Annotated in this window: 54 protein-coding genes and 3 pseudogenes (1 of these 57 cut by a window edge); 27 read left to right on the top strand and 30 right to left on the bottom strand. The window is 74.1% G+C overall.

The features are described 5' to 3' along the window. From BZZ08_RS23285 to BZZ08_RS23275, 3 genes are all read left to right on the top strand, one after another. A protein-coding gene (locus BZZ08_RS23285; protein WP_198601648.1) for a polysaccharide deacetylase family protein crosses the window boundary here: on the top strand, positions 1-492 show its 3' portion. Its footprint begins 342 nt before the window's first position; only the last 492 of its 834 coding nucleotides appear in the window; its start codon lies beyond the left edge, outside the window; its stop codon occupies positions 490-492. A 75-nt stretch (positions 493-567) separates the two neighbouring features. Next, positions 568-1,008, top strand: coding sequence for an Immediate-early protein 2 (locus tag BZZ08_RS23280; RefSeq protein WP_104634195.1), 441 nt, complete (start codon positions 568-570; stop codon positions 1,006-1,008). 85 nt (positions 1,009-1,093) lie between these two features. Beyond that, positions 1,094-1,975, top strand: a complete 882-nt coding sequence (locus BZZ08_RS23275; RefSeq protein ID WP_198601647.1) for an endonuclease/exonuclease/phosphatase family protein — start codon at positions 1,094-1,096, stop codon at positions 1,973-1,975. A gap of 107 nt (positions 1,976-2,082) precedes the next feature. Here BZZ08_RS23275 and BZZ08_RS23270 read toward each other — a convergent pair whose 3' ends face one another. The 5 genes from BZZ08_RS23270 to BZZ08_RS23250 form a co-directional block, all read right to left on the bottom strand. Then, complete coding sequence (locus BZZ08_RS23270) at positions 2,083-3,243, bottom strand: XdhC family protein (protein ID WP_104634193.1); 1,161 nt, start codon at positions 3,241-3,243, stop codon at positions 2,083-2,085. A 51-nt stretch (positions 3,244-3,294) separates the two neighbouring features. Then, positions 3,295-4,752, bottom strand: a complete 1,458-nt coding sequence (locus BZZ08_RS23265) for an NCS2 family permease (protein WP_104634192.1) — start codon at positions 4,750-4,752, stop codon at positions 3,295-3,297. 240 nt (positions 4,753-4,992) lie between these two features. Then, positions 4,993-7,377 carry a xanthine dehydrogenase family protein molybdopterin-binding subunit gene (locus tag BZZ08_RS23260; RefSeq protein ID WP_104634191.1) on the bottom strand — a complete coding sequence of 795 codons (2,385 nt, stop codon included), beginning with the start codon at positions 7,375-7,377 and terminating at the stop codon, positions 4,993-4,995. Next, positions 7,374-7,985 (bottom strand): (2Fe-2S)-binding protein, encoded by a 612-nt coding sequence (locus BZZ08_RS23255; protein ID WP_104634190.1) that lies wholly within the window; start codon positions 7,983-7,985, stop codon positions 7,374-7,376. Before BZZ08_RS23255 ends, BZZ08_RS23260 begins: the two co-directional genes overlap by 4 nt. After that, a complete protein-coding gene (locus BZZ08_RS23250; RefSeq protein WP_104634189.1) occupies positions 7,985-8,875 on the bottom strand; it encodes an FAD binding domain-containing protein in 891 nt (296 codons plus the stop codon). Before BZZ08_RS23250 ends, BZZ08_RS23255 begins: the two co-directional genes overlap by 1 nt. Positions 8,876-9,164: 289 nt before the next feature. Here BZZ08_RS23250 and BZZ08_RS23240 point away from each other — a divergent pair, with 289 nt between their 5' ends. Together BZZ08_RS23240 and BZZ08_RS23235 are read left to right on the top strand one after the other, a co-directional pair. Continuing rightward, positions 9,165-10,874 (top strand): PucR family transcriptional regulator, encoded by a 1,710-nt coding sequence (locus BZZ08_RS23240; RefSeq protein WP_104634187.1) that lies wholly within the window; start codon positions 9,165-9,167, stop codon positions 10,872-10,874. A gap of 172 nt (positions 10,875-11,046) precedes the next feature. Further along, positions 11,047-11,835 (top strand): hypothetical protein, encoded by a 789-nt coding sequence (locus BZZ08_RS23235; RefSeq protein ID WP_104634186.1) that lies wholly within the window; start codon positions 11,047-11,049, stop codon positions 11,833-11,835. Positions 11,836-11,860: 25 nt separating this feature from the next. Here the strand turns inward: BZZ08_RS23235 and BZZ08_RS23230 are convergent, their stop codons facing one another. The 4 genes and pseudogenes from BZZ08_RS23230 to BZZ08_RS23215 all read right to left on the bottom strand — a co-directional run bounded on the left by BZZ08_RS23230 (position 11,861) and on the right by BZZ08_RS23215 (position 14,324). Continuing rightward, entirely contained in the window at positions 11,861-12,505 is a 645-nt protein-coding gene (locus tag BZZ08_RS23230) for an Rv1733c family protein (protein WP_104634185.1), read from the bottom strand. A gap of 276 nt (positions 12,506-12,781) precedes the next feature. Beyond that, positions 12,782-13,563: pseudogene (locus BZZ08_RS23225) on the bottom strand (rod shape-determining protein). Then, the gene (locus tag BZZ08_RS23220) at positions 13,560-13,940 is read right to left on the bottom strand and encodes a TraR/DksA family transcriptional regulator (RefSeq protein ID WP_104634184.1); all 381 of its coding nucleotides are present in this window, start codon (positions 13,938-13,940) and stop codon (positions 13,560-13,562) included. Before BZZ08_RS23220 ends, BZZ08_RS23225 begins: the two are co-directional and overlap by 4 nt. Before the next feature lie 57 nt (positions 13,941-13,997). Next, positions 13,998-14,324: a TraR/DksA C4-type zinc finger protein gene (locus tag BZZ08_RS23215; protein WP_104634183.1), complete on the bottom strand. Its 327-nt coding sequence runs from the start codon at positions 14,322-14,324 to the stop codon at positions 13,998-14,000. Between the two features lie 346 nt (positions 14,325-14,670). Between BZZ08_RS23215 and BZZ08_RS23210 the strand changes: the two genes are divergently transcribed. From BZZ08_RS23210 to secD, 4 genes are all read left to right on the top strand, one after another. After that, complete coding sequence (locus BZZ08_RS23210; RefSeq protein WP_198601646.1) at positions 14,671-15,624, top strand: HAMP domain-containing sensor histidine kinase; 954 nt, start codon at positions 14,671-14,673, stop codon at positions 15,622-15,624. Between the two features lie 2 nt (positions 15,625-15,626). Next, positions 15,627-16,340, top strand: a complete 714-nt coding sequence (locus BZZ08_RS23205) for a response regulator (RefSeq protein WP_104634182.1) — start codon at positions 15,627-15,629, stop codon at positions 16,338-16,340. Positions 16,341-16,438: 98 nt separating this feature from the next. Then, positions 16,439-16,825 carry a hypothetical protein gene (locus BZZ08_RS23200; RefSeq protein WP_104634181.1) on the top strand — a complete coding sequence of 129 codons (387 nt, stop codon included), beginning with the start codon at positions 16,439-16,441 and terminating at the stop codon, positions 16,823-16,825. A gap of 84 nt (positions 16,826-16,909) precedes the next feature. Then, positions 16,910-19,312, top strand: coding sequence for a protein translocase subunit SecD (gene secD, locus BZZ08_RS23195; RefSeq protein WP_104634180.1), 2,403 nt, complete (start codon positions 16,910-16,912; stop codon positions 19,310-19,312). Positions 19,313-19,375: 63 nt separating this feature from the next. Here the strand turns inward: secD and BZZ08_RS23190 are convergent, their stop codons facing one another. Then, complete coding sequence (locus BZZ08_RS23190; protein WP_104634179.1) at positions 19,376-20,194, bottom strand: GntR family transcriptional regulator; 819 nt, start codon at positions 20,192-20,194, stop codon at positions 19,376-19,378. Between the two features lie 168 nt (positions 20,195-20,362). Between BZZ08_RS23190 and BZZ08_RS23185 the strand changes: the two genes are divergently transcribed. Then, on the top strand, positions 20,363-21,208 hold the full coding sequence (locus BZZ08_RS23185; RefSeq protein ID WP_104634178.1) for a (2Fe-2S)-binding protein: 846 nt from the start codon (positions 20,363-20,365) through the stop codon (positions 21,206-21,208). Between the two features lie 257 nt (positions 21,209-21,465). After that, positions 21,466-22,530: a DUF2637 domain-containing protein gene (locus BZZ08_RS23180; RefSeq protein ID WP_104634177.1), complete on the top strand. Its 1,065-nt coding sequence runs from the start codon at positions 21,466-21,468 to the stop codon at positions 22,528-22,530. 49 nt (positions 22,531-22,579) lie between these two features. Here BZZ08_RS23180 and BZZ08_RS23175 read toward each other — a convergent pair whose 3' ends face one another. The 3 genes from BZZ08_RS23175 to BZZ08_RS23165 form a co-directional block, all read right to left on the bottom strand. After that, positions 22,580-22,981, bottom strand: a complete 402-nt coding sequence (locus tag BZZ08_RS23175) for an ATP-binding protein (RefSeq protein ID WP_198601645.1) — start codon at positions 22,979-22,981, stop codon at positions 22,580-22,582. 140 nt (positions 22,982-23,121) lie between these two features. Beyond that, positions 23,122-24,864 carry a pyruvate dehydrogenase gene (locus tag BZZ08_RS23170; protein ID WP_104634176.1) on the bottom strand — a complete coding sequence of 581 codons (1,743 nt, stop codon included), beginning with the start codon at positions 24,862-24,864 and terminating at the stop codon, positions 23,122-23,124. Between the two features lie 28 nt (positions 24,865-24,892). Further along, entirely contained in the window at positions 24,893-26,638 is a 1,746-nt protein-coding gene (locus BZZ08_RS23165) for a protein phosphatase 2C domain-containing protein (RefSeq protein WP_104634175.1), read from the bottom strand. Between the two features lie 286 nt (positions 26,639-26,924). Between BZZ08_RS23165 and BZZ08_RS23155 the strand changes: the two genes are divergently transcribed. Together BZZ08_RS23155 and BZZ08_RS23150 are read left to right on the top strand one after the other, a co-directional pair. Then, positions 26,925-27,908 (top strand): helix-turn-helix transcriptional regulator, encoded by a 984-nt coding sequence (locus BZZ08_RS23155; protein ID WP_104634206.1) that lies wholly within the window; start codon positions 26,925-26,927, stop codon positions 27,906-27,908. 56 nt (positions 27,909-27,964) lie between these two features. After that, positions 27,965-28,447: a DUF456 domain-containing protein gene (locus BZZ08_RS23150; RefSeq protein WP_104634174.1), complete on the top strand. Its 483-nt coding sequence runs from the start codon at positions 27,965-27,967 to the stop codon at positions 28,445-28,447. Here BZZ08_RS23150 and BZZ08_RS23145 read toward each other — a convergent pair. From BZZ08_RS23145 to BZZ08_RS23130, 4 genes are all read right to left on the bottom strand, one after another. Continuing rightward, on the bottom strand, positions 28,410-28,934 hold the full coding sequence (locus tag BZZ08_RS23145; protein WP_104634173.1) for a methylated-DNA--[protein]-cysteine S-methyltransferase: 525 nt from the start codon (positions 28,932-28,934) through the stop codon (positions 28,410-28,412). The genes BZZ08_RS23150 and BZZ08_RS23145 overlap by 38 nt on opposite strands. Beyond that, the gene (locus BZZ08_RS23140) at positions 28,931-30,427 is read right to left on the bottom strand and encodes a DNA-3-methyladenine glycosylase 2 family protein (RefSeq protein WP_446750269.1); all 1,497 of its coding nucleotides are present in this window, start codon (positions 30,425-30,427) and stop codon (positions 28,931-28,933) included. Before BZZ08_RS23140 ends, BZZ08_RS23145 begins: the two co-directional genes overlap by 4 nt. 21 nt (positions 30,428-30,448) lie before the next feature. Beyond that, positions 30,449-31,549, bottom strand: coding sequence for a ribosome small subunit-dependent GTPase A (gene rsgA / locus BZZ08_RS23135; protein WP_104634171.1), 1,101 nt, complete (start codon positions 31,547-31,549; stop codon positions 30,449-30,451). Positions 31,550-31,794: 245 nt separating this feature from the next. After that, positions 31,795-33,114, bottom strand: a complete 1,320-nt coding sequence (locus BZZ08_RS23130) for a radical SAM protein (protein WP_104634170.1) — start codon at positions 33,112-33,114, stop codon at positions 31,795-31,797. Positions 33,115-33,220: 106 nt separating this feature from the next. On the opposite strand from BZZ08_RS23130, the gene aldO reads away from it, so the two are divergent. Beyond that, a complete protein-coding gene (gene aldO, locus BZZ08_RS23125) occupies positions 33,221-34,477 on the top strand; it encodes an alditol oxidase (RefSeq protein ID WP_104634169.1) in 1,257 nt (418 codons plus the stop codon). A gap of 30 nt (positions 34,478-34,507) precedes the next feature. Here aldO and BZZ08_RS23120 read toward each other — a convergent pair whose 3' ends face one another. Both BZZ08_RS23120 and BZZ08_RS23115 read right to left on the bottom strand, forming a co-directional pair. Next, a complete protein-coding gene (locus BZZ08_RS23120; RefSeq protein ID WP_104634168.1) occupies positions 34,508-35,032 on the bottom strand; it encodes a hypothetical protein in 525 nt (174 codons plus the stop codon). After that, entirely contained in the window at positions 35,029-36,750 is a 1,722-nt protein-coding gene (locus BZZ08_RS23115) for a PHP domain-containing protein (protein WP_104634167.1), read from the bottom strand. The genes BZZ08_RS23120 and BZZ08_RS23115 overlap by 4 nt, the downstream gene beginning before the upstream one ends. A 151-nt stretch (positions 36,751-36,901) precedes the next feature. On the opposite strand from BZZ08_RS23115, the gene BZZ08_RS23110 reads away from it, so the two are divergent. Further along, a complete protein-coding gene (locus BZZ08_RS23110) occupies positions 36,902-37,456 on the top strand; it encodes a TetR/AcrR family transcriptional regulator (RefSeq protein ID WP_104634166.1) in 555 nt (184 codons plus the stop codon). Positions 37,457-37,458: 2 nt separating this feature from the next. Here the strand turns inward: BZZ08_RS23110 and BZZ08_RS23105 are convergent, their stop codons facing one another. The 5 genes from BZZ08_RS23105 to BZZ08_RS23085 all read right to left on the bottom strand — a co-directional run bounded on the left by BZZ08_RS23105 (position 37,459) and on the right by BZZ08_RS23085 (position 41,420). Continuing rightward, positions 37,459-38,214, bottom strand: coding sequence for an isocitrate lyase/PEP mutase family protein (locus BZZ08_RS23105; protein WP_104634165.1), 756 nt, complete (start codon positions 38,212-38,214; stop codon positions 37,459-37,461). After that, a complete protein-coding gene (locus BZZ08_RS23100) occupies positions 38,211-38,672 on the bottom strand; it encodes a hypothetical protein (RefSeq protein WP_198601644.1) in 462 nt (153 codons plus the stop codon). Before BZZ08_RS23100 ends, BZZ08_RS23105 begins: the two co-directional genes overlap by 4 nt. Positions 38,673-38,746: 74 nt before the next feature. Continuing rightward, positions 38,747-39,406, bottom strand: coding sequence for a response regulator (locus tag BZZ08_RS23095; RefSeq protein WP_104634163.1), 660 nt, complete (start codon positions 39,404-39,406; stop codon positions 38,747-38,749). After that, entirely contained in the window at positions 39,403-40,581 is a 1,179-nt protein-coding gene (locus BZZ08_RS23090) for a sensor histidine kinase (protein ID WP_104634162.1), read from the bottom strand. Before BZZ08_RS23090 ends, BZZ08_RS23095 begins: the two co-directional genes overlap by 4 nt. After that, complete coding sequence (locus BZZ08_RS23085; RefSeq protein ID WP_198601643.1) at positions 40,578-41,420, bottom strand: CPBP family intramembrane glutamic endopeptidase; 843 nt, start codon at positions 41,418-41,420, stop codon at positions 40,578-40,580. The genes BZZ08_RS23090 and BZZ08_RS23085 overlap by 4 nt, the downstream gene beginning before the upstream one ends. 160 nt (positions 41,421-41,580) lie before the next feature. Here BZZ08_RS23085 and mmuM point away from each other — a divergent pair, with 160 nt between their 5' ends. From mmuM to dacB, 7 genes and pseudogenes are all read left to right on the top strand, one after another. Next, complete coding sequence (mmuM, locus tag BZZ08_RS23080; RefSeq protein ID WP_104634160.1) at positions 41,581-42,495, top strand: homocysteine S-methyltransferase; 915 nt, start codon at positions 41,581-41,583, stop codon at positions 42,493-42,495. Positions 42,496-42,564: 69 nt separating this feature from the next. After that, complete coding sequence (locus BZZ08_RS23075) at positions 42,565-43,521, top strand: DUF4129 domain-containing protein (protein WP_241965544.1); 957 nt, start codon at positions 42,565-42,567, stop codon at positions 43,519-43,521. Continuing rightward, positions 43,518-44,120: a hypothetical protein gene (locus BZZ08_RS23070; RefSeq protein WP_104634158.1), complete on the top strand. Its 603-nt coding sequence runs from the start codon at positions 43,518-43,520 to the stop codon at positions 44,118-44,120. The genes BZZ08_RS23075 and BZZ08_RS23070 overlap by 4 nt, the downstream gene beginning before the upstream one ends. Further along, a pseudogene (locus tag BZZ08_RS23065) lies at positions 44,117-44,998 on the top strand (AAA family ATPase); the annotation flags it as partial. The gene BZZ08_RS23070 and the pseudogene BZZ08_RS23065, both read left to right, overlap by 4 nt. A gap of 79 nt (positions 44,999-45,077) precedes the next feature. Then, complete coding sequence (locus BZZ08_RS23060; protein ID WP_241965543.1) at positions 45,078-46,277, top strand: DUF58 domain-containing protein; 1,200 nt, start codon at positions 45,078-45,080, stop codon at positions 46,275-46,277. Continuing rightward, positions 46,274-46,870 carry a hypothetical protein gene (locus BZZ08_RS23055; protein ID WP_104634157.1) on the top strand — a complete coding sequence of 199 codons (597 nt, stop codon included), beginning with the start codon at positions 46,274-46,276 and terminating at the stop codon, positions 46,868-46,870. Before BZZ08_RS23060 ends, BZZ08_RS23055 begins: the two co-directional genes overlap by 4 nt. 191 nt (positions 46,871-47,061) lie before the next feature. Beyond that, positions 47,062-48,417: a D-alanyl-D-alanine carboxypeptidase/D-alanyl-D-alanine endopeptidase gene (dacB, locus tag BZZ08_RS23050; protein WP_104634156.1), complete on the top strand. Its 1,356-nt coding sequence runs from the start codon at positions 47,062-47,064 to the stop codon at positions 48,415-48,417. A gap of 64 nt (positions 48,418-48,481) precedes the next feature. Here the strand turns inward: dacB and BZZ08_RS23045 are convergent, their stop codons facing one another. Next, positions 48,482-48,919 carry an ATP-binding protein gene (locus BZZ08_RS23045; protein WP_104634205.1) on the bottom strand — a complete coding sequence of 146 codons (438 nt, stop codon included), beginning with the start codon at positions 48,917-48,919 and terminating at the stop codon, positions 48,482-48,484. 85 nt (positions 48,920-49,004) lie between these two features. Between BZZ08_RS23045 and BZZ08_RS23040 the strand changes: the two genes are divergently transcribed. Continuing rightward, positions 49,005-49,823, top strand: coding sequence for a helix-turn-helix domain-containing protein (locus tag BZZ08_RS23040; protein WP_198601642.1), 819 nt, complete (start codon positions 49,005-49,007; stop codon positions 49,821-49,823). Beyond that, complete coding sequence (locus tag BZZ08_RS23035; protein ID WP_104634154.1) at positions 49,820-50,053, top strand: DUF397 domain-containing protein; 234 nt, start codon at positions 49,820-49,822, stop codon at positions 50,051-50,053. Before BZZ08_RS23040 ends, BZZ08_RS23035 begins: the two co-directional genes overlap by 4 nt. Here BZZ08_RS23035 and BZZ08_RS23030 read toward each other — a convergent pair. Then, entirely contained in the window at positions 50,007-51,515 is a 1,509-nt protein-coding gene (locus tag BZZ08_RS23030) for a carboxylesterase/lipase family protein (protein WP_104634153.1), read from the bottom strand. The genes BZZ08_RS23035 and BZZ08_RS23030 overlap by 47 nt on opposite strands. Positions 51,516-51,665: 150 nt before the next feature. On the opposite strand from BZZ08_RS23030, the gene BZZ08_RS23025 reads away from it, so the two are divergent. Further along, a complete protein-coding gene (locus BZZ08_RS23025; RefSeq protein ID WP_104634152.1) occupies positions 51,666-51,980 on the top strand; it encodes an STAS domain-containing protein in 315 nt (104 codons plus the stop codon). A gap of 37 nt (positions 51,981-52,017) precedes the next feature. Here the strand turns inward: BZZ08_RS23025 and BZZ08_RS38865 are convergent, their stop codons facing one another. Then, positions 52,018-52,158 carry a hypothetical protein gene (locus BZZ08_RS38865; protein WP_157953355.1) on the bottom strand — a complete coding sequence of 47 codons (141 nt, stop codon included), beginning with the start codon at positions 52,156-52,158 and terminating at the stop codon, positions 52,018-52,020. A 100-nt stretch (positions 52,159-52,258) separates the two neighbouring features. Between BZZ08_RS38865 and BZZ08_RS23020 the strand changes: the two are divergent. After that, positions 52,259-53,245: pseudogene (locus tag BZZ08_RS23020) on the top strand (LacI family DNA-binding transcriptional regulator); the annotation flags it as partial. Here the strand turns inward: BZZ08_RS23020 and BZZ08_RS23015 are convergent. Both BZZ08_RS23015 and BZZ08_RS23010 read right to left on the bottom strand, forming a co-directional pair. After that, entirely contained in the window at positions 53,208-53,867 is a 660-nt protein-coding gene (locus tag BZZ08_RS23015) for a hypothetical protein (protein ID WP_104634151.1), read from the bottom strand. The pseudogene BZZ08_RS23020 and the gene BZZ08_RS23015 overlap by 38 nt on opposite strands. A 48-nt stretch (positions 53,868-53,915) precedes the next feature. Next, positions 53,916-54,245, bottom strand: a complete 330-nt coding sequence (locus tag BZZ08_RS23010) for a hypothetical protein (protein WP_104634150.1) — start codon at positions 54,243-54,245, stop codon at positions 53,916-53,918. Positions 54,246-54,373: 128 nt separating this feature from the next. On the opposite strand from BZZ08_RS23010, the gene BZZ08_RS23005 reads away from it, so the two are divergent. Further along, entirely contained in the window at positions 54,374-54,772 is a 399-nt protein-coding gene (locus tag BZZ08_RS23005; protein ID WP_104634149.1) for a VOC family protein, read from the top strand. Here BZZ08_RS23005 and BZZ08_RS23000 read toward each other — a convergent pair. Then, a partial coding sequence (locus BZZ08_RS23000) for a helix-turn-helix domain-containing protein (protein WP_133169220.1) occupies positions 54,758-55,048 on the bottom strand: 291 nt, incomplete at its 5' end. The two genes, BZZ08_RS23005 and BZZ08_RS23000, sit on opposite strands and share 15 nt — an antisense overlap.

The raw sequence follows: 55,048 nt of genomic DNA, 5'->3' as shown, positions 1-55,048 counted from the left end.
CTCGGCAAGCGGCACATCGACACGTATCCCGAGCTTGTCAGGCGCATGGCCGACGAGGGTCACGAGGTGGCCAGCCACACCTGGACCCACAAGATCCTCACGGACGCCGAACCGGACGAGATACGGGACGAGCTGGAGCGCCCGAACAAGGAGATAGAGCGCCTCACGGGCAAGCGCCCCACCCTGATGCGCCCGCCGCAGGGCCGCACGGACGACACGGTGCACGACATCAGCCGCGAGCTGGGGCTCGCGGAGGTGCTGTGGACCGTGACCGCCAAGGACTACAAGACCAACGACTCCGACCTGATCACCGAGCGGGTCCTGGACCAGTCGTCCCGGGACGGCATCATCCTGCTGCACGACATCTACGACGGCACCGTGCCCGCCGTGCCCGGGATCATCGACGCGCTCAAGAAGCGGGGCTACGTCTTCGTGACGGTCCCCCAGCTGATGGCGCCGGGGAAGGCCGAGCCGGGCAAGGTCTACCGGTAGGTCCACCGGGAGGCCCACCGGCAGGCCCACCGATGGGACCGGCACCACCGGTGGCACGTTGCCTACGATCGTCCGGTGGCCGTCTTCTCGCTCGAACGCACCGTTCCGCTCGCCCCGGCCGAGGCCTGGCGCCGGCTCACCCGGTGGGAGCGGCACGGCGACACCGTGCCGCTGACCCGCGTCACCGCCGGACCGCCCGGCCCCACCCGCCGGGGCACGCTGGTCGTGGCCCGCACGGGGGCCGGACCGCTCGCCTTCGACGACCCGATGGAGGTATCGGTCTGGCAGCCCCCGCGGGGGGACACCCCCGGCCGGTGCCGGCTGGTCAAGCGCGGCCGGGTGGTCCGGGGCTGGGCGGAGATCGAGGTCGCCGCGGAGCCCGGCGGCCGGGCACGCGTCGGGTGGCGCGAGGAGCTGGACGTCCGGTTCCTGCTGCCCCTCCTCGACGGCCTCCTCGGCCGTGCGGGGCGCCACGTCTTCGGCCGCACGGTCGACCATCTGCTCCGCCGGCCGTGAACCCGGGGTTGCGGGCGGGGGGCGGGTCGCGGACGAGATCGCGCCGCGCGCCTCGCGGACGCCGTTTCCCGCGTACCGTGCCGGCATGTCTCCCAGAGCGCGCACCTTCACCCAACTGTCCCTCGCGGGTGCTTTGTTGGCCCTGGCCGTGGCGGCACCCACCGCCTCCGCCGCCGACCGGGGCCACGCGGTCCCGCTGCGCATCGCCACCTACAACATCCACGCCGGGGCGGGCTCGGACGGCGTCTTCGACCTCGACCGGCAGGCCGCCGCGCTGCGCGCCCTCGACGCGGACGTGATCGGCCTCCAGGAGGTCGACGTGCACTGGGGAGCCCGCAGTCAGGGGCTCGACGTGGCCGGCGAGCTGGCCCGGCGGCTCGGCATGCGGGTGTCCTTCGCGCCGATCTACAGCCTCGATCCCGTGACGGCGGGCGAACCCCGGCGCGAGTACGGCGTGGCGGTGCTGTCCCGCTTCCCGGTCCGTTCCGCGGCGAACCACGAGATCACCCGCCTGTCCACGCAGGACGAGAACCCGGTGCCGGCCCCCGCGCCCGGATTCGGCGAGGTGACGCTCAAGGTCCGCGGGGTGCCGGTGCAGGTCTTCGTGACCCACCTCGACTACCGGGCGGATCCGGCGGTGCGCCGGGCCCAGGTCGCCGACACCCGGCGGATCATGGCCCGGGAGCGGGCGGAGCTGCCGGGCGCGCACCAGTTCCTGCTGGGCGACTTCAACGCCGAGCCCTCGGCCCCCGAGCTGGCACCGCTGTGGAAGGAGCTGCGCGACGCGGGGGCGGGCGCTCCCGGCACGTATCCGGCCGAGGCCCCGGTGAAGCGGATCGACTACGTGGCCGTCGGCAAGGACGTACGGGTACGGCACGCCACGGTCCCGACCGAGCCCACGGCCTCCGACCACCGCCCGGTGGTCACGGACGTCTCCCTGCCCAGGCGGGTCCCCGGCCGGGGGTGAGGCCACCCCTTCGGACCTCCCGGTAGCGGTGGGGCACTCCAAGGAGCGTCCCACCGCACAGTGACCTACTCAGCGCCCGTCGCCGGGGCGGTCGTCCGCCCCGCCCGCTACGCCACCGAACCGATGCCTCCCGCCGGTGTCATCGGGGCCGTCGGGTCGTCGTGGTGGATGGGGGTGTGGGCGCCGGTCAGGGAGGTGCCCGTGCCCGCGTGGCGGGTCGCGACGATCTCGGCGGCGATGGACAGGGCCGTCTCCTCCGGGGTGCGGGCGCCGAGGTCGAGGCCGATCGGGGACCTGAGGCGGGCCAGCTCCAGGTCGCTCACCCCGGCCTCGCGCAGCCGGGCCTCGCGGTCGAGGTGGGTGCGGCGGGAGCCCATCGCGCCGACGTACGCCACGGGGAGGCGCAGCGCCAGCCGGAGCAGGGGTATGTCGAACTTGGCGTCGTGGGTCAGGACGCACAGCACCGTGCGCGCGTCGACCTCGGTGCGCCGCAGGTACTCGTGCGGCCACTCGGCGACGACCTCGTCCGCGTCCGGGAAGCGGGCCGGGGTGGCGAAGACGGGGCGGGCGTCGCACACCGTCACGTGGTAGCCGAGGAACGTGCCGACCCGGACCAGCGCGGAGGCGAAGTCGATCGCCCCGAAGACGATCATGCGGGGGGCCGGGACGGACGACTCGATCAGCAGCGTCAGCGGCGCTCCGCAGCGTGAGCCCTGTTCGCCGATCTCCAGCGTGCCGGTGCGCCCGGCGTCCAGGAAGGCGCCCGCCTCGGCGGCCGCCGTGCGGTCCAGCTCGGGGTGGCCGCCGAAGCCGCCGGTGCGGGAGCCGTCCGCGCGGACCACGAGCGCGCGGCCCGTCAGCTCCGCCGGGCCGCGCACGATCCGGGCCACGGCCGCCGTCTCCCCGTGCGCGGCGGCGGCGAGGGCCGCGGCCAGGGACGGACGGACGGGATCGCCCGTCCGTACCGGGGTGACGAGGATGTCGATGACCCCGCCGCAGGTCAGACCCACGGCGAAGGCGTCCTCGTCGCTGTACCCGAAGCGCTCCACGACGGTCTCGCCGTCCTGGAGCGCCTGCCGGCACAGCTCGTACACGGCTCCCTCCACGCAGCCGCCGGAGACCGAGCCGACCACCGTGCCGTCGGCGTCCACCGCGAGGGCGGCGCCGGGCGGCCGGGGCGCGCTGCCGCCGACGGCCACCACGGTGGCCACGGCGAAGTCGCGGCCCTGCTCGACCCACCGGTGCAGCTCTTCGGCGATGTCCAGCATCTTCCGGTCCTCCTTGGCCCACGGGTACGTGAAGGGTTCCCGTCGTGGCGGCTAGTGCACGCCCATCCAGCTCTCGATCGGGTTGAGGGCGAAGTAGACGACGAAGATCACCGTCAGGACCCACATGAAGACGCCGATCTCCCGCGCCCTGCCCTGCGCGACCTTGATGGCGACGTAGGAGATGACACCGGCGGCGACACCGGCCGTGATGGAGTACGTGAACGGCATCAGGACGACGGTCAGGAAGACCGGGATCGCGGTGGCCCGGTCGGCCCAGTCCACGTGCCGGGCGTTCATCATCATCATGGCGCCGATGACGACCAGCGCGGCGGAGGCGACCTCCTGCGGCACGATCGCGGTGATCGGCGTGAAGAAGAGGCAGGCGGCGAAGAACGCGCCGGTGACGACCGAGGCCAGCCCGGTACGGGCCCCCTCGCCGACGCCGGTCGCGGACTCGACGAAGACGGTCTGGCCGGAGCCGCCCGCCACACCGCCGATGGCACCGCCGGCGCCGTCGATGAACAGCGCCTTGGACAGGCCCGGCATGCGGCCCTTGTCGTCGGCGAGCTTGGCCTCGGTGCCGACACCGATGATGGTGGCCATCGCGTCGAAGAACCCGGCGAGCACCAGCGTGAAGACGATCATGCCGACCGTCATCGCGCCGACCTCGCCCCAGCCGCCGAACTCCAGGTTCCCGAAGAGCGAGAAGTCCGGCATGGAGACCGCGCTGCCGTGCAGTTCGGGTGCGCCGTTGGCCCACTGCTCGGGGTCGATGACCCCGGTGGCGTTGAGGACCGCCGCGACGATCGTGCCGGTGACGATGCCGATCAGGATGGCCCCGGGCATGTTGCGGGCCTGGAGCATGAAGATCAGCAGCAGGGTGCCCGCGAAGAGCAGGACCGGCCAGCCGGCGAGTTCACCGGCGGGGCCGAGGGAGAGCGGGGTCGCCTTGCCCGGGTGGACGAAGCCGCCCTTGACCAGGCCGATGATGGCGATGAACAGACCGATGCCCATGGTGATGCCGTGCTTGAGGGCGAGCGGGATCGCGTTCATGATCATCTCGCGGAGCCCGGTGACCACGAGCAGCATGATCACCACGCCGTACATCACACACATGCCCATGGCCTGCGGCCAGGTCATCTGCGGGACGACCTGCCCGGCGATCACGCCGGACACCGAGAGCCCGGCGGCCAGGGCGAGCGGCACCTTGCCGACGAAGCCCATCAGGAGCGTGGTGACCGCCGCGGCGAGCGCCGTCGCGGTGATCAGGGCCTTCTGGCCCAGGGTGTCCCCGGCGGCGTCCTTGCCGGAGAGGATCACGGGGTTGAGCAGGACGATGTACGCCATCGCCATGAAGGTGGTGATGCCGCCGCGCACCTCACGCGCGACCGTGGATCCCCGGTGGGATATGTGAAAGTACCGGTCGAGCCAAGACCGTCCGCCGGGGACGCGGGAACCCGCGCCCGCGTCTTCGGCGGTGATCTCGGGCTCCACTGACTGCTGGGTCATGGGGCCGTCTCCCAAGGTTCATAGGTGCACCCGTGCCTTCGGCGAAGGCGTGGGATTTGGGAGGTGTCAGCTCGGGGGACGGCCCGGTACTGCACCTTGGGGTGAACCGACGCCGGAATCCGTGGCCGTGGGTACGGCCGTCACCGGCGTCGGGGTTCCGTGGCGCCCACCCGTGCCGCTGGGGATCCCCCCAGGCCCTCAAGGCTCTGTGGGGAGGCACGATGGCCCGCCACGGCGGCGTCACGCCGTGCCGGTGAGGTGTTCCGGCCGTACCGGCGTGCGGTCGAGCGCCAGCCCGGTCGCGTCCCGGACGGCCGCGAGGACCGCCGGGGTGGACGACAGGGTGGGTGCCTCGCCGACGCCGCGCAGTCCGTAGGGCGCGTGGTCGTCGGCGAGTTCGAGCACGTCGACCGGTAGGGCCGGCGTGTCGAGAATCGTGGGGAGCAGGTAGTCCGTGAAGGACGGGTTCCGTACTTTGGCGGTCACGGGATCGACGACGATCTCCTCCATCACCGCGATGCCCAGGCCCTGGACGGTGCCGCCCTGGATCTGGCCGATCACGGAAAGCGGGTTCAGCGCCTTGCCGACGTCCTGGGCGCAGGCCAGCTCGATCACCTTGACCAGGCCCAGTTCGGTGTCGACCTCGACGACGGCGCGGTGCGCGGCGAAGGAGTACTGGACGTGGCCGTTGCCCTGGCCGGTGCGCGGGTCGAAGGGTTCGGTCGGCCGGTGCCGCCACTCCTCCTCGACCTCGACCACCTCGTCCTCCAGGACGTCCACGAGGTCGGCGAGGACCTCGCCGCCGTCGCTGACGACCTTGCCGCCCTCCAGGAGGAGTCCGGCGGTGGCCCAGGCGGGGTGGTGGGAGCCGAGCCTGCGGCGGCCGATGTCCAGGACCTTCTCGCGCACCAGCTCGCAAGCGTGCTTGACGGCGCCGCCCGTGACGTACGTCTGCCGGGAGGCCGAGGTGGAACCGGCCGAGCCCACCCGGGTGTCGGCGGGCTGGATGGTGACCTGGGTGACGCCCAGCTCGGTGCGGGCGATCTGCGCGTGGACGGTGACACCGCCCTGGCCGACCTCCGCCATCGCCGTGTGCACGGTGACGACGGGCCGGCCGCCGGCGACCTCCAGGCGGACCCGGGCGGTGGAGTAGTCGTCGAAGCCCTCGGAGAACCCGACGTTCTTGATGCCGACGGCGTAGCCGACGCCCCGTACGACGCCCTCGCCGTGCGTGGTGTTGGACAGGCCGCCGGGCAGCTGCCGTACGTCGGCGCCCTCGCTGGACTCCCACTGGCGTTCCGGCGGCAGGGGCATCGCCTTGACGCGGCGCAGGAGTTCGGCGACCGGCGCCGGGGAGTCGACGCTCTGGCCGGTGGGCATGATCGTGCCCTGCTCCATGGCGTTGATCCGGCGGAACTCCACGGGGTCCAGGCCGAGTTCCTTCGCCACCTTGTCCATCTGCGCCTCGTAGGCGAAGCACGCCTGGACGGCGCCGAAGCCGCGCATGGCGCCGCAGGGCGGGTTGTTGGAGTAGAGGGCGAGGGCCTCGATGTCCACGTCCTCGCACACGTACGGGCCGACCGACAGCGAGGCGGCGTTGCCGACGACCGCCGGGGAAGCGGAGGCGTAGGCGCCGCCGTCCAGGACGATGCGGCACTTCACGTGGGTGAGCCGGCCGTCGCGGGTGGCGCCGTGCTCGTAGTGGAGCCTGGCCGGGTGGCGGTGGACGTGGCCGAAGAAGGACTCGAAGCGGTTGTAGACGATCTTGACGGGTTTGCCGGTGCGCAGCGCGAGGAGGCAGGCGTGGATCTGCATCGACAGGTCCTCGCGTCCGCCGAAGGCGCCGCCGACGCCGGACAGCGTCATGCGCACCTTGTCCTCGGGCAGGCCGAGCACGGGGGCGATCTGGCGCAGGTCGGAGTGGAGCCACTGGGTGGCGATGTAGAGGTCGACGCCGCCGTCCTCGCCGGGCACCGCGAGCCCCGACTCGGGGCCGAGGAAGGCCTGGTCCTGCATGCCGAAGGAGTAGTCGCCCTCGACGATCACCTCGGCGCGCTCGGCGGCGGCGGTGGCGTCGCCGCGCACGATCGGCTGGCGGTGCACGATGTTGGGGTGCGGGACGTGGCCGCTGTGCGGGTCGCTCCGGTTCTCGTGGACGAGGACCGCGTCGGGGGCGGTCGCGGAGGCCTCGTCGGTGACGAGGGGCAGCTCGCGGTACTCCACCTTGATCTTGGCGGCGGCGCGGCGCGCGGTCTCCGGGTGGTCGGCGGCCACGATGGCGACCGGCTCGCCGTGGTGGCGGACCTTGCCGTGGGCGAGGACCGGGGTGTCCCGGATCTCCAGTCCGTAGTGGCGCACGTCGGTGGGCAGGTCGTCGTACGTCATGACGGCGTACACGCCCGCCGTGGCCAGTGCCTCGCTGGTGTCGACGGAGACGATCTCGGCGTGCGCGACGGTGGAGCGCAGGATCTGGCCCCAGAGCATGTCCTCGTGCCACATGTCGGACGAGTACGCGAACTCGCCGGTGACCTTGAGGACGCCGTCCGGGCGGAGCGTCGACTCGCCGATGCCGCCCGTGGTCCGGGAGCCCTGGGTGATGCCGGTGGGTGCGCCGTTGGCGGTCATGCTCGGTCCCCCTCGGACCGGCGGGCCGCGGCCAGGCGGACCGCGTCCATGATCTTCTCGTAGCCGGTGCAGCGGCACAGGTTGCCCGACAGCGCCTCGCGGATGTCCTCGTCGGTCGGGTTCGGGTGCCGCTCCAGCATCTCGTCGGCGGCGACCAGCAGTCCGGGCGTGCAGAAACCGCACTGGACGGCGCCCGCGTCGATGAACGCCTGCTGGACCGGGGCCAGTTCGATGCTCTCGCCGGTCTGGGAGTCCGTGCCCCCGGCCTGCCACCGCCTGGCCGCGTCCAGCGAGGCGCTCTCGCCGGTGCGGGCGCCGGGGGCGCCGGGGCTGCCGGGTGCGCCGCTCTCGGCGCGGCGCCGGGCGAACTCCGCCAGGCCCTCGACCGTGACGACCTCGCGGCCCTCGGCCTGGCCGGCCGCGACCAGGCAGGAGCACACCGGCACGCCGTCCAGGCGGACCGTGCAGGAGCCGCACTCGCCCTGCTCGCAGGCGTTCTTGGAGCCCGGCAGGCCCATCCGCTCGCGCAGCACGTACAGCAGGGACTCGCCCTCCCACACGTCGTCGGCCTCCTGCGGACGTCCGTTGACGGTGAAGTTGACGCGCATCACGCGGCTCCTTCCGTGGTGCGGCGGGCGCCGCGGTACGACTCCCAGGTCCAGGTGAGCGTCCGGCGGGCCATCACGCCGACCGCGTGGCGGCGGTAGCTCGCGGTGCCCCGGACGTCGTCGATCGGGTTGCAGGCGGCGGCGCACAGGTCCGCGAACCGCTTGACGGCCGACGGGGTGATGATCTTCCCGTTCTCCCAGAAGCCGCCGTCCTGGAGCGCCGCGTTCAGGAACTCCTCGGCGGCCGTCGCCCGGACCGGGGTGGGCGCGGCCGAGCCGATGCCGGTGCGCACGGTACGGGTGGCGGGGTGCAGGGCGAGGCCGAAGGCGCACACGGCGATGACCATGGCGTTGCGGGTGCCGACCTTGGAGAACTGCTGCGGTCCGTCGGCCTTCTGAACGTGCACGGCGCGGATCAGTTCGTCGGGCTCCAGCGCGTTGCGCTTCACGCCGGTGTAGAAGGCGTCGATCGGGATGCGGCGCGTGCCGCGCACCGACTCGGCCTCGACCTCGGCGCCGGCGGCGAGCAGCGCCGGGTGGGCGTCCCCGGCCGGGGACGCGGTGCCGAGGTTCCCGCCCACGCCGCCGCGGTGACGGATCTGCGGGGAGGCGACCGTGTGCGAGGCCAGGGCGAGACCCGGCAGCTCGGTGCGCAGGTTCTCCATGATCCGGGTGTAGGGCACGGAGGCACCGAGCCGTACGGAGTCCGCTCCGACCTCCCACTCGGTGAGGTCGGCGATGCGGTTCAGGTCCATCAGGTACTCGGGCCTGCGGTGATCGAAGTTGATCTCGACCATCACGTCGGTACCGCCCGCGATGGGCACAGCGGTGGGGTGCTCGGCCTTCGCGGCGAGCGCCTCCTCCCAGCTGGCGGGGCGAAGGAAGTCCATGACCGGCTCTCTTCCTCGTCTGCGTGCGGTGGTCGTAGAGATCGAGCCAATTCCGTGGGCCGGGGCCCGGCTCGTTCATGTGTTGTTCACGTGGAATGGCCTCAGTACACCGTCGTGTGCTCCACCAGGGTCAGTCGCAGAAACCATGAAGGAGTTGGCTGGCCAGGGCGGGCATCTTGTAGATTCGTATGAACGGAGGTGCTCAGAAGCCTCCCTTTTCTCCTCTGGAATCGGGCGACACAGCCGCGTGACCTGGAACACTTCGAGACAAAGAACGGCGGCGACGAGAATGCGGCTGCGCGCACTGCTGGACACCGACGCGCTGGGCCTCAAGCTGCTCGGCGGCGAGGACGAGCTGGACCGCACGGTCCGCGGCGTGATGACCACCGACCTGCGGGACCCCAGCCGCTATCTCTCGGGCGGCGAGCTGGTGCTCACCGGCCTGGCCTGGCGCCGGGACGCCGCCGACTCCGAGCCGTTCGTCCGCCTCCTCGTGCAGGCCCAGGTGGCCGCGCTGGCCGCCGGTGAGGCGGAGCTGGGGAGCGTGCCGGAGGACCTGGTGGTGGCGTGCGCGCGGCACCGGCTGCCGCTGTTCGCGGTGCACGAGTCGGTGGCCTTCGCGACGATCACCGAGCACGTGGTGCGCCAGGTCTCCGGCGAGCGGGCGGGGGACCTCGCGGCCGTGGTCGACCGGCACCGCCGGATGATGACCTCGGGACCGGCGGGCGGCGGCCCCGACGTGGTCCTCGACCTGCTCGGCTCCGACCTCGACCTGCGGGCCTGGGTGCTCTCCCCCACCGGCCGGCAGGTCGCCGGGCCGAAGGACGCGGAGCCCGCGCTCTCCGCCGAGGTCTGCGCCAAGCTGGCGGCCGAGCACCTCGCGGCCACCCGTACGGGCCGGCGCGCCCCGCACCGGGTGCCCGTGGGCTCCACGACGTACAGCCTCTTCCCGGTGCGCGGCCGGGGGCAGCCCCCCGTGACGCCCCAGGGAGCGCGTGCCCCGCAGGGCGCGGGCGCGGGCCGGGACGTGCGCGAGACGGTGCTGTCCGACTGGCTCCTCGTGGTGGAGGCGGACGCCGGGGACTGGGCCGAGGAGCGGCTCGACCTGCTGTACGGCGTCACCCAGCTGATCGCGGTCGAACGGGACCGGCGAGACGCGGCGCGCACGGTGCGGCGGCGGCTGGCCCAGGAGGTCCTGGAGCTGGTGCAGACGGGCGCCGCGCCGGCCGAGATCGCGGCCCGGCTCCGGGTGGCGGCGCCGGTGCTGCTGCCGGGCCTCGGCGCGGCACCGCACTGGCAGGTCGTGGTGGCCCGGGTGGAGTGGGAGGACGGCGACGAGCAGACCGGCCGGGTCGCGCAGACCCTGCTGGAGGAGATCCTCGTCGACCCGCACGCCACCGGGCCCGAGCAGTCGGACCGCATCGCCGTGGCGCACACCGGCGGGGAAGCGGTCGCCCTCGTACCGCTGCCGGCGGTCTCCACCGAGCACGACGGGAGCGAGGCCGGGGTCCTCGCGGAAGCGCTGCTGGAGTCCGTGCGGGAGCCGCTGTCGGCGGGGCTGGACGGCGACGGGCGGGTCACGCTCGGCGTCAGCGCGGCCGTGCACTCGGCGGAGGGGCTGCGCGGGGCGCTGGAGGAGGCCCGGCACGCGCGCCGGGTCGCCGCGGCGCGCCCCGGCCGGGTCTGTGCGGCCGGCCACCAGGAGCTGGCCTCGCACGTGCTGCTGCTCCCCTTCGTCCCCGACGACGTACGGCGCGCCTTCACCGCCCGGCTGCTCGATCCGCTGAGGGACTACGACCGCCGCCACCGCGCCGAGCTGATCCCGACGCTGGAGGCGTTCCTCGCCAGCGACGGCTCCTGGACGCGCTGTGCCAACCGGCTGCACCTGCACGTCAACACGCTGCGCTACCGCGTCGGGCGGATCGAGCAGTTGACGGGGCGTGATCTGTCGCGCCTGGAGGACAAGCTGGACTTCTTCCTGGCCCTGCGGATGAGCTGAGGCCCGGGGCACGCGGGAGCCCCGGGCGGGCCCGAGGCGTTCCCCAACCTCGACGGCACCAAGTCCACGACTTTGTGAAATCTTTCACCCATCCCCTTGGCCGGGCCGCCGGATCCGTGCTGAGATGCGGCCACCACTCGAGAGCTCGATGGCGTGCTAAGGGGAGGGCGACGTGGCGCATTCCGCCATGGCTGGTTCTGGCTGGGGAACGACCGAAGGTGACGATCCGCTCCAGACCGCGGTATGGCGGTTGCGCTCGCGCGGCTGCTGGGCCGACGCGGCCGCCCTGCTGGAGCCGGTCACCGCGGACACCGCCTTGCGGCGGACCGCGCTGCTGGTGGAGCGGTGCCTGTACACGGAGCAGGGCTGGGCCGAGGCCGAGGACGCGCTGCGCACCGCGGAGGCCCTGGCGCACACCGACGACGAACGCGGGGCCGCCGCCTGTGAACGGGGCCAGCTCGCGTACGCCGCCACGGTGCACGGGGTGCGCGACCGGGCCGACGAGGCGCGGGCCGCGCTGGGCCGGGCGGCGGCGCTGATCGCGCCGGGGGCCGGGGGACGGGCGCTGCTGGATTTCCGGCGCGGGCTGGTCGCGGAGAACCTGACCCGCTCTCCGCAGGCCGCCCGCGCGGCGTACCGGCGGGCCCACGCGGGCGCCACCGCGCACGCCGACCCGCTGCTCCAGTCCTTCACCTGGCGGCATCTGGCCGGACTCGCCCTGCGGGAGGGGGAGCTGGCCGAGGCGCGGCACGGTTTCGCCGAGTCGCTGCGCATCCGCGAGGAGCTGGGGTACCTCGTCGGTACGGCTCCGGCACTGGCCTCGCTCGCGGACGCCGAGTCGGAGCCGGAGGCGTCCCGGCTGCGGGAGGAGGCGCGGCGGCTGTTCCGGCTGCTGGGCGGCGTACCGACGTGGCTGGCCCGGCAGTTGACGCCGCCGGCGGCGGGCGCGGCGACGGCGTGAGGGAGCCGCGCCGGGACGGGCGTCGTCACGGGTGTCTGCTCCAGCGCGGGGCCGTGCTGGCCCAGGCCGCGTCCCACTGGGCGAGGTTGCGCCGGTGCAGCACGAGGCCGGTGGCGGCATGCGCCGCGAGGCCGGTGAGGACGACGCCCAGGAAGGCGAGGATCGCCCAGCCCATCGTGCGGCTGCGGATCTGCTCCACGGTCAGCGGCGGCTCGGTGATCCGGCCCTCCGCGTCGACCCACACCAGGACGGTACTGTCCGCCGGCAGCCCCGGTTCGACCTCGGTCGTGCCGGTTCTGCCCACCCCGTCCGGACCGGTGTAGCCGACCGGCACCGGGTAGCGGGCCTTCTTCGCCTCGTCCGACCCCGGCTCGGGATGGCGCGGGGCGTCGTGGATCAGGACCGCGGGACGGTGGTCCCGGGTCCGTGCCTCGTGCTCGGCGGTGCTCCGGTAGTGCCGGTAGGCGCTGTCGCCGACCCCGAACATCGCCGCCGGGGCCGCCACCAGCACGGCGAGCACCAGCCCGAGCGAGATCCACGCCGCCAGCCGGTCGCTCGGCCGCCGCAACGGGTTGCGCCGCCACCGCCACAGCAGGAGGTAGGGGTGTCGTGCGGGCTCGGCACCGGGATCGGCGGGTGGTGGCTGGGCCTGCGGGATCTCGCCGGCCACGGTGTGCCTCCTTCCTGGCTGGGGGCAGCCGGATCGGCCGCCGTGGCGCCGGGGAACGGCGTCGACGGCGGGTCGGACGGAACGGAGCGGAACGGGACGGCGGGTGGGTGGGGGGTGGGGACGGGGGCGCAGGGCGGACGCGGGGTACGGCCGGCGCCGGGGCGGGCGCCGGCCGTACGAGCGGGGGCGGGATGGCGGGGCTGGGGCCTGGGGCGGGACCCGACGGCGGAGTGGGGGCCGGTCCGGGGCCGGGGCGGGCGGTGCCGGGGCACCGGATCAGTGCGGGTGGTCGTCCGGTGGGTCGGTGCCCGTGGTCGACGGGTGGGTGTGGGCGGCCTCCAGGAGCATCGCGGCGCCGCGTACGGCCGCCGTGTGCGGTGCGGGTACCGCGCGCAGCGGCACGTGCAGCCGGTCGGCGAGCCGGCAGGTGATCTCGGGGCGCAGCGCGCCCCCGCCCGCCAGTCCTGCCGCAGCATCGAGGTCGTCATGTCGGCCAGCGCCTCGCCGATCCGCGCGGACGGGGTCGCGTCGTCGATGTCCCCGGTGCCCAGCGCGGTGCGGCGGGCGTCGAACACGGCGCCGTCCACCAGCAGCACCACCTCCGTGAGATGGGCGCCGATGTCCATGACGAGCAGCGGCCGGGACAGGTCGGCGCCCGCCGCGAGGGCCACCGCCCGCGCGCTGGGCACGGTCAGCACACTGCGCGGGCGCAGCACCTCCACGGCCGTACGGGCCTGGGCCCGGTAGGCGGGCCCGCCCAGCACCGGCGCGGTCACCACCACCACCGGACGGGCGAAGCGGGGCAGCCGGTGGCCCAGCAGCCGGTCGAGCATCCGGGCCGTGCCCTGGGTGTCGACGATGGAGCCGCGCTGGATGGGGTACACCGCGCCCGTGCCGGGGAAGGTCACCGTCGGCACGTCGAGGATCATCCCGCGCCCGGCGACCCAGGCGCGGGTACGGGCGCTGCCCATGTCGAGGGCGACGCCGCCGCACCGCCGGCACAGCGGCCAGGGCCGGTGCCGGGACGGGGCGGCTCGGGACCGCCGGAGCAGGGTCATCGTCCGGCCTCCCGCACCTGCTGGCAGCGGGCGCAGTAGCGGGCCTGCGGCACGATCATCAGCCGGTCGCGGTCGATGGCGCGCCGGCACAGATGACACCGGCCGTAGCGGCCCTCGACGATGCGGTCGAGCGCCGCTTCCACGTCGGCGAGGACCATGCGCGCGGAGGCCGCCAGCTTGACCCGGACCTCGGTCTGCGCGGCGGACCGCCGCTGGACCGGCGCGTCGGTGCGGGCCGGGACCGCGGCGATCTGGCGCAGCTGGTCCTCGCGGAACAGCCGCTGCTCCCGGAGGTCGTCCCGGATTGCGGCGAGGTCCTCGGGCGACAGGGGCGACGGACGCGTGTCGCGGTCGCCGATGATCTGGTTGTTCACCACTTCACCCCTTGGGCAGGGCGGGAGGGACGGTTGTGGACGGGGACCGGGAAACGCCGGTCAGGCGGCGGCGCGGCGCTGGCAGGCGACGCAGTACCGCGTGTAGGGGAGGATTTCCAGGCGCTCCCCCGGGACGGGCTTGCCGCAGCCCAGGCAGGCGCCGTAGGTGCCGTCCTCGACCCGGGCGAAGGCCTCGTCGATCTCCTTGAGCACCCGCTCGATCGCGGCCTTCTGCGCGGACATCAGCTGATCGTCCGCCTGGCCGCTCTCGTCGAGGGCCCGCAGCTGGGTGATGCGGGTGTTGCGGGCGTGTTCGAGGCGCTGGCGCGCCTCGTGAGCGGGCAGCCGCTCGGGGCGGGGTTCGATGCGGGAGGCGTCGAGCGACACGGTGGGTGGTCCTTTTCTCGGAAGGTTCTGCGGGTATGCCGAGCGCCGGGCCGATCGGGCCCGGTCGTCCTCAACCCTGGCCGGGCCGCCCGGGGAAACCCATCGGGCGCAGGACCCATTTGCCCGGGGGCGCGGGATCCACTCGGCGTACGCGCGCGGGGGCGGCCGTATGGGTATGCGGCGAGCCGGAAATGGGGGTCGGGCCCCATCGACCGGACGGGTCCGGGAGGGGCACGCTGGTCGCTTGCTCGGTCGCTACCTGGGCCGCAGCTCCCACCGAGGGTGCGCGATGACCGACAGTAGAGGCGTACCGAATCGACACGTCGCCGAAGGAGGCGTACCCCCGGTGTCCCTGTTCTGGCGGATCTTCGGGCTCAACGCGGTGGTGCTGGGCTTCGCCACGGCGCTGCTGCTGTGGGCTCCGGTGACCGTCTCCGTGCCGATCCTGCTGACCGAGGCCGTCGTCCTCGTGGTCGGCATGGGCGTCATGCTGGTGGCCAACGGCGCCCTGCTGCGCTGGGGCCTGGCCCCGCTGGAGCGGCTCACCAGGCTGATGACCACCGTCGACCTGCTGCGCCCGGGCCAGCGGCTGCCGGTGGCCGGCGGCGGCGAGGTCCCGGAGCTGATCCGCACGTTCAACGCGATGCTGGACCGCCTGGAGAACGAGCGGGCCACGAGCAGTGCCCGCGTCCTGCTCGCCCAGGAGGCGGAGCGGCGCCGCATCGCGCAGGAGCTGCACGACGAGGTCGGGCAGAGCATGACCGCGATCCTGCTGGTCCTGGGGCGGGCGGCGGACGACGCCGACGAGCCGCTGCGCGAGGAGCTGCACCAGGCGCAGGAGATCACCCGGGAGAGCCTGGACGAGGTCCGCCGCCTGGTGCGCCGGCTGCGGCCCGGCGTCCTGGACGACCTCGGGCTGATCAGCGCGCTGTCCTCGCTCACGCACGACTTCGCCACCCACACCGGTCTGCGGGTGGTGCGCCGTTTCGAAGCCGACCTGCCGGTCCTGGACCACGAGACCGAACTGGTCCTCTACCGGGTGGCGCAGGAGAGTCTGACCAACGCCGCCCGCCACGCGGACGCCGAACGCCTGGAGGTGGGTCTGGCCCGCGCCGACGGCGCGGTGACGCTCACCGTCGCCGACGACGGCCGCGGCATCGAGGCGGCGCACGAGGGCGCCGGCATCCGCGGCATGCGGGAGCGGGCCCTGCTCGTCGGGGCCGACCTCGACATCACGTCGGCGCCCGGCGCCGGCACCCGCATCCGGCTCACCGCACCCCTTCCCAGGAAGCAGCCCTGACCATGTACGACCCCTCCCTGTCCGACCCGTCCCGGTCCGAGCCGTCCCGATCCGAGCCGTCCGCCGCGTCGAAGATCCGCATCCTGCTCGCCGACGACCACGCGCTGGTGCGCCGCGGCGTGCGCCTCATCCTCGACCGGGAACCGGACCTGGAGGTGGTGGCCGAGGCCGGGGACGGCGCGGAGGCCATCGACATGGCGCGGGCCCACGAGGCCGACCTCGCGGTCCTGGACATCGCGATGCCCCGCCTCACCGGCCTCCAGGCGGCCCGCGAACTGGCCGCGCTGAAACCGGGGCTGCGCATCCTGATGCTCACGATGCACGACAACGAGCAGTACCTGTTCCAGGCGCTGAAGTCGGGCGCCTGCGGGTACGTGCTCAAGTCGGTCGCCGACCGGGACCTCGTCGCCGCCTGCCGGGCCGCGATGCGCGACGAGCCCTTCCTGTACCCGGGGGCGGTGACGGCGCTCATCCGCAACTACCTCGACCGGGTGCGGCACGGCGAGGAGACCTCCGACCACATCCTCACCCCGCGCGAGGAGGAGGTCCTCAAGCTCGTCGCCGAGGGCCACTCCTCCAAGGAGATCGCCGAGATCCTCTTCATCAGCATCAAGACCGTCCAGCGGCACCGGGCGAACCTGTTGCAGAAGCTGGGCCTGCGCGACCGCCTGGAGCTGACCCGGTACGCCATCCGCGCCGGGCTCATCGAGCCCTGACGGTCCCCCCGCGACCGCCCGTGGCCCTGGCCGTCCACTCCCCGGCCGGGGCCACGGGCTCCCCCGGTCCGCTCACCCACCACGGAAGGGAACGGCGCATGCGCCACCGCCTCGCGACGGTGCTCACGGTGCTGCTGACCGTTCTGCTGCCGCTGGTCCCGGCCTGGCCCGCGGCCGGCGCCCAGGTGGGCCCCGGCGGTCCCCTCGCGGCGGCCGCCGCCACGGCCGTTCCCCATCCGGCCCTCGACCTCCACGCGGACGACGGCTGTACGCCGGTCTGCGCCGCCCAGCCCCGGGCCCGCCACGACCAGGTGGGCGAGCGCCCGGCGGCACCGGACCAGCACGCGGCCACCGCGGCGCGCACCGCGGGCACCGCCCCCGGTGCCCACGCACGGACCTCGGCGACGCCCGGTCCGGTGCCGGTCTCCCCCGGCCGCGCGAGCCACGACAGCGGCCGGGCGCCGCCCGTCTCCTCCGGCACCTGAGACGCACACCCCGACCACCCCGTCATCTTCTTCCGCCGCGGCCGCGCTCGGCCGCCGCCGCGGCGTGCCCGCCGGAGGCCCGTGTTGAAACGCTCCCGTCCCCCTTCCCGCGCCCGTTCGCGGTCCCGCTCCCGCTCCCTGAACGTCCGCGCGCTCGCCGCGCTCGCCGCGCTCGCCGCGTCCGTGGCCATCGCCCTGACCATGCCGGTCCGCCTGGGGCTCGACCTGCGCGGCGGCACCCAGATCGTGCTGGAGACCAAGTCCACCGACACCGCCGAGGCCGACCGGGAGGCCACCGACCGCACCGTGGAGGTGATGCGCGGCCGCATCGACGCCCTCGGTGTCGCCGAGCCGACCATCGTCCGCTCCGGCGAGAACCGCGTCGTCGTCGAACTGCCGGGCGTACAGGACCCGAAGCAGGCCGCCGACGTGCTGGGCCGCACCGCGCAGCTCACCGTCCACTCGGTGCTCGGCCCGGCGGAGAAGCCCGCTGACGGGGCCGGGGGCAAGGAGGAGAAGGCGTCCGGCGCGGACGGCGAGCGGGTGCTGCCCGACGAGTCCGGCCAGTACCTGCGGCTGAAGGCCGCCACGCTGACCGGGCAGGACGTCAAGGGTGCCGACGCGCGCTTCGACCAGCAGGGCGGCGCGGGCTGGCACGTCACCGTCGACTTCAAGGACGCCGGCAGCGACCGTTGGGCCCGGGTGACGGGCGAGGCGGCCTGCAACCCGGCCGGTGACCCGCAGCGCCGGGTCGCCATCGTGCTGGACGGCAAGATCATCTCTTCGCCGCAGGTCGACCCCTCCGTGTCCTGCGGGGCGGGCATCACCGGCGGCTCCACGCAGATCACCGGCTCCTTCGACGACGCCGAGGCCCGCGAACTGGCCCTGCTCGTCAAGGGCGGCGCGCTGCCCGTGCCGGTCGAGACCATCGAGCAGCGCACCATCGGCGCCACCCTGGGCGACGAGGCCATCTCGGCCGGTGCCTGGGCCGCCGTCATCGGCACCGCGCTGACCGCGCTGTTCATCATCGTCGTCTACCGGCTGATGGGCGCCCTGGCGACCGTGGCCCTGCTCTGCTACGGCCTGATCTCCTACGCCGCCCTGGCCGCGGTCGGCGCGACCCTGACCCTGCCGGGCCTCGCGGGCTTCGTGCTGGCGATCGGCATGGCGGTGGACGCCAACGTCCTGGTCTTCGAGCGGGCCCGCGAGGAACAGGCGGCCCGCACCCGTCCCAGCACCCGGTCGGCGCTGACCGCCGGTTTCCGCAGCGCCTTCAGCGCGATCGCCGACTCCAACGTCACCACGCTGATCGCGGCCGCCCTGCTGTTCTTCCTGGCCTCAGGACCGGTGAAGGGCTTCGGCGTCACGCTCGGCATCGGGGTGCTGGCGTCGATGGTCAGCGCCCTGGTGATCACGCGGGTGCTCGCCGAGTTCGCCGCGAGCCGTCCGGCGGTCTTCCGCCGCCCCCGCATCACCGGCATCTCGTCCACCGGCCCGGTCCGCGACGCCCTGCTGCGCCGCGACCCGTTCCTGATGCGCCGGCCGCGCCGCTGGCTGGCGGCGTCCCTGGTCGTTCTCGTGGTGGCGGGCTCCGGCATCCTGGTGCGGGGCCTGGACTTCGGCATCGAGTTCACCGGCGGGCGGCTGATCGAGTACTCCACCGCCGGCCAGGTCGATCCCGACCGGGCCCGGGACGCGCTCGCCGACGCGGGCTTCCCGCGCGCCGTCGTCCAGTCCTCCGGGGACGGGGACCTCACGGTGCGCACCGAGGAGCTGACCGACGCCGAGGCGGCGACCGTCACGAAGGCCGTCGCCGAGCTGGGCGGCGAGACGGAGAAGGTCCGCGACGAGCTGATCGGCCCGAGCCTCGGCGAGGAGCTGCGCCGGGACGCCCTGATCGCCCTCGGCCTGGCCCTGGCCGCGCAGCTGGCGTACCTCGCGGTCCGCTTCCGCCTGTTGTTCGGCACGGCCGCGGTCGGCGCCCTCGCCCACGACGTGGTCATCCTGGTGGGTGTGTTCGCCTGGCTGGGCAAGCCGATCGACGGGGTGTTCCTGGCCGCGCTGCTGACCGTGATCGGCTACTCGGTCAACGACTCGGTGGTCCTGTTCGACCGCGTCCGGGAACTGCTGGGCAAGGAGCGCAAGACGCCGTTCGACCGGCTCACCAACGACGCGATCCTGCAGACCCTGCCGCGCACGGTCAACACGGGCATGGGCGCGGTGCTCATCCTCGCCTCGCTGGCGATCCTGGCCGACGACTCCCTCACCGACTTCGCACTCGCGCTGCTGATCGGCGTGGGAGTCGGCACGTACTCGTCGGTCTTCACCGCCTCTCCCCTGGCCATCGAACTGCACGGCCGCACCACCGGGTCCCGCCCCGGGCGCCGCAGGGGCGGCGAGGGGCGCGGCAGCAGGGAGCCAGGGAGGACCGGGAAGACCGGGAAGCAGGTACCCGCGAGCCGTACGGAACGGCAGGAGGTCCCGTAGCCACAGCCACCCAAGCCGGGCGCCTCCGCTCAGGGGGCGCCCTCGCTCGGACGGTGCCCTGGCTCAGGCGGTGCCCGTGAAGTGCTCCCCGACCAGGGCCCGGACCGTGTCCGGGTCGCCGGCGATCAGCGCGTCCAGCAACGCGGTGTGCTGGTGGGCGTCGGCGACCAGGTCGGCGCGGCCGCGTACGGAGGGCGAGCCGGCCGGCGGCCACTGGGTGCGACGGTGCACGTCACCGGCGATCCGGACGAGCTGTTCGTTGCCGGCCAGCGCGAGCACCGCGCGGTGGAAGGCGCGGTCGGCCTCGGCGTAGGTGGCCGGGCAGCCGGACGACGCGGCCCGGACGGTGGCCTCGGCGAGGGGGCGCAGCTCCGCCCAGCGCTCGGCGGGCACCGTACGGCCCAGCCGGAGCCACACGGGGGCCTCGATCAGGGCCCGGACCTCGGCCAGCTCGGCCAGCTCGCGGTCGCCGCGCTCGACGACGCGGAAGCCGCGGTTGGGGACGACCTCGACGGCGCCCTCCAGGGCGAGCTGCTGCATGGCCTCCCGTACCGGAGTGGCCGAGACGCCGAACCGCTCGCCGAGCACGGGCGCCGAGTAGACCTCGCCGGGCCGCAGTTCACCGGTGACCAGCGCGGAGCGCAGGGCGTCGAGGATCTGCCCGCGCACGGAGGAACGCCGTACGAGGCCGCGCGGGCGCGGCGCGGGCGGTTCGCCGTGGGTGTGCTCACCGCGCGCCGCGCCGTCCGGCTCCCCGGCACCGCGCGCCCGGCCGTCCCGGCCCCGGTCCACGTCCGCCGCCCCGGGCTGCACCGGGATCCGCACCGCTCCGGCCGCCGCACCCGTACCCGTTCCGGCCGCGCCCTGCGCGCTGTGCTTCACGGGTCCTCCTGCGGGACGTGTCGGTACTTGGGGCCATTACGGCGGGTTGTCACCTGTCTGCCAAGCACCATAAGCGCAGGGGCCGTCAGTTCAAATCCCAAGCATTGTGGGTAAGGTAAGGCTTACCTTTAAGCAGCCCGTTGTCCCGACGTGGATCGGTGGTCCCGCATGCCTGTCGCCCGTACGGCCTTCACGGACGCGTACACGCGCCTGTCCGAGGTCCTGCCCGGGCTGGGCGTCACCGAGCTGACCGCGGCCGACGAGGTGCCCGGCGGCGACGGCTGGGTCACCGCCGCCTCGCTCGCCGCGGGCGGCGCCGAGCTGGCGGCGTTCCTCGCCTGGGACGAGGCCCAGGTGCTGCGGGACTACGGACAGCGGGCCCGTCCTGACGTGATCGCGAGCTTCGGCCTGCACCGGTACGCGTGGCCGGCCTGTCTGCTGATCACCGTGCCGTGGTTCCTGCACCGCCGGGTGCCCCGCCACCCCGCGGCCCACGTGGCCTACGACCGCACGGCCCCCGGACTCCCCCTCGGCCGGATGGCCGTACGCGCCACCTCCTTCGCCTGCCTCCCCGGCGACCCCGCCGCCGGTCTGCCCGGCGCCCGGGTGGTCGCCGACGAGGAGGAGCTGCGCGCCGAGGTGCGGGCCGCGGTCGCCGAACACCTGGAGCCGGTCCTGGCCGGATTCGGCCCCCGGATGCGGCGGCGCGGACGCGCCCTGTGGGGCATGGCGACCGACGAGGTCGTCGAGGGCCTGTGGTACGTCGCCCATCTGCTCGACGAGCAGGAGCGGGCGCGGCACGAGCTGGAGCTGCTGCTGCCGGGCGCGACCAAGCCGTACGTCGGGGACGCGGCGTTCCGCGAGCTGAAGGGGCCGGACGGCGAACCGCTGCACACCCGGGACCGGGCGAGCTGCTGCATGTTCTACACCCTGCGCCCCGAGGACACCTGCGCCACCTGCCCGCGGACCTGCGACGCGGACCGCGTCGGCAAGCTGCTCGCCACGGCGGGCTGACGCGCCGTCGGCTAAGATCGTTCGGGTTGTTTCACAACTCCCCCACCCGTCGCGGGAACTTTCCGTGGAACCACTCGTACGGGTAGTCTTATTCGAACTCAACTCCCGCCCCTCATGCGGCAGTTCGAGCAGAACGCCGCCCTGGGCACCCCCTTCGCACTCCCTTGGCGGCCTCTTGCCCCGAAACCCCCTGAGGGCCGCTGGGTTTGGGCCACCATGGCGGGCGTTACGCCCTATCCCACTGCAAGGGACCCCTGATGAGATTGACCGACATATCGCTGAACTGGCTGCTTCCGGGCGCCGTGCTGCTCCTGGGCATGCTGGCGGCGGTGGCGGTGCTCGCGCGCGGCAAGCGTTCCTCGGGGAAGGACGCGGGCGCGGACGACTCGTGGGAGCGCATGGAGGAGCGGCGCCGGCGCAAGGAGGCCCTCTACGGCACCTTCTCCTACGTCCTGCTCTTCTGCTGTGCGGCGGTCGCCGCGGCGCTCTCCTTCCACGGTCTGGTCGGCTTCGGCGAGCAGAACCTCGGCCTGAGCGGCGGCTGGCAGTACCTGGTCCCGTTCGGCCTCGACGGCGCGGCGATGTTCTGCTCCGTCCTCGCGGTGCGCGAGGCCAGCCACGGTGACGCGGCGCTCGGCTCGCGGATACTGGTGTGGGCCTTCGCGTTCGCCGCGGCCTGGTTCAACTGGGTGCACGCGCCCCGCGGCCTGGGCCACGCCGGTGCCCCGCACTTCTTCGCGGGCATGTCCCTGTCGGCGGCGGTGCTGTTCGACCGGGCCCTGAAGCAGACCCGCCGGGCCGCGCTGCGCGAGCAGGGCCTGGTGCCGCGTCCGCTGCCGCAGATCCGCATGGTCCGCTGGCTGCGCGCGCCCCGGGAGACCTACCGCGCCTGGTCGCTGATGCTCCTGGAGGGCGTGCGCAGCCTGGACGAGGCGGTCGAGGAGGTGCGCGACGACCGGCGCCAGAAGGAGGAGAAGAAGCTCCGGCGGCGCGAGCAGGAGCGGCTGGAGCGGGCGCAGCTCAAGGCGATCAGCCGGGGCCACGGCCACCGCGGCTTCCCGGGGCGCGGCGGCCGTCAGGTCGAGGTCGAGGTGCAGCAGGTCGAGCGGGGCTCGGAACGCGCCACCGCGGAGCCTGCCATATCGACCCCGGAGCACCTGCCCGCGGCAAGCCGCCGGCCCTCCCTGCAGCCCGTGCGGAGCGGGTCTGACCAGATGAGCGTGGAGACCGTCGACCTCACCGCGGAGGACGACACCCAAGCCCTGCCCCGTCTGGACTCCCTGGAGCGCAAGCTCAAGGACCTGGAGCAGCAGTTCGGCTAGAGCCGCGCACCGTACCGCAGACGGCCTGAGGCGCCGGGTTCCCGGCGCCTCAGGCCGCTTCCGCGCCCAGTTCGAACCAGACCGACTTGCCCACCTCGCAGGGCCGGACGCCCCAGTCGTCGGCGAGCGACTCGACCAGGACCAGCCCTCGGCCGTTGGTGCTCTCCTCCCGTGGTGCGCGCGGCCGGGGCTGCCGTCCGTGGCCCACGAAGTCCCGCACCTCCACCCGCAGGGCGCGCGGCCCGACCGTCGCGGTCAGGACGGCGCCCTCCTCGGTGTGCACGAGCGCGTTGGTGACCAGCTCGCTGGTGAGCAGCTCCGCGACCTCCGACTGGCCCGGCCCGCCCCAGTGCCTCAGCAGCTCACGCAGGGCCCGCCGGGCCTCGGGCACCGCCCGCAGGTCCGCCCGGCCGAGCCGCCGCCTGAGCTGTGGCAGCCGCTGCTTCCTCATGTCCCCCGTCGGCGCGCTGATGTCGTCTCCCCCTGTCTGTCCCACTGTCTGTCCCGCTCCGGTCGAACATCTTCACGGGGGAAGCCTTGCCCGTTCGGGCCCTCGCCAGTCATCCGGTTTCGGACCGGCTGTCCGCACGGTCACGGCCGGGGGACGTTGCGCAGGTTCGAACGGGCCATCTGGACCATGCGTCCGACGCCGCCGTCCAGCACGATCTTCGAGGCGGACAGGGCGAAGCCGGTGACCATGTCGGCGCTGATCTTCGGTGGGATGGACAGGGCGTTGGGGTCGGTGACGACGTCGACGAGGGCGGGCCCCTTGTGCTTGAACGCCGCCTTCAGCGCCCCCGCCAGGTCCTTGGGCTTCTCCACCCGTACGCCGAAGGCACCGCAGGCCTCGGCGACGGCGGCGAAGTCGGGGTTCTTGTTGGCCACGCCGTGCGAGGGCAGGCCCGCGACGAGCATCTCCAACTCCACCATGCCGAGCGAGGAGTTGTTGAAGAGCACCACCTTCACCGGAAGGTCGTGCTGGACGAGGGTGAGGAAGTCGCCCATCAGCATGGTGAACCCGCCGTCGCCGGACATCGACACGACCTGCCGGCGCCGGTCGGTGAACTGGGCGCCGATCGCCATCGGCAGCGCGTTCGCCATCGAACCGTGGGAGAAGGAGCCGATGATGCGGCGGCGCCCGTTGGGCGAGATGTAACGAGCCGCCCAGACGTTGCACATCCCGGTGTCGACGGTGAACACCGCGTCGTCGTCGGCCATTTCGTCGAGCAGGGCGGCCACGTACTCGGGGTGGATCGGGATGTGCTTGTCGACCTTGCGGGTGTACGCCTTGACCACGCCCTCCAGGGCGTCCGCGTGCTTCTTCAGCATCCGGTCGAGGAAGCGGCGGCTCTTCTTCTCCTTCACCCGGGGGATCAGGCAGCGCAGCGTCTCCCGCGCGTCGCCCCACACCGCGAGGTCCAGCTTGGAGCGCCGCCCCAGGTGCTCGGGCCGGACGTCGATCTGGGCGATCTTCACGTCGTTCGGCAGGAAGGCGTTGTACGGGAAGTCGGTGCCGATCAGGAGCAGCAGGTCGCACTCGTGGGTGGCCTCGTAGGCGGCGCCGTACCCGAGCAGCCCGCTCATGCCGACGTCGTACGGGTTGTCGTACTGGATGAACTCCTTGCCCCGCAGGGCGTGCCCGACCGGTGCCTTGAGCTTCCCGGCGAACTCCATGACCTCGGCGTGCGCGCCCGCGGTGCCGCTGCCGCAGAACAGGGTGACCTTGTCGGCGTCGTCGATCATCCGCACCAGCCGGTCGATCTCCTCGTCGCCGGGCCGGACGGTGGGCCGGGAGGTGACGAGCGCGGTCTCGGCGGCCTTCTCCGGGGCGGGCTCGTCCGCGATGTCGCCGGGCAGCGAGACGACGCTGACGCCGCCCTGGCCGACGGCGTGCTGGATGGCGGTCTGCAGCAGCCTCGGCATCTGCTTCGGGCTGGAGATCAGCTCGCTGTAGTGGCTGCACTCGCGGAACAGCTGGTCGGGGTGGGTCTCCTGGAAGAAGCCGAGGCCGATCTCGCTGGAGGGGATCTGCGAGGCCAGGGCGAGGACGGGGGCCATCGAGCGGTGGGCGTCGTAGAGCCCGTTGATGAGGTGCAGGTTGCCGGGGCCGCAGGAGCCGGCGCACGCGGCCAGCTTCCCGGTGATCTGCGCCTCCGCCCCGGCGGCGAAGGCGGCGGTCTCCTCGTGCCGCACATGCACCCATTCGATGCCGGAATGGCGGCGCACGGCGTCCACCACCGGGTTGAGGCTGTCCCCGACGACTCCGTAGAGGCGCTCGACCCCGGCACGGGTGAGGATGTCGACGAACTGTTCCGCGACGTTCTGTTTGGCCATGGGTCCAGCTATGCCACAGCGAGCGGTCTCACGCCTCCCAAACGGCGGCGGCCGTACGGTCGTCCGCGTATCCCTTGACCCTCACGCCGCTGTCGGCGAGGAACTCCCCCAGTCCGGGCGCCGGGCGGCCCGCCCATCGTCGCGCGAGGAGTTCGCCCAGTCCGGGCTCGTTCAGCAGCGGCTCGGCGAGGCCCGCGGTACACATCAGGAGCACATCACCCGGGCGGGCTACGGAGGCCCGGAAGCGGAAGGGCTCGTGGGGCGGCTCGGCGGTCGGGCCGTCGAACGGGCCCGGGGCCGTGGTGATGCCGAGGTCCATGGTGAGCCGGTCGCCCTCGGGCGTCTCGCTCGGCGCGTCGCCGGGGGCGCCCCTGGGCTCGGAGCCGAAGCCGAGGACGGGCGCGCCGGTGACCTCACCGACGTCCGGCTCCATGTCCTGCCAGGCGCCGTCGCGCAGCCGGAGCAGTCCGCCCGCGCCGACGCCGAAGAAGACCCGCGTGCGGCACTCGGGGTCGGCGGGCAGCAGCAGGCAGCGCAGGGTGGCCGCGTACTCGTCCGGGGCGAGGCCCTGTTCGGCGGCGCCGACCCGGAGCCGGCCGAGGCTGCGGTCGGTGAGGCGGTGCAGGCCGGACTTGAGGTCGCCGCGCCGGGCGGCCCGCAGGTCCTCGGCGAGCCGGGCGTGGCTGCGGCCCACGGCCCGTCCGATCCACCGGCACACCTCGGCCGCCGCGCGGTGCGCCCCGGCGGTGGCGCGGGCGCCGGTGGCCATCGCCACCAGGACCAGCGCCTGCTCACCGGCGCCGAACCGGGCGACGAGCAGCGCGTCGCGCCGTGGCTCGCCCCGGTAGCGCGGGGAGTCCCCGCGCACCGAGACGGCCCGCAGCGTGCAGGTCCCGTACCGGGCGCCCTCCAGCACGGTGTCCGGGACCAGCCCGTCGAGGCCGTCGGGGTCGGCGGGCGGCAGCGCGGTGGGCTCGGCGTCGTAGGTGGGCGGCCCGGTGCCGACGTAGTCCGACGAGGGGAGGAACGGCGGCGGGAGCGGGGGCAGGTCGGTCACGGTCCGGGGCGGCGGGGCCGCCTCGGGCGGCTCGCTGAGGTCGGCGGCACCGGTCCCCGAGGTGGTCAGCCCACGCGGTCCGCCATCCCGGCGGCGCCCACCGGCCCCCGGAGCCGACGCGGCCCCACCCGCACCGGACCGCTCGCCCCCCGTCCTCCCCGGCGGAAAACTCACCGGCCCGGCCGGTCCCGCGGGCGGCGGCTCCCACGGGGCCCCGGGCCGGGGCGGGCCACTGTCGCGCGGGGCATCGTCCCGACGCCCACCCGACCGCGGAGGCGACACGGGCTCCTCCGCACCGGACCCCGGCCCGCCCGCCGGGGCACCGGACCGCTCACCCTCCGGCCGCCGCTGCGGAAAACTCACCGGCCCGGCCGGTATCGCGGGCGGCGGCTCCCACGGGGCCCCGGGCGGCCGGGGCGGGGCGTCGGTGTCGGGTTCTGCGGCGCGGGGGCCGGGGACGGCGGGGGGTTCCGTCCGGGACCACCACGGCTGCCCGGGCGTGGGCGGGGCGGGGTCCGGGAGGGGCCGGTTCGTGGTGTCGTCGGTGCCGGGGTCCGGTCCGCGGGCCACCGTGCCGGACGCCGAGGCGAAGCGGTCGTCCAGGGAATCGGGTGCGGCCGTGGGACCGGTGTCGTCGGTGGAGTCGTCGTACAGCTGCCCCCACCAGTCGTCCTCAGGCTCAGTGGGACCGGTGGGCCTTCCCCCCTGCTGACTCATGCTCCTGATTGTCCACCGACGGAGCCGGATGAGAACGGGGCATCGGAAAATTCGGGCGGACCGGCGTGCGCCGGGCGGCGTGTCGGGGGACGCGTCGAACAGTCCTCCGAGGTGGGTGGCCGGGCGGCCCCACCCCCCACGGGAGGACCGCCCGGCGACGCCACCTTGGCAGAGTGACCGGCGGTACGGCGATGATGTCCGCAGGCGGGTTTGCGCCGTGGCCGTTTTCCGCCACAGAGGATCCCCGCGACTGCTGATGATCATGGTTCTCGGGGAGGGGCGCCTGATGCTGGGAGTGCTGGGGCTGGAGGACACGCACGAGGCGGCGTACCGGGCGCTGGTGTCGGTGGGCGCGGCCGACGTGCCCGATCTGGCGCGGCGGCTGGCGCTCGGCGAGCGGGACACCGAGCGCGCGCTGCGCCGCCTGGAGCAGAACGGGCTCGCCGCCCAGTCCTCGGCCCGCCCGGGACGCTGGGTCGCGGCCCCGCCCGGTGTCGCGCTGGGCGCCCTGCTGACCCAGCAGCGGCACGAGCTGGAGCGGGCGGAACTGGCGGCGGCGCTGCTGGCGGAGGAGTACCGGGCGGCGGCGGCCGAGCCCGCGGTGCACGACCTGGTGGAGGTGGTGACCGGCGCCGCGGCCGTCGCCCAGCGCTTCCTCCAGCTCCAGCTCGGCGCGAGCGAGGAGGTGTGCGCGCTGGTCACCGACAAGCCGGTGGCGGTGACCGGCATGGAGAACGACGCGGAGGAGCAGGCCACCGGGCGCGGTGTCCGCTACCGGGTGGTGGTCGAGCGGTCGGTCCTCGACCTGCCGTCCGGCATCACCGAGCTGACCGCCGCGCTGGGCCGCGACGAGCAGGTCAGGGTCGTGGACCGGGTGCCGACCAAGCTGGTCGTCGCCGACCGCTCGCTCGCCCTGGTGCCGCTCACCGCGCACTCCTCGGAGCCCGCCGCGCTGGTCGTGCACGCCAGCGGCCTGCTCGAACTGCTCTCGGGGCTGTTCGAGGCGGTGTGGCGGGACGCCCTGCCGCTGCGCCTGGGCGGTGCCGGCGTGAGCGAGCACGGCCCGGACGCCCCCGACGGCACCGACCTGGAGATCCTCTCGCTGCTCCTCGCCGGACTGACCGACGCGAGCGTCGCCAAGCAGCTCGACCTGGGCCTGCGGACCGTGCAGCGGCGGGTGAAGCGCCTGATGGAGCTGACCGGGGTCACCACCCGGCTCCAACTGGGCTGGCATGCCTATGAAAGAGACTGGGTGGCCAGGAAGCACTGACGAGCCCCCTTGGCCCGACTTCTGCGGACCGGGCCGGACTCCTGCACCCTGGACAGATGGGAGCGGGAGACCTCCTGCTGGCCGGCCTGGTCATTCTGCTCGGGCTGTGCGGCGTCCTGCTGCCCGGCATGCCCGGGTCGTGGCTGGTGTGGGCCGGGGTCCTGTGGTGGGCGCTGAAGGATCCGCAGCCGCTCGCGTGGGCGGTCCTGGTCGGCGCCACCGTCGCGCTGCTGCTGTCGCGGGCGGTGCGCTGGGCGCTGCCGACCCGCAGGAGACGCCGGGACCGGGCGATGCGCCGGCTGACGGCCTACGCGGGCGCGGGCGCCGTCCTCGGCTTCGTCCTGATCCCGGTGCTCGGCGCGATCCCGGGCTTCATGGGCGGCATCTACCTCGCCGAGCGGCTGCGGCTCGGGCGGCACGGCGAGGCGATGGCGTCGCTGCGGACGGCGATGCGCCAGGGCGGCGCCGACCTGCTGACGGAGCTGTTCGCGTGCCTGCTGATCACCGGGGCGTGGCTGGGAGCGGTACTGGCCGGCTGAGCCGGGCGCCCTCCAGCGACAGCAGCCGGGTCTTGCGTTCCAGTCCGCCCGCGTACCCGGTCAGGGAGCCGTCGGCGCCGATCACCCGGTGGCACGGACGCAGGATCAGCAGCGGGTTGGCGCCGATCGCGCCGCCGACCGCGCGTACCGCCGGTCGCGAGGCCCCGACCCGGGCGGCGATCTCGCCGTAGGTCGTGGTCGCCCCGTAGGGCACCTCGTCCAGGGCGGCCCACACCCGCTCCCGGAAGGCGGTGCCCTCGGCGCGCAGCGGCAGCCGGAACTCCGTCAGCTCCCCGGCGAAGTAGGCGCCGAGCTGCTCCTCGGCGGCCCGGAAGGGCCCGGCGTCGTGCCGCCAGCCGTCCTGGACGCTCCGGCCGCCCTTCTGTCCGGGCACGGAGAGGGAGGTGAGCGCGCCGTCGGGGGCGGCGGTGAGGAGCAGCCGCCCGACGGAGCTGTCCGTCTCGTACCAGTAGGTCGTGGTCGTCATCGGTCGTTCTCCCACTCTCCTGCTGCGCGCAGGTGGTTCAGTGCGTACGAGCGCCAGGGGCGCCAGGTGTCGGGGACGGCGGGGCCGGGCGGGGCGACGTCCGGGTCGCCGAGGGCGCGGGTGCGCACGACGGCGACGGTACGGGCGTCCAGTCCGGGCACGGCGAGCAGGGCGCGCTCGGCGTCGTCCCGGTCGGCGCCCGGGTCCAGGCGTACGGCGCCGTCGGCGAGGGCGGCGGCGAGCGCGCCCGGGGTGCCGTGCGGCGCGGCCTCGGCGAGGACGGCCGGTTCGGGGAAGAGGTGGGTGAGGGTGCCGCAGGGCGCGTCGAGCACCTTGCCGTACCGCTGGACGAGCCGCTCGGCCTCCGCGCGCCCCACCAGGGCCCGCACCGCCAGTTCGTCGGGGTCGGCGGTGCCCGGTGAGCGCAGCCCCGGGCGGGCGGCGACCAGCGGGGCGAGCCGGGGATCGGCGCCGAGCCGCTCGTCGACGGCGTACGGGTCGGCGTCGAGGTCGAACAGCCGCCGCAGCCGCTGTACGGCGGTGGTCAGGTCGCGCAGGTCGGTGAGGTGGAGGCGGGCGTCGAGCCAGCCGCCGCTGCCGGTGCTGGTGCCGGGCGGGCCCGGCCGTTCCTGGACGGCGACGATCCCGGTGCCGTACGGCAGGCGCAGGGTGCGCCGGTAGACGCGGTGGCCGGGGTCGCCGCCGACCTCCTCGACGCCGGCGACGGCCTCCCGCTGGAGCAGGTCGAAGACGGGGCCCACCTGGTAGGGGCCCCGGTGGGCGAGGCGCAGCGGGACACCGGCGGAGGGGGTGGCCGTGCGCCGGGCGGCCCGGTCGCGGGCCGGGGCGGCGGCGCGCAGCTCGCTCGGGGTGGCGGCGTACACGGTCCGGATCGTGTCGTTGAACTGCCGCACGCTGGCGAACCCGGACGCGAAGGCGATCTCGGTGACCGGCAGGCCGGTGGTCTGGAGCAGGACGCGGGCGGTGTGGGCCCGCTGGGCGCGGGCGAGGGCCACGGGTCCGGCGCCCACCTCGGCGGTGAGCTGCCGCTGCACCTGGCGGGCGCTGTAGCCGAGCCGCACGGCGAGTCCGGCGACGCCCTCGCGGTCGACCACGCCGTCGCCGATCAGCCGCATGGCCCGGCCGACGACGTCGGCGCGGACGTTCCAGTCCGCGGAGCCCGGCACGGCGTCGGGACGGCACCGCCGGCAGGCCCGGAAGCCCGATCCCTGCGCGGCGGCGGCCGTCGCGAAGAACCGCACGTTGCGCCGCTTCGGTGTGACCGCGGGGCAGCTGGGCCGGCAGTAGATGCCGGTCGTCTCGACGGCGAAGAAGAACGCGCCGTCGAACCGGGCGTCCCGGCTCCGCACGGCCTCGTACCTGACGTCCTCGTGCGTGTCCGTGTGCTCCGCTGTCCGCGTTGTCCGCGCTGTCCGTGTCACGCTGTCCAGTCTCCGCCAGACCGGAGGACCGGGCTGGCGGAAATCGGACATCGCGTTGCGGGACCGGGAGGGCTAGCGCAGGCCGCCCCTCTTGGCCTCCATCGCCGCCTTGCCGATGGCGCCCCGGCGCTTCCACTCCTTGCGGATCTCGGCCCGCACCCGGGCGTCGGTCTTGGCGACGATGCGCTGGTTCTCCCGCATCAGCTTGCGGTAGCTCTCCAGCCGCCGCTCGGGCAGTTCGCCGCTGTCGATGGCGGCGAGGACGGCACAGCCCGGCTCGCTCTCGTGGGCGCAGTCGTGGAACCGGCACTGCTCGGCCAGCTCCGCGATCTCGGCGAACACCTGGTCCACCCCGCTGCCCGCGTCCCAGAGCCCGACGCCCCGCAGCCCGGGGGTGTCGATCAGCACGCCGCCGCCGGGCAGGGCGAGGAGGTTGCGGGTGGTGGTGGTGTGCCGGCCCTTGCCGTCGACGTCACGAGTGGCCTGGATGTCCATGACGTCCTCGCCGAGCAGCGCGTTGGCGAGGGTGGACTTGCCGGCGCCGGACTGTCCGAGCAGCACGGCGGTGCCGCCGGAGACGACGGCGGCGAGCACGTCGAGCCCCTCGCCCTGCTCGGCGCTGACGGACAGCACCGGCACGCCGGGCGCGGCGGTCTCCACGTCCTGGACGAGGTGGGCCAGGGTCACCGGATCGGGCACGAGGTCGGCCTTGGTGAGGACGACCACGGGCTGCGCCCCCGATTCCCAGGCGAGGGCGAGGAACCGTTCGATCCGGGCGAGGTCCAGCTCGACCGCGAGCGACACGGCGACGATCGCGTGGTCGACGTTGGCCGCGAGGATCTGCCCCTCGGACCGCTTGGAGGAGGTGGAGCGCACGAAGGCGGTACGGCGTGGCAGATACGTGCGCACGTAGCGCGGGTTGCCGTCCGGTTCGACGGCGACCCAGTCGCCGGTGCAGACGACGCGCAGCGGGTCGTGCGGCGTGACGAACGCGGTGTCGGCGCGCAGCACGCCGTCCGCGGTGACGACGTCGCACTGCCCGCGGTCGACCCGGACGACCCGGCCGGGCAGCAGCCCTTCGGCGGCGTGCGGCGCGAACGCGTCGGCCCAGTCGTCGTCCCAGCCGTAGGAGGACAGGGCGGAGTGGGCGGAGGTGGAGGACGTGGAAGTCAAGGGGGGTGACCCTTCGGGGTGCGGCCCCGACGTGGGATCTCAGGGAGCGGCTGAGATCAGCCGGTGGCCAAGGAGGTGGACTCGATGGGCTCCTGGATGCGGGCAGCGCCCGTCACAGTGACAGCCATGGGTCGACACCTCCTCGAAAAACCCCTGTCGGCGGCCGTTGCGGCCGCCGCTCGAACATCCGTCACCTTAGTGGCGCGCTCAGGGAGCGCGCCACCGGATAACCGCGAACCGTCCGCTCAGACCTCCACGGGCGCGTCCGCCGGCAGGCTGTCCATGAAGGAGCTGACCGAGAAGACCGCGTTGCCGGCGCCGGGCGGGCCGTAACCGGGGGGCGAGGAGAGCCCGAAGTCCTCCATGGTCTGGCGGTAGGCCTGGAGCAGGCGGATGTGGTACTCCAGCGGGGCGCCGTCGGGGTTGGTCTTGCCGAGCGGGGTGGTGGGCTCGGGGCACCAGGTGGTGAACCGGGGAGTGATGCCGTGCGACATGAAGAAGCGCAGGCCCTCGGTGGTGGAGGCGATGGCCTCGTCGACGGTCTTGAAGCCGAAGGGCTCGGCCATCTCCACGCCCGCGACGAAGTTGGGGATGACGTTGCGCGCGCCGAAGACCTCGGTGGAGTCGAGGATGCGCCTGTGCCACTCGTCGCGGCCGACGTAGCGCTCCTTGCCGGGGCAGTACATCTTGAACAGGTACTCGTCCCACACCTCGAAGTTGGGGTGGTAGATCTGCACGCCGTAGTCCTTGAAGCGCTGGACGTCCAGCTTGGGCAGGGCCTGGGCGACGACCTTGCCGATCCAGCGGCCGGGGAAGTGCTCCTCGATGGCCTTGGCGTACCGGCCGTAGAAGTCGGCCTCGTCCAGGCCCTGGACCTTCGAGGTGATCGCGCCGCCGGTGAGCGTGTACGCGGTGGAGATCTTGGCGGTGTCGTACTTGTCGATGATCTCCAGCGCTTCCAGGACCTCGTCGACGTCCTTGACGCCCGTGTACGGCCGCCCGGCCGCCTTGTGCTGGCGCCAGTTGTGGTTGATGTCGCAGTACTGGCACTCCTCCTTGGCGCCGAAGTACTGGCAGACGCGGAACGCGGTCAGGTAGATCAGGTAGCCCCACTGGATGGTCGGGGCCACCTCCATGACCGACTTCCCGTTGGAGAGCTTGTGCCGGTAGTACTCGGGCATCGGCGGCACACCGACGTCCGCGATCCGCTTGCCGTCCAGGTAGAGGCCGAGGACCCCGTCCTCGCTCGCGGCGACCCGGTAGGGCGAGGCCGGGTTCACGCGGACCGAGACGACGGTGCGGCGCAGGTCGTAGGGGCCGCCGGTGAGGATGATCTCCTCGGGCGGGCGGCGCAGGGCGGCCTCGCCCAGCTCGGGCAGGGTGCCGTGGTCGAAGGAGAAGATGAAGTACGACTTCGGCTTGACCTCGCCGTCCTCGTTGTCACTGAGGGCGGAGGGATCGAAGGCCACACCGCCGCGCAGCAGGTCCTCCTTGAAGACGGCCTCGCGCGGTACGTGCGGGAACCGCTCCATCAGATCCTCGACCAGCGCGGTACGGCTGTCCATCCCGTGTCTCCTCCCGGGTCCGGCGTTCGACTTCTCACGGTATGCCCCCGCCGGAGAGGCTTCCCGCCCGGGGCCCCTCCAGGCGCGCCGGGTAGGTTTCCGCGCTATGAGCGACATCACGGTGACCAACTGGGCCGGCAACATCACGTACACCGCCAAGGAGCTGCTGCGGCCGCGCTCCCTGGACGCGCTGCGGGCCCTGGTGGCGGACAGCGCCGGGGTGCGGGTGCTGGGCAGCGGGCACTCCTTCAACGAGATCGCCGAGCCGGGCGAGGGCGGCGTGCTGGTGTCGCTGGCGGACCTGCCGTCCGTGGTGGACGTGGACACGGCGGCCCGCACGGTCCGGGTCGGCGGCGGTGTGCGGTACGCGGAGCTGGCCCGGCTGGTGCACGCGCGGGGCCTGGCACTGCCGAACATGGCCTCGCTGCCGCACATCTCGGTCGCCGGGTCGGTGGCGACCGGCACGCACGGCTCCGGGGTGGGCAACGGTTCGCTGGCGTCGGTGGTGCGCGAGGTGGAGCTGGTCACGGCGGACGGTGCGACCGTGGTGATCGCGCGGGGCGACGAGCGGTTCGGCGGGGCGGTGACCTCGCTCGGCGCGCTGGGCGTGGTGACCTCGCTCACCCTCGACCTGGAGCCGGCCTACGAGGTGGAGCAGCACGTCTTCACCGAGCTGCCGCTGGCCGGGCTCGACACCAGGACGTTCGAGACGGTGATGGCGGCGGCGTACAGCGTGAGCCTGTTCACCGACTGGCGGGCGCCCGGTTTCCGGCAGGTGTGGCTCAAGCGCCGCACCGACCGGCCGCTGGACGGCTTCCCGTTCGCGGCACCGGCCACCGAGAAGATGCACCCGGTGCCGGGCATGCCCGCGGTCAACTGCACGGAGCAGTTCGGGGTGCCGGGGCCCTGGCACGAGCGGCTGCCGCACTTCCGTGCCGAGTTCACCCCCAGCAGCGGCGCCGAGCTTCAGTCGGAGTACCTGATGCCCCGGGAGCACGCCCTGGCCGCCCTGCACGCGATGGACGCGATACGCGAGACGCTCGCGCCGGTGCTGCAGACCTGTGAGATCCGCACGGTCGCCGCCGACGAGCAGTGGCTGAGCCCGTCCTACGGCCGGGACACCGTGGCGGCGCACTTCACCTGGGTCGAGGACACGGCGGCGGTGCTGCCGGTGGTGCGGCGGCTGGAGGCGGCGCTCGCCCCGTTCGCGGCCCGCCCGCACTGGGGGAAGGTGTTCACCGTCCCGGCGGGCGAGCTGCGTGCGCTGTACCCGCGGCTGGCCGACTTCCGGGCGCTGACCGGGGCGCTGGACCCGGCGGGGAAGTTCACCAACGCGTTCGTGCGCGGGGTGCTCGCGGGCTGAGCACCCCGCGCCCCTCGGGTGCGGGCCGGGTCAGTGGTCGGCGCAGCAGGGTGTCGGGTCGGGGTCCTCGAAGGGCACCAGGGTGCCGCCCACCGCGGGCATGGCGGCCAGGACGAGGCGGCCGTCCTGCCAGTGCGGGCGGACGTGGTCCCGGGTGACCAGCCGGGTGTCCGGAGCGGGCTCGTCCGGTGTGCCCAGGACGGTCACCCGGTCGATGGCGGAGCGGGCGAGCAGCTCGGCGAGCGTCAGGGTGCCGGTGAGGGTGGCCGCACCGGGGAAGAGGACGGCACGGCCGTTCTCGTCCCAGGCGCCGTCGCGGACCTCGTACCCGCGCGCGGTGAGCCGGTCCCGGGCGGTGCGCAGGACCGGCTCCGCCCCGGCGGCGAGGGACAGGGCGACCCGCGGGCGGCCGTCCCGCACCAGGTGCGTGCAGCCGAAGACACCCTCGGGGAGGGCGAGTTCGGCCGCCAGCGCCTGGAGCAGGTGGTCGGCCTCGCGCAGGGTCGTCGCGTCGGTGTCGACGCCGAGGACGTGGGGCGCGCCGGGCGGTGTCACGACGGCAGGACCCAGACCGGGTTGGAGTAGAACCACAGGTCGCGCCACGGGTCGGCGTCGCCGACGACGTCGATGGCGGGGCCGGCCGGGTCCACCTTGGCGCCCAGCGAGCCGACGGCGGACCGGTTGCCGTCCGTGCCGCGGGTGCGGAGGTAGACGGGGCGGTCGACGCGGCCGAGGTCGTAGGTGAGGCGGACGGCGCCGGTGTCCGTGTTCGCCTCGGTCACCTCGTACGACTTGACGACGCGGGCGGTCGGCGCGGTGAAGGTGTCCCGGTCGGCGGCCGGTCCGGTCACGTCGCCCTGGATGACGTCCACGCGGGCCAGCTTCGGGACGAATCCCGCCCAGTTGGGGCCGCCGGCCAGGGCGACGTCGATGGACAGGGTGACCCGGGTGCCCTTGCGGACGTGCAGGGCGCCGCCGAGCGTGGCCCAGCGGCCGCCGCCCGAGACGCGGACGTCGAGGCCGCTGACGAGCTGCCCGTGGTCGACCCAGACGCGGCCGGCGCGGATGCCGTCCATGACGGCGGCGTAGGAGAAGCCGTCGGAGCCGACGTGGGTGCGGCTGTACTGGCCGGGCCAGAAGTCGTTCTGGGTGATGTCGATCTGCCCGGCGTAGACCGGGTCGTCGTAGCGGCCGTTGCCGTTGAAGTCGCCGCCGCCGCGGGCGCCGGTGTCGGCGTAGACCTGGTGGGAGTCGGAGTTGGCGGTGATCCACCAGGGGCGGCCCTCGGCGATGAGGCTGTCCCACAGGCCGCCGACGGTGGCCGTCATCCAGTCGAAGCCGCCCCAGGTGCGGTAGCTCTCCAGGGGGTAGCCGGCGAAGGAGTTGGCGCTCGGGCTGCCGTCGTAGATGCCGCGGGCGCCGCCCGGCCCGAGGGGCTTCGGCAGACCGCCCGCCTGGTGGCCGGGTGCGCCTTCGAAGCCGACGGCGATCTGGTGGCCGCGGGAGGTGGCGTCCCGCCAGGCGCGGATCTCGTGCGGGGAGTCGATGCCCTTGCGCGCCGGGTGGTTGGCGAGCATCAGGGCGTCCTTGACCTTGCGCCGCTTGACCTGGTCGGCGAGGAAGGAGAGTCCGGCGATGGCGAGGGCCTCGTTGGCGGGGGTGGAGTCGGTGGCGCCCTTGACACCGCCGTCGTAGTCGGTCTCGAACTGCTTGAGGACGGAGACCTCGTGCTTGCCGGGGTGGACGAAGACCGTGCCGTGCTCGGCGGCCGGGATGTTCCACTCCAGGCCCTGGAAGACGAGGGTGTCCTCGTGGGCGTCGCGGGCCTCGCGGATGTCCGGGTTGACCTTCTCCACGCCGATCTTCGCGTGGGTGGTGCTGCCGTGGTCGGTGATGACCAGCCAGTCCATGCCGTGCCGGGCGCCTTGGCGGACCTGGTCGACGACGCGGTACTTGCCGTCGCTGCTGTACTGGGTGTGGATGTGGTGGTCACCGGCCAGCCAGAGGAAGCCCTTGCCGCGGCGGCCGTCGCCCGCGGCGCGCGCGGGGGCGGCGGTGGCGGTTTGGGCGAGGACGGTGCCGGCGGCCAGTCCGGCGCCGAGCAGGCCGGCGCGGCGCAGCAGGCCGCGGCGCGACTGCTGTGCGGGGCTCAGGGCCTCGTCGGGGATGCCGGTGTCGAAGGCGGCGGGCAGGTCCGGCGCGGTGGCGTGCTCGTGGTCGTGCGGGTGACCGTGGTGGTGGTGACCGTGGGTGTGTCCGTGTCCGTGCCCCATGCCTGTTCCTCCCGAAGACCGCCGCCGTGCGCGGCTTCGAGGAGGATCGACGTGGAAGATGAACGTTGAACGACTTACGGGTGATCCGCGACTGCCGCCCTTCCTGCCCTAGCATGAAACCTAGAAGCCCTAGGTTGCAGGAAGGCGGCCCATGCCCCGAGTGGGTCTCACCACGGACCGCGTCGTCGCCGCGGCCGCCGACCTCGCCGACGCGTCCGGGTTCGAGGCGGTCACCGTCTCCGCGCTCGCCCGGCACTTCGGGGTGAAGGACGCCAGCCTGTACACGCACGTGCGCAATCTCCAGGACCTGCGCGTCCGGGTCGCGCTGCTGGCCGGCGGCGAGCTGATCGAGGAGATCGCCGGGGCGGTGGCGGGCCGGGCCGGGAAGGAGGCGCTGGCCGCCTTCGCGGGGGCCTACCGGGCGTACGCCCTGCGCCACCCCGGCCGCTACGCCGCCACCCAGATCCGCGTCGACCAGTCCCCCGCCCTGCGCCGCACCGCCGAGATCACCCACGGCATGCTGCGCGCCTACGGCCTGACCGAGCCCGACCTCACCGACGCGGTACGCCTGCTGCGCTCCACCTTCCACGGGTACTGCGCCCTGGAGGCCTCCGGCGGCTTCGGCGCACCGCGCGACGTACAGGCGTCCTGGGACAAGGTGGTCGACGCCCTGCACGTGGCACTGGAGAACTGGCCGCGCGCATGAGGTCAGCCCAGCGCGCGCACCTCGTCGTACGCGGGTGTCGCACCCTCCGGGGTCCGGCCCGCCCGGACGGCGGTGGCCGTCTCCAGGGCGGCGCCCAGCGCCCGCCGGTAGAGCAGCGAGCCGAGGCTGACCCGGCGTACACCGAGGTCGGCCAAGTGGGCGAGGGTGGGTCCGGTGGGCGAGTACAGGACGTTGAGGGGGACGTCGAAGTGGGCGGCGAGAGCGGCGATGCGGCCGGGATCGGTCAGCCCGGGGACGAAGACGCCGTCGGCACCGGCCTCGCGGTAGGCCGTCAGGCGCCGCAGCGTCTCCGCGGGGTCGCCGTCGCCCGACCAGTACGTGTCCGTACGGGCGTTGACGAACAGGCCGGGGACGGCCGAGCGGACCGCGGCGATCTTCGCGGCGTGCCGGTCGGCGGGGCCGAGGGCGTCCTCCAGGTTGATCCCGACGGCGCCGACCGCCGCCAGCTCCCGCGCGAACTCCCCCACCTGGTCCGGGTCGTCGCTGAAGCCGTCCTCCGCGTCGACGGAGAGCAGGAAGGGTGCCGAGCCGAGGGCGAGGGCCAGCCGCAGGGTCTCGTCCCGGGTCGCCGACGCCCCGTCGGGCAGTCCGCCCGCCGCCGCGACGCCGAGGCTGGTCGTTCCGACGGCGCCGAAGCCCTGCCCCGCGAGGGCGAACGCGGAGGCGTGGTCCCAGGCGCAGGGCAGCAGCAGGGGTTCACCGGCCCGGTGCAGGGCGGCGAAGGCGGTCGCGGTCACGACAGGTCGCCCACCGCGTCGGCGTAGTACCCGGACTCCGCGAGGTGCGCGGCGAGTGCGCGGAAGCTCCAGCCCTCGCCGGGCGAGTGGTCGAGCTGCTCGTCGGTGAGCGCGTCGAGGCGGTTGGCCCAGATGCGGGCGAGCCGGGTGAGGCGGCTGCGGGCCTCGTCGAGGTCCTCGGCGGTGAAGGGCGCGCGGTCCGCGTCGGTGGTGACCAGGGAGGCGTGCCAGTGGTCGGGCTGCGTCTCCTCGCCCGCCAGCCGGGCCTCCAGCTCCGCGAGGTGGTCGACCAGGTGGTCGGCGACCCGCCGGACCGCCTTGTGCGGGGTGTAGACGCGGCCGTCGACGTGTGCCGGGCTCCCGTCCCAGCGGGTCCAGGTGGCGGCCAGGGCCAGGACGTGGTCGACCATGCCGGTGACGGCGTCGGCGGGCGCGGTGACGGTGTTCGTGTCGCTCATGTCCCGCACGCTAGGTGCCGGTTCCTTCGGCGGCGGCCGAAGTGTCCCCGGCGGCCCGCGTCCGGGTCCTCCGCTCAGGTCACCAGTCCGTGGCGGTAGGCGAAGACGACCGCCTGGACGCGGTCGCGCAGGTCGAGTTTGGTGAGGATGCGGGAGACGAAGGTCTTGACGGTCTCGGGGCTGATCACCAGGGCCGCGGCGATCTCGCTGTTGGAGAGGCCGTCCGCGATGAGGCGCAGGACCTCCGTCTCCCGGGGGGTGAGCGGGATGTCCCGGGCGGTGCCCTGGGCGGGGCGGATCCGGGCCGCGTACCGGCCGACGAGGCGGCGCGTCACGTCCGGGTCGAGCAGTGCCGCGCCCATGGCCACGGTGCGGATGCCGTGCAGCAGCCGGTCCGGCGGCGCGTCCTTGAGCAGGAAGCCGCTGGCGCCCGCGCGCAGCGCCTCGTAGACGTACTCGTCGAGGTTGAACGTCGTCACCACGAGCACCTTGACGGGGTGCTCCACCCCGGCACCGGCCAGCAGGCGGGTGGCCTCCAGACCGTCGAGCACCGGCATGCGGATGTCCATCACCACGACGTCCGGGCGCAGTTCGCGGGCCAGGTCGACCCCGGTCCGCCCGTCCCCGCACTCGCCGACCACCTCCAGGTCGGGCTGGGCGTCGACGATCGTGGTGAGACCGGTGCGGATCAGTGCCTGGTCGTCGCAGATCACGACCCGGATCGGCGCGCTCATGCCGTGCTTCCCCCGCTCCCGCCCGGTATCCGGGCCCGGACGACGAAGCCGCCGTCCCTGGCCCGGTCCGCGCTGAACTCGCCGCCCAGCACGTCGACCCGCTCCCGCAGACCGGCCAGCCCCCGCCCGCTGCCGCCGGGGGACGCGGCCCCCGTGCCGGAGCCGTCCGTGCCGACCTCCACCGTGATCTCCCGTTCTCCGTGGCGCACCAGGACCGAGGTCCTGCCGCCGTGGTCGTACTTGAGGGCGTTGGTGAGGGCCTCCTGGACGACACGGTAGGCCACGAGGTCGGAGCTGCCGGTGGCCGCCGCCGGGGTGCCCTCCTCGGTGAACTCCACCGGCTGCCCGGCCCGGCGGGTCTGCTCGACCAGCGTGAGCACCCGGCCGACGGGCGGCGTCCTCGGCTCGGCGGTGCCGTGGTCGGGGTTGAGGAGGTCGAGCAGGTGCCGCAGGTCGGTGATGGCCCGCCGGCCGGTGTCGCTGACGGCGGCCAGCGTCTCGTCGAGCCGCTCGGGCGCGGCGGTCAGGTACCGGGCCGCCTCCGACTGCACGACCATCGCCGTCACGTGGTGGGTCACGACGTCGTGCAACTCGCGGGCGATGCGGGTGCGTTCGGCGCTGCGGGCGTCCTCGGCGACCCGGGTGCGCCGCTCGGCCTCCGCGGCGCGTGCCGAGCGCAGCCACGCCCCGATGCCCCACGCCAGGGCGAGGATCAGGTAGAACGTCACGTACTCGACCGGCGTTTCGTCGCCGCCGCGCGCGTTCAGCCCGACGGCCATGGCCACGTACGCCAGGGTGGCGGCGACCTGCGTGGCACGCCGGTACCTCTCCTGGTGGGAGCCCGCGTTGATCAGCACGATGGGGAGCGCGGCGCCCGCGAACAGGTGGTAGCCGCGCAGTTGGTCGAGGGCGAAACCGAGCGAGACCAGGGTGAGGCAGGCGAGTGTCCACCGCCGTCGCACGGCCAGGGGGACGGATTGCAGGACGGCCGCCACCCCGGCCAGCGCGTCGGCGGGACGGGTCGGCAGGCCCCCGATCTCCGTGCCCTGACCGCGCAGCTCCGGCAGGAGCGAGGCGACGAGGAGCAGCACCCCGAGGGGGAGGTCCCGGACCGTGACGTCGAGCCGACGCCACAGCTTCGGAATCCGCTCCGGGATCCGTCGGCGATCGATCACCGGGGAAGTGTAGCGGCGGAGTCGGCGCGCGCGGCACGCCGCCGGGAACCGAACGGCACGACGTTCCCGCGCCGGTGCGCCAGCCACAGGAACACCAGCGTCAGCAGCGCCCCGAAGCCCACCGAGTACACGCTGCCCTCCGGGCCGAAGTCGCCGCCGGTGAGCAGCTTCGGACCCGACATGGCGGCGTCCAGCAGGCCCTCGCTGTCGCCGTTGCCGGAGACCACGGTGCTGAAAATGCCGCCCGCGGCGAAGTTCCAGCCGAAGTGCACGCCGATCGTCAGCCACAGGTTGCGGGTGGCGGCGTACGCGGCGGCGAGCATGAAGCCGGCCTCGATGGCGATGGCGAGGGCGCCCCACAGGGTGGCGTCCTCGTTGAGCAGGTGCATGAGGCCGAACACGAGGCCGGTCAGGCCCAGTGCGAGGTAGGTGCCGATGTGCTCCTCGATGATCCGGAACAGGACCCCGCGGAACACGACCTCCTCCGTCGCGGCGGCGGCTGCCATGAACCCGACCAGCCCGATCGCTCCCTGGACCGAGCCGAGTCCGTCGACCTCGTAGTACCCGGAGGCGAAGAGGTTCGTGATGACGGCCCCGAACAGTCCGAAGCCGATCAGCGTCCCCCAGCCCGCCTTGGCCGCGGCGCCTTCCAAGGCCACGTCCAGGGCCTCTCGGCGCTCGGTCCGCCGCACCACCCAGGCGTACACGAACACCACGAGCGCTACCGACGTGAGACCGACCACCAGCGTGAGCCAGTCGTTGTCCTTCACCGCCTGGACGGCGATGCCGCCGATGGCGTAGGCCACCAGCACGGCCAGGAACTGCCACACGAACCTCACGGGAACTCCTTCGTCGGGCCCGTGACTCGAGTGCCGCGGGCTGCACCGGACGCTACGGATCCGGCGGCCTCGGATCGTCACCTCACGGTGGACACCTGCCTGTAGCTCGCTCGGGGGACAAGGTCCCGGAGCACGGGTGGGGCGTCGTAGCCTCGGACGCATGACCAGCGACTTCGCCGACACCCTCGCCTCCGGCCCGCTCGTGCTCGACGGCGGGCTGTCCAACCAACTGGAGGCGGCCGGGCACGACCTGGGTGACGCGCTGTGGTCGGCCCGGCTGCTCGCCGAGGACCCCGAGGCGATCACGCGGGCCCATCTCGCCTACTACGAGGCGGGCGCGGACGTGGCGATCACGTCCAGCTACCAGGCCACCTTCGAGGGCTTCGCCCGGCGCGGCATCGGGCGGGAGCGGGCCGCCGAACTGCTGGCGCTCAGCGTGGAGTCGGCGCGGGAGGCCGCCCGCCGGGCGGGGGCGGGCCGCCCGGGGCGCCGGCTGTGGGTGGCGGCGTCGGCGGGCCCGTACGGGGCGATGCTCGCGGACGGCTCGGAGTACCGGGGCCGGTACGGCCTGGGCGTGGACGAGCTGGAGCGGTTCCACCGTCCCCGCCTGGAGGTGCTGGCGGCCGCACGGCCCGACGTCCTCGCGCTGGAGACGGTCCCGGACACCGACGAGGCGGCGGCGCTGCTGCGGGCGGTGCGCGGACTGGGCGTGCCCGCCTGGCTGTCGTACACGGTGGCCGGGGACCGCACGCGCGCCGGGCAGCCGTTGGAGGAGGCCTTCGCCCTGGCCGCCGACGCGGCGGAGGTGGTCGCGGTGGGCGTCAACTGCTGTGCCCCCGAGGACGTGTCCGGCGCGGTGGAGACCGCCGCCCGCGTCACCGGCAGACCGGTCGTCGTCTATCCCAACAGCGGGGAGACGTGGGACGCGGGGTCGCGGCGCTGGCGGGGGCGTTCGTCGTTCGCGGCCGAGCGGGTGCGGGGCTGGCGGGAGCGTGGGGCCCGGCTGGTCGGCGGCTGCTGCCGGGTGGGCCCGGAGACGGTCGCGTCGGTCGCCCGGACGCTGTCCCGGGAGTGACCGGGCGGCGTGTGCCAAGATGGCCGTGAACAGGCGTTCGGGGGCGGCGGGTTCGGCGGGGGGCACGGCATGGAACGCGGGGAGCGGACGGCGCACCGGGCGGCGCCGGGAGTGCGGGTCGCCGCCAGGGTGGTCGCGGCGCTGGCCCTCGCCGCGCTCGCGCTGCGGCCCGCGGAGGGGTTGCTGCACTCCGGCCGGGGCCCGCTCGGCGACTGGGGCTTCGTGGCGATCGGGGCATCCGTCGCCTGGACGTTCGGGGCGTGGACGGTCGTCAAGAACCTTCGCCACCGTTTCGGCGCCGACCGGTTCTCGCTGCCACCGCACGAGGAGCGGCTGCGGGAAGTCGCCGCGCCCCTGCTGCTCGCCGCGGCGGGCGTCATCGGCGTCCTCGCCATGGTCCTGCACCGGTTCTCCACCGGCGACGACACGACGGGGCCGCCCCCGCCCCTCGCGACGGACCCGATGCCCACGCCGACCCTCGTCACTCCCCCGCCCCGGCAGCGGCACGGTGCGACGGACCATTCCTCCCTGCCGCTGTACCTCGTGCTCGCGCTGCTGGCCGCGGTCGCCGTCGTGCTCGTCGTGGTGGCCGTCGTACGGCGGCTGCGCCGGTTCGGGCTGAGGGTGCCGCAACGCCCCGACCGCGCGGGCACCCTGACGGAGGGCGACGACGCGCGGCTGCTCCTGTCCGCCGTGGACTCGGGCCGCCGCGCCCTGGCCGGTACCGGTGACGACGCCCGCGCGGCCGTCATCGCCTGTTACGCGGCGATGGAGGACGCCCTCGCCGCGTCCGGTGTGCCCCGGCACGCCTCCGACAGCCCGGCCGACCTGCTCACCCGCGCCGCCGGCGCGGGCTTCACCCCCGGCCCGGCCGCCCCGCGCCTCACCGCGCTCTTCCGCGAGGCCCGCTACTCCTCGCACCCGATGGGCGGCGCACACCGGGAAGCCGCGGCCGGCGCCCTGGAGGAGATCGCGTCACTGCTGCGGGATCGGGACGTGGACCCGGGCCGGGAGGCAGGACGGTGAACCGGCCCGTGCGGGAGACCCCGGCAGAGGACATGCTCACCCTGCCCCGGCTCGGGCTGCTCGGCGGCGCGGTCGCCGGCTCGGGCCTGCTGCTCGTCCTGCTCCTCGACGGCGCCGGGGCGGCCGGCGCCCTGGTCGCCCTGCTCGTCGCCGTGGCCCTGCTCGTCGCCCGGTACGTCACCGGGGCGGGCGCCCTGGACTCCGCGTACCGGGACGAGGTACGGCTGTTGCGGACCCGGGTGCCCGGCATGGGCGAGTGGCGCCGGAACGTGACCACGTCCACCGGACCCGACGGCGCCCTCTACTACCGTGCGGTGCTGCGGGCCGAACTGCGCCACCTGTACGCCGCCGCGCTCGCCGAGCACCACCACGTGTCCCTGGAGCACCAGCCCGAGCGGGCCGCCGAGTTGGTCGGCCCCGAGCTGTGGCCGTGGCTCGGCCCCGCGACACCGGGCACCGGACCCGACGGCGAGGTCCCCGTCGACGTGCTGCGCCGCCTCGTCGACCGGCTCGAAGCACTCGCCGCGCCCAGCGCCTCCAGCACCCGCAGCACGCCCAGCACCCGCATCCCCCGTACCGGTAAGGACCAAGCGACGTGACGACTCCCTCCACGAACCGGCTCCGCACCGCCGAGCAGGTCGGCGAGCAGGCCGGTGCCGTACTGCGCGAGATCGGCCGTGCCGTCGTCGGCAAGCCGGACGCGCTCGAACTCGTGATGCTGGGCGTGCTGGCCGGCGGCCACGTCCTCGTCGAGGACCTGCCGGGGCTCGGCAAGACACTCCTCGCGCGGTCCTTCGCCACCACGCTCGGCCTGGACTTCCGCCGGATCCAGTTCACGCCCGACCTGCTGCCCTCCGACGTCACCGGAACGCCGCTGTACGACCAGCGCACCGGCGAGATGGTGTTCCACCCCGGCCCGGTCTTCACGCACCTGCTGCTCGCCGACGAGATCAACCGGACGCCGCCGAAGACGCAGGCCGCGCTGCTGGAGGCGATGGCCGAGTCGCAGGTGACCGTGGACGGCGAGACGCGGCCGCTCGCCGACCCGTTCGTGGTGATCGCGACGGCCAACCCGGTGGAGTACGAGGGCACGTACTCGCTGCCCGAGGCACAGCTCGACCGGTTCCAGCTGCGGGTGCGGATGGGGTACCTGTCCGCCCGGGAGGAGCTGGCGATGCTGCGGGCCCGGATCGACCGGGCCGCGCCCGAGGCCGTGCTCGACCGGCTCGCGGGGCCGGACGACGTGGTGGCGTGGCGGGCCGTCGTGGAGCGGGTGGAGATAGACGACGACCTGCTGGAGTACGCCGTCGCGCTCGTCGGCGCGACCCGCGAGCACCCCCAGATCAGCATCGGCGCCTCGCCGCGCGGCGGACTCGCCCTGGTCCAGCTCGCCCGCGCCCGTGCCGTGCTGGACGGCCGCGACTACGTGGTCCCGGAGGACATCAAGGGTCTCGCGGTGCCCGCGCTGGCCCACCGCCCCGACACAGCCACCGCCCCCGCCGCCCGGCGGCCCGCGTCCGAGCGAACGCACCCTGCGGCTGCTGACCGTCGCCGTCGTGGCGCTGGCCGCCGCGCTGCTCACCGGCCGGGCGTGGCTGCTGGCGCTCGCGGCGGCTCCGCTGGTGCTGCTCGCGCTCGCGCTGCCCCGCGCCCACGCCCGCCGCGTGGAGACCTCGACGACCGTCGAACCGGGGCGCTGCTTCGAGGGCGACACGGTCACCGTCCGCATCGCGGTGGCCCACGACGGCGACGCCGTGCGCCTCGACCCCGGGGTCACGCTCGGGCCCGGACTGCGCCTCGACGAGGTCGTCGTCGGCCCGTCCACGGTGACGCTGCGGCACACGGCGCTGCACTGGGGCCGCTGGTCACTCGGCCCGGTGGACGTCGACGTGTACGACCCCGGCGGCACCGTGCGCCGCACCGTGCGCGTCGAGGCGGCCGAGGTGTCCGTGTTCCCGCGCGCCACGCAGGCCCGGTTCACACCGATCCCGGTACGGCTGCCGCAGCGGCTCGGCGAGCACGCCTCGCCGCAGTCCGGGGAGGGCGTCGAGGTCATCGGGGTGGGGCCCTGGGTCCCCGGGGAGCGGCAGCGGCGCATCCACTGGCCGTCGACGACCCGGCGCGGGTCCGTGCAGCTGCACCGGTTCGCGGCCGAGCGGGCCGCCGACACGGTGATGCTGATCGACGCGTTCGGCGACGTGGTCGACCCGGTGACCGGACTGTCGTCCCTGGACGAGACGGTACGGGCCGCCGCCGGGCTCACCCGGGCGTATCTGCGCACCCACGACCGGGTGGGGGTCGTCTCGACCGGCGGCACCACCCGGTGGCTGGCGCCGGGCACCGGGGACGCGGCGTTCTACCGCATCGTGGAGAGCGTCCTCGACGTGCGCAAGGACCGCGGCTTCGGCGGCGACGGTCTTGAGCGGGTCCCGCCGCCCGCACTGCCGGAGGGGGCACTCGTGTACGTGTTCACCCCGCTCAGCGACGCACGGATGCTGGAGGTGCTGCGCGATCTCCAGGCGCGCGGGCGGCGCCCGGTCGTCGTGGAGATACCGAGCGGCGACCCGGTGGTGGAACCGGGCGACGTGGCGGGCGAGTTGGGGCTGCGTCTGTGGCGCGCGGAGCGGGACGCGATGCGGTTCGCGATGCGGGACAGCGGTGTGCCGGTGCTCCGGCACACGCAGGGCGAGTCACTGGATCTGGCGCTGGCGCCGCTGCTGGCGGGGCGGGTCGGCGGAAGGGGGCGCGCGCGATGACGGCGCCGGACACGCGGGTCGGCCTGCGGGAGTACCTCGGCTACTGGATCGGCACGGTGCCGGTGCGGGTGCTGGGGGCGGCGGCCGTCGTGATGGCGTGGCGGCCGTGGGCGACGGTGGGTACCGCCGGGGAGGCGGTGCCCTTCGTCTGCGCCGTCGCCTTCGCGCTGTGGGCCGCGCCCTCGCTGGACCGGCGGCCGTCGGTGGAGGCCGTCTGGTGGTCCTACCGGCTGCTGCGCCACCGGACGACGCTGCTGGCGGCGGGCGTGGTGGTGATCGCGGCCTTCGGGGAACCGGCCCGGTGGGAGGGCGCCTGTGTGGTCGGGCTGCTGGTCGCCTACCTGGTGACCAGCGAGACGTGGCCGTGGCGGTGGGGGCGCGGGACCGCACGGGTGTGGGGCGAGGCGGTCGCGGCCTGCGCGGGCGCGGGTGTGGTGGCGGCAGCGGCGGCCGTCCCGGTGTCCGGGACCGGCTCGGGACTGGGCCGGGTGATCGCCGCCGGGGCGGTGGCGGGTCTGGCGGTGGCCGGTGGCACGGTGCTGCGCGCCCGGTGGCGGGGCGCTGCCCCGAAGTCCCGCGTCCAGGGGCACTGAAGGGCAACGGAATCACGCGTTCGGCCTCGGGAAAGCCGCTTTCACGAAAGCACCCGGACTCCCGTTCCGGCATACGGTCGCAAGACATTCACACCCTGTCAGTTTTCGTCCCAGCCCTTCATATGACGGCTGGTAGCGTGCCCGACGCTTCACCCCCACAGAAGAAGTAACCGATCTTTGGATTTCACTTCATGACTGGTACGCCGGACGAAACCCCCACGAACACCTTCGCCCCGGGCGGACGGCGCAGGCACCGCAGGGCGAGAGTGAGCCGCATCGGCGCACGCCGGGCCCTCGTGCTCGCGATGGCCGTGCCCGTGGCCTCCGCCACGCTGGCCGGCACCTCGGCCTTCGCCGCCGACGACACCACTCCGCAGACCCAGGGCGTCTCCGTCGACGACCTCGCCGCCGACGACGCCCAGTTGGTCAAGAACCTCGATGAGCGCCTCGCCGACAAGCGTCTGGGCACCGACGTCAGCGGCGTCGTGCTCGACGCCGACTCGGACACCGCCCTGTGGGACCACAACGGCTCCACCGCCCTCATGCCGGCCTCCAACGCCAAGCTCGCCACGGCCACCACGGCCCTGACACTGCTGGGCGCGAACCACGAGTTCACCACGAAGGTCGTGTACGGCGAGGGCACCCTCACCCTCGTCGGCGGCGGCGACCGCACCCTCACCAGCGAGGACGTCGCCGAGCTGGCCAAGACCGCCGCCGACGGACTCAAGGCGGCGGGCCGGACCGACGTCCAGGTCCGGGTGGACGACAGCCTGTTCGCCGACCCGAGCCTCGCCGAGGGCTGGAACGAGGGCTACTACCCCACCGAGATCGCCCCGGTCCGTTCCCTCGTCGTCGACGGCGCCGCCGTCCAGGACACGTCCATCGACGCGGGCAAGGTCTTCGCGAAGCAGCTCGCCGCGCAGGGCGTCACCGTCACCGGCGACGTCGCCCGCACGACGGCGAAGCAGTCCGACGTGCCGGTGGCGCAGCACAAGTCGGCGCCGCTGTCGGACATCGTCAAGAAGATGCTGAAGACCAGCCACAACAACATCGCCGAGACCCTGCTGCGGATGACCGCCGTGGAGCTGGGCAAGCCGGCCACCTTCGAGGGCGGCGTCGAGCTGGTCCGCCAGGTGCTCAGCTCGTACGGGATCTCCCTGGACAACTTCGAAATGCACGACGGCAGCGGCCTCTCCCGCGCCGACCGCATCCCGGCCGCGACCCTCGCGCAGCTCCTCGACGCGATCACGGAGTCCCCCGCCCTGGGTTCGATCCTGGAGGGACTGCCGGTCGCGGGCGAGGCCGGGGCCAGCCTCGGCCCGGAGTGGGGGCGCTTCGACGACCCCAACTCCCAGTGCGCCGTCGGCAAGGTGCACGCCAAGACCGGCACGCTCACCGGTGCCATCGCCCTGAGCGGTGTCACCCGGACCGACGACGGCGACTGGCGGATCTTCTCCTTCATCGAGAACAACTCGACGGCCGCCCCGAGCGACATCAAGGACGCCATGGACGGCCTCGCCGCGACCGTGAACGGCTGCTGGGCCTGACCCGTCACAGGTGACGGAGCGTGGAGATCCGGTGAAGGCCCCCGAGGGCAGACGGGCGTGCCCGTCAGTCCACCGGGACGGCGCACTCGAACCACACGACCTTGCCGGGCTCCCGCTCCGTCACGCCCCACTTGTCCGCCAGCTCCGACACCAGCAGCAGCCCGCGCCCGCCCTCGTCCGACCCGCCGGGGTCCAGCGGTACGGCCGGTACGCCGTCCCCGCTGTCATGGACCTCGACGCGTACGCCGTCGCCGCAGGGCAGCAACCGCAGCAGGAAGCCCCGGCCCGGCGGTACGCCGTGCAGCAGGGCGTTGGTCGCCAGTTCACTGACGCACAGCACCACGTCGTCCGCGCGGCCGCGCACCCCCCAGTCGGCGAGCGCCTCCCTCGCGAACTCCCGCGCGGCGGGGACGGACCGGCGCTCCCGGCGATAGAAGCGCTCACGTGGGGACGGGGGTGGAGTTTCGTTGTTCACGGGACGAGGGTCACGCTCCGTGGTCATGATGGGACAGTGCGCATGGCCGTACATCCGGTCTGTACGGGTGCGCGAGGGTGAACGTACGCGCGCGGGTGGGGAGTTCGACCTCATGGGCACGACGACACGGAGGAACGCCTCCGCGATGAAGATGGTGGGGGCGCTGCTCGCCCTCTACCGGCAGGCCGCCGGGCATACCCAGAGGTCGCTGGGCGAGCGATTCGTCATCGGCGAGCAGCAGATCGCCTCGATCGAACAGGGCCGCCGCCCACTGAAGCCGGATCTCGCCGAGCAGCTCGACGAACTCCTGGGGACGAAGGGGGCGTTGTCGATCGCGCTCAGCAAAATGCCGGAGGTGGATCTGGTCCCGCTGTGGGCGGAGGAGTTCCTGGACCGGGAGCGGGAGGCCATCGCCATCTCGTCGTACGAGAACCAGGTGTTGCCGGGTCTACTTCAGACGGAGGCGTACGCGTGGGCGGTGTTCCGCAGCCGCGTGCCCTTCTACGACGAGGACACGATCGCCCGGCTGGCGGCGGCACGCATCGAGCGGCAGGGGATTCTGCAGGGCAAGGAGCCGCCGATCACCTGCTTCGTGGTGTGGGAGCCCGTCGTTCGGGCACCGATTGGCGGACGGACCGTCTGGCGCGAGCAGTTGCGGCATCTGCGCGCGTGCTCGGAGCTACCTGGGCTCATGCTCCAGGTACTGCCTCAGGACCGAACGAGTCACGCAGGACTGAACGGGCCGTTCGTGCTGCTGGAGACACCCGAACACCAGCGGCTCGCCTACACGGAGAACCAGCGCGGCAGTCACCTCATCGCCGACCCCGATGAGGTGGCGATCCTTACGCAGAAATGTGCGATGCTGCGATCTCAGGCCCTCACCCCCGAGGACACGAGGGATCTGCTGGACCGTCTCCTGGGAGAGCAATGAGCGGCAGCGCACTTCGGTGGTTCAAGTCGAGCTACAGCGGAAGCGACGGCGGCAACTGCATCGAAGTCGCCTACGAATGGCACAGGTCCAGCTACAGCGGCGATGAAGGCGGCAACTGCGTCGAGGTCGCCCAAGAAGCCACCGCCGTCCACATCCGCGACTCAAAAGCCCCGCAGGGACACCTCACCGTCGCACCAGACGCCTGGGCCGCGTTCCTCGGGGCGTGGTGACGTCGGCCTTCCACAGGTCGTACTCAGCGTCCAGCGGGCCGTGGGCCGTTCGCGGGGCGCCGTCGCCGAAGACTCGTACGGGGTGCGTGGCGTCCCAGGACGCCCAGCCGGGGTCGCCGGTCTCCACGTACCGCACCCACGCCCCGTGCATCGCGTCGGCCAGCTCCTGCGGCGCCCCCTCGCCCGCGAGCCTGCGCGCGTCGGGGCCGTCGCCGGAGTCGAAGACGAAGCCCAGCTCCAGGGCGTGGCACGCGCCGAGGTCGGGCAGGTTGGACGGCCAGGCGAACTCGTAGACGTGCGAGGAGGCGGGCCGCGCGTCGGCGAGGCGGTGCATCGGGATGCGCAGCAGGTGGTCGGTGACGAGCTGGCCGACGGTCTCGGCGGTCCCCGCGTCGGGGCGCAGCGCGCGGTAGCCGCGTACCACCTCGTTGTCGCAGTGGCAGCGGGCGCGGGCGCCCGCGAGGGCCACCGCGCCGAGCCGGTCGACGCGTTCGAGGAGGCCGCCGGGGACCAGCCAGAGCCGGTACTCGTCGCGGGTCCAGCCCATCATGAGGTCGACGCCCGGGGCCGCGTCGCCGTCGAGGAGCGCCTCCAGGGGATCGCGGGGCAGCACGTCGCCGTCGACGACGAGGCCGAAGCCGGGGCCGCCGAGGACGGGGCTGCTGAATCTGCCCACCTCGGCCTGGGCCCGCAGCAGTTGGTCACGGTCGGCGGCGGCGAAGGCCTCCGCGGTGGCGGGGACCTTCAGGCGGGAGGCCATGCGGCGGACCATGCGCCGCACCTTGTCGCGGTCGGTGGCCTCGGGCGCCCCGCTCTGGAGCACGGCCCGCCGGAACAGGCCCTGGGCCCGCGGTGCGGCGAGGAGCGCGCCGGTGCTGATGGCGCCCGCGGACTGGCCGGCGACGGTGACCCGGTCGGGGTCGCCGCCGAAGGCCGCGATGGAGTCCCGCACCCACTGGAGGGCGGCGATCTGGTCGCGCAGGCCGGCGTTGGCGGGAACGCCCGGGAACAGTCCGTAGCCCTCCACACCCAGTCGGTAGTTGACCGACACGCAGACCACGCCGTCGCGGGCGAAGGTGTGGCCGTCGTAGACCGGTACGGCGGAGGAGCCTCTGGTCAGCGCGCCGCCGTGCAGCCAGACCAGGACGGGCAGGCGGGCGCCGGGGCCGGGTTCGGGGGTCCAGACGTTGAGGTTGAGGCAGTCGTCGCCGGGGATCGCCGGATCGGAGAGGTACCGGGCGAAGGCCTCGGAGTACGGCGGTTTCGGGGCCGTGGGGCCGAAGGAACCCGCGTCCCGGACGCCGTCCCAGGGCTCGGGCGGCAGGGGCGGGCGGAAACGGCCCGGTCCGAAGGGAGGTGCCGCGTAGGGGATGCCCCGGAACACGGCGACACCGTGCTCGTACCTGCCGCGTACCGCGCCGTGGACCGTCCTGACCACGGGGTTCGTCTGGCCTGACCGCATGCGCCCACCAGCCCTTCGCCGCACTCTCGTACCGCGCACAGCACAGCGTCACGCCGTGCGGATCTATTCCGGGACGCCGCGACGGACACCGCTGGGGGACAATGGAGACCGGGCATGCCACGCACGTAGGGCGCCACCGAGGAGGCTGTCGTGACGGACGCACCCGTGAGGATCGCCGAGGCCGACGGGCGGCACGCGGTGCTGGCCTTTTCCGGGGACCTGGACGCCCCCGCGCTGCGCCTGCTGGAGGAACTGCTCCTCGACCCGCGGCTGCGGGAGCCGGGGGCCTGGACCCTGGAGATGAGCGCCCTGGACCACATCGACCTGGCCTGCGCCTACGCGCTGCTGCGGACGGTGACTCGGACGCCGGAGCCGGTCGCCCTCACCGTGCGGGGTGCCCGCCCGGCCGTCCACCGGACGCTGCGGCAGGCCGGGCTGGACACGGTGGCGGCCTTCACGGCGTAGCGGCGGCGGCGTCACCGTCCGCAAGGGTGCCGTGGCGTCACTTCGCGTACCTCGGCGTGCCGAAGCTCGCGTACCTCGGCGCGCCGAAGCCGAGCTGGTCGAAGCCGCCGCTGTTGGAGCCGCAGTCGCCACCTCCGCCCTCGGGGCGGCCGACCTGCGCCCCGTCCTGACGCGGCACTGTCCCGGCTCCCCCGCTCTTCCCCGCCGTGGCACCGCGAACCTAGGATAGGAAGCGCTTTCTATCCGGGGCCCGGGCGGGCCGGAGAGGTGGTCGACCGATGGTCCGAACGGCGAGTGGGAGCACGTCGGCCGGGCCGACGCTGGCGGTGGTGGCCCGGGCGGCGGGAGTCTCGGTGCCGACCGCGTCCAAGGTGGTCAACGGGCGCGAGGACGTGGCCCCCGCGACCCGGCGCCGGGTCGCGGAGGCGCTGGATCGCCTCGGCTATGTCCGCCGCCCCCGTTTCGACACCGCGCGGGCGCCCCGGCTGGTCGACCTCGTCGTGCACTCCCTGGAGAGTTCCTGGTCGGGCGCCGTACTGCACGGCGTGGAGGAGGCGGCGTACGACGCGGGCCTGGAGGTCGTGGTCTCGGCGGGCCTGAACCGGCCCCGCTCCGGGTCCCCCGAGGAGCCGCGGCCCGAAGGCGGCGGGCTGGACCGGCTCGTGATCCGCGGCACCTCCGGAGTCCTGTTCAACCTGGCGGAGTTGACCGCCGCCCAGTACGCCTGGCTGGCGCGGCACCGCATCCCCTTCGTGCTGATCGACCCGGCCGTGGAACCGCCGCCCGGCGTGGTGTCCGTGGGTGCGGCGAACTGGCAGGGCGGGGTGACGGCGACCGAGCACCTGCTGGGCCTCGGCCACGAACGCATCGCCGTCGTCGCGGGCCGGCGGCGCAGGCAGTGCAGCGGCGCACGGGTCGCCGGGTACCGCTCCGCACTCGCCGCGGCGGGAGTGCGCCACCGCCCCGAGTACGTCCGCCACGCCGGTTTCGACCGGGCCACCGCCCGCCGCCGCATGCGGGAGCTGCTGGACCTGCCCGTCCCTCCGACGGCCGTGTTCGTCTGCTCGGACGCGATGGCCCTCGGCGTCTACGAGGCGCTGGCCGAGCGGGGCCTGACGGTCCCCCGGGACATGAGCGTGGTCGGTTTCGACGACCTGCCCGAGGCGCGCTGGGCCGCCCCCGCCCTGACCACGGTCCGCCAGCCCCTGTCGGAGATGGCGGGCCGGGTCAGCCGCCCTCGCCCACGTGGTTGTCGGGGGCACCGTCGCCGAACGGGGGCAGGTCGCCGCGCTCGACCGGCGTGGCGGGCGCGGGTTCGGCGGAGGGCAGGAGGCGTTCGGTCTCGGCGGCGTCCGGGCGGTGGGCGGCGAGGGCGGCCGCGCGCAGGACGTCGCGCGGTACGGTGTCCGTCTCGGCGGAGACGCGTACGACGTGCTCCTCCTCGGGCAGCGCGTACTCGTGGCGTCCGGCACCGGTGCGGTACCAGGCGTCCCCGTCGCGCTCGCAGGTGGTGTGCTCGTCGGACAGGTCGCCGACGGGCTGCTCGGGGCAGGTGCCGGCCGTGATCGTGCCCCGGTCGACGGCCAGGCGCAGCAGCGCGTGGGTGTCGCCGTCGACCCAGGTGGCGGAGAAGCCCTCGTCGCCGAGGACGCCGACGGACTGCTGGGCGAGGGTGAAGCCGGGGGCCTCGGTGACGTAGACCAGTTCGGGGGCCACCCCCATCGCCTGGGCGCGGGAGGCGAGTTCGCCGGTGTCGGGGGCCGCGGCCGGGGCGGCGGCCGAGCCGGAGCCGGACGGGCGGGGGTCGCCCGCCTTCTCCGAGCCGCAGGCGGTGAGCAGCAGCGGGGCCAGCAGCAGCACCGGCAGGACACGCGCGTGACGAATCATGCGGTCATCCTGCCGTACAGGTGTTCCACCGGGGCGGTCCCCGTGCGACTAGGGGGCGTGCGCGGCGGCGTCCTTCGTCAGCCTGACGGCCTGGCGCAGGCTGAGTCCGGGGGTCGCCTCGCGCAGGGTCTTGACCGCCCGGACGGAGTCGACGGGGCCCTCGTGACCGGCCGCGGCGAGGCGTTCGTGGACCCAGCGGGCGAACAGTGCCGCGTCGGGCTCCGCGGCGGCCCGCTCGACCAGGGCCGCGGCGCGCTCCAGTCCGGGCCGTTCCTCGGGCGTCGCCTCGGCGAGCGCCCGGCGGATGCCGTGGGCGACGACGTCCGTGTCGCGCAGGACGAGGACGTTGAGTTCCGGTGGGGCCAGTCGTCCGAACATGCGGCCATGATCGGCCGGGCACCCCGTGTCGTTCAACGGACTTGAGCAGGTTCTGAGGCACGGGTGCCGGCAGCGGGGCGTCCGTTTTCTTCAAGACCGGGACCGCGCGCCCCGCCTACGGTGGCCGCATGACCGCACGATTCGACGCCATCGGCCTCATCGTCTCCGACATGGCCGCCTCCGTGACCTTCTACCGCCGGCTCGGCTTCGCCTTCCCCGCGGGCTCCGAGGCGCAGCCGCACGCCGAGGCCGAGCTGCCGGGCGGCATCCGGCTGCTCCTGGACACCGAGGACTCCGTCCGTTCCTTCACCCCCGGGTGGCAGCCGCCGGCCGGGGGCGGACGGCACTCGCTCGCCCTGCTGTGCGACACGCCCGCCGAGGTGGACGCCTTCTACGCCGAGCTGACCGGCGCCGGCTGCCACGGCGAGCGGGAGCCCTGGGACGCCCCCTGGGGGCAGCGCTACGCCGTCGTCGACGACCCGGACGGCCACGGCGTCGACCTGTTCGCGCCGCTAGCCGCGCAGTAGCTCGACCAGCGTCGCACCCGCCAGTTCCCGCACGTCCCGGGCCAGATGCGCCTGGTCGGCGAAGCCGGTCCGGGCGGCCGTCTCGGCGAGGGGCGTGCCCTCCCGGGCCAGGGCGAGGGCGCGTTGCAGCCGCCGGACGCGGGCCAGCGTCTTGGGGCCGTAGCCGAAGGCCGCCAGGGAGCGGCGGTGCAGCGCGCGGGCGCTGACGCCGAGCGCGTCGGCCGTCGCGGCGACCGGGCGGCCCGCGTCGGCCTCCTCGTACAGGCCCCGCAGCAA

Source organism: Streptomyces sp. MH60 (genome assembly GCF_002939385.1).
Lineage (GTDB): Bacteria > Actinomycetota > Actinomycetes > Streptomycetales > Streptomycetaceae > Streptomyces.
The sequence above is the reverse complement of the archived record's forward strand: the minus strand, read 5'-3'. Positions and strand labels throughout refer to the sequence as shown.

What these genes read in the sequence shown, in the direction of transcription:
- BZZ08_RS23275 (WP_198601647.1), top strand. Translation starts at nt 1,094, where the DNA reads ATGTCTCCCAGAGCGCGCACCTTCACCCAACTGTCCCTCGCGGGTGCT.
- BZZ08_RS23270 (WP_104634193.1), bottom strand. Translation starts at nt 3,243, where the DNA reads ATGCTGGACATCGCCGAAGAGCTGCACCGGTGGGTCGAGCAGGGCCGC.
- BZZ08_RS23265 (WP_104634192.1), bottom strand. Translation starts at nt 4,752, where the DNA reads ATGACCCAGCAGTCAGTGGAGCCCGAGATCACCGCCGAAGACGCGGGC.
- BZZ08_RS23260 (WP_104634191.1), bottom strand. Translation starts at nt 7,377, where the DNA reads ATGACCGCCAACGGCGCACCCACCGGCATCACCCAGGGCTCCCGGACC.
- BZZ08_RS23255 (WP_104634190.1), bottom strand. Translation starts at nt 7,985, where the DNA reads ATGCGCGTCAACTTCACCGTCAACGGACGTCCGCAGGAGGCCGACGAC.
- BZZ08_RS23250 (WP_104634189.1), bottom strand. Translation starts at nt 8,875, where the DNA reads ATGGACTTCCTTCGCCCCGCCAGCTGGGAGGAGGCGCTCGCCGCGAAG.
- BZZ08_RS23240 (WP_104634187.1), top strand. Translation starts at nt 9,165, where the DNA reads ATGCGGCTGCGCGCACTGCTGGACACCGACGCGCTGGGCCTCAAGCTG.
- BZZ08_RS23205 (WP_104634182.1), top strand. Translation starts at nt 15,627, where the DNA reads ATGTACGACCCCTCCCTGTCCGACCCGTCCCGGTCCGAGCCGTCCCGA.
- BZZ08_RS23200 (WP_104634181.1), top strand. Translation starts at nt 16,439, where the DNA reads ATGCGCCACCGCCTCGCGACGGTGCTCACGGTGCTGCTGACCGTTCTG.
- BZZ08_RS23185 (WP_104634178.1), top strand. Translation starts at nt 20,363, where the DNA reads ATGCCTGTCGCCCGTACGGCCTTCACGGACGCGTACACGCGCCTGTCC.
- BZZ08_RS23180 (WP_104634177.1), top strand. Translation starts at nt 21,466, where the DNA reads ATGAGATTGACCGACATATCGCTGAACTGGCTGCTTCCGGGCGCCGTG.
- BZZ08_RS23175 (WP_198601645.1), bottom strand. Translation starts at nt 22,981, where the DNA reads ATGAGGAAGCAGCGGCTGCCACAGCTCAGGCGGCGGCTCGGCCGGGCG.
- BZZ08_RS23170 (WP_104634176.1), bottom strand. Translation starts at nt 24,864, where the DNA reads ATGGCCAAACAGAACGTCGCGGAACAGTTCGTCGACATCCTCACCCGT.
- BZZ08_RS23165 (WP_104634175.1), bottom strand. Translation starts at nt 26,638, where the DNA reads ATGAGTCAGCAGGGGGGAAGGCCCACCGGTCCCACTGAGCCTGAGGAC.
- BZZ08_RS23155 (WP_104634206.1), top strand. Translation starts at nt 26,925, where the DNA reads ATGCTGGGAGTGCTGGGGCTGGAGGACACGCACGAGGCGGCGTACCGG.
- BZZ08_RS23150 (WP_104634174.1), top strand. Translation starts at nt 27,965, where the DNA reads ATGGGAGCGGGAGACCTCCTGCTGGCCGGCCTGGTCATTCTGCTCGGG.
- BZZ08_RS23145 (WP_104634173.1), bottom strand. Translation starts at nt 28,934, where the DNA reads ATGACGACCACGACCTACTGGTACGAGACGGACAGCTCCGTCGGGCGG.
- BZZ08_RS23140 (WP_446750269.1), bottom strand. Translation starts at nt 30,427, where the DNA reads ATGTCCGATTTCCGCCAGCCCGGTCCTCCGGTCTGGCGGAGACTGGAC.
- BZZ08_RS23130 (WP_104634170.1), bottom strand. Translation starts at nt 33,114, where the DNA reads ATGGACAGCCGTACCGCGCTGGTCGAGGATCTGATGGAGCGGTTCCCG.
- aldO (WP_104634169.1), top strand. Translation starts at nt 33,221, where the DNA reads ATGAGCGACATCACGGTGACCAACTGGGCCGGCAACATCACGTACACC.
- BZZ08_RS23115 (WP_104634167.1), bottom strand. Translation starts at nt 36,750, where the DNA reads ATGGGGCACGGACACGGACACACCCACGGTCACCACCACCACGGTCAC.
- BZZ08_RS23110 (WP_104634166.1), top strand. Translation starts at nt 36,902, where the DNA reads ATGCCCCGAGTGGGTCTCACCACGGACCGCGTCGTCGCCGCGGCCGCC.
- BZZ08_RS23100 (WP_198601644.1), bottom strand. Translation starts at nt 38,672, where the DNA reads ATGAGCGACACGAACACCGTCACCGCGCCCGCCGACGCCGTCACCGGC.
- BZZ08_RS23095 (WP_104634163.1), bottom strand. Translation starts at nt 39,406, where the DNA reads ATGAGCGCGCCGATCCGGGTCGTGATCTGCGACGACCAGGCACTGATC.
- mmuM (WP_104634160.1), top strand. Translation starts at nt 41,581, where the DNA reads ATGACCAGCGACTTCGCCGACACCCTCGCCTCCGGCCCGCTCGTGCTC.
- BZZ08_RS23075 (WP_241965544.1), top strand. Translation starts at nt 42,565, where the DNA reads ATGGAACGCGGGGAGCGGACGGCGCACCGGGCGGCGCCGGGAGTGCGG.
- BZZ08_RS23055 (WP_104634157.1), top strand. Translation starts at nt 46,274, where the DNA reads ATGACGGCGCCGGACACGCGGGTCGGCCTGCGGGAGTACCTCGGCTAC.
- dacB (WP_104634156.1), top strand. Translation starts at nt 47,062, where the DNA reads ATGACTGGTACGCCGGACGAAACCCCCACGAACACCTTCGCCCCGGGC.
- BZZ08_RS23045 (WP_104634205.1), bottom strand. Translation starts at nt 48,919, where the DNA reads ATGACCACGGAGCGTGACCCTCGTCCCGTGAACAACGAAACTCCACCC.
- BZZ08_RS23040 (WP_198601642.1), top strand. Translation starts at nt 49,005, where the DNA reads ATGGGCACGACGACACGGAGGAACGCCTCCGCGATGAAGATGGTGGGG.
- BZZ08_RS23035 (WP_104634154.1), top strand. Translation starts at nt 49,820, where the DNA reads ATGAGCGGCAGCGCACTTCGGTGGTTCAAGTCGAGCTACAGCGGAAGC.
- BZZ08_RS23030 (WP_104634153.1), bottom strand. Translation starts at nt 51,515, where the DNA reads ATGCGGTCAGGCCAGACGAACCCCGTGGTCAGGACGGTCCACGGCGCG.
- BZZ08_RS23015 (WP_104634151.1), bottom strand. Translation starts at nt 53,867, where the DNA reads ATGATTCGTCACGCGCGTGTCCTGCCGGTGCTGCTGCTGGCCCCGCTG.
- BZZ08_RS23010 (WP_104634150.1), bottom strand. Translation starts at nt 54,245, where the DNA reads ATGTTCGGACGACTGGCCCCACCGGAACTCAACGTCCTCGTCCTGCGC.
- BZZ08_RS23005 (WP_104634149.1), top strand. Translation starts at nt 54,374, where the DNA reads ATGACCGCACGATTCGACGCCATCGGCCTCATCGTCTCCGACATGGCC.